Source organism: Streptomyces sp. NPDC059003 (genome assembly GCF_042740445.1).
Taxonomy (GTDB): domain Bacteria; phylum Actinomycetota; class Actinomycetes; order Streptomycetales; family Streptomycetaceae; genus Streptomyces.
Genome location: NZ_JBHYJH010000071.1, coordinates 1 through 45,369, shown reverse-complemented (window position 1 = coordinate 45,369; position 45,369 = coordinate 1). Strand labels below are relative to the sequence as shown.

Sequence of the window (45,369 nt, the reverse complement as noted above, 5' to 3'; positions counted from 1 at the left end):
ATGGGGGTGGCCCCTGGGGCTACGGGGGCCGTCTGCCGCCACTGCAGGGCGCGGCGGCGGACGGCGGCATGATGTGATGTAGGTGTGACCAAAGTGCGGCCAACTGGTGGTGGCGGCTGCCGGGGACCACCCTGCACCGTCGGGGGGCGCCGTGGTAGGCCGGGATTCGGCCGTGCGACTTCGGCAGGGGCCCTCAGGGCGCGGCGATCAGGCGGAAGGACAGACAGACCACGGTGGTGTGGTCGTCCACCGGAGTGCCCAGACCGCCCCAGTAGCGGCGGTGCCCCACCCGCCAGTCCTCCAGGGACGTGAAGCCCTCCCCCTCGGCGTCGGCGTGCTCCCAGGTCACCTCGGCGAAGGACGTCACCCGCACGCCCGTGACCTCGACCGTGGCGACGGACCGGCCCGCGTCGTCCAGGACGGCGAGGCGCTCCCCGGCGTACTCCAGCCCCTCCGTCTCCTTGACATAGTCCGCCAAGAGGCCGGTGGTGGCCGTCTTCGCCCCGGTCAGGACCAGGGAGTTGAGCTCCTCCCGCATCTCACCGGGGGTGCCGAGCTCCAGGGAGCGCATTCCGTCGACCCGTGGCCACATCTCGTCCCGCACCTCGCTCGCCGGACCGGCCCTCCGGTCCTCCGGCGCCGACTCTAGAGGCCGGAGGACCTACGAGGTGGCGTACTCGGCCTCTCCTGCGACGGTTCTAGGCGGCGGGGTACGCAGACTCACGGCACACCCCTAGCTCCCCTCGTACCCGTCGTAGTCGTGCCAGCCGGGCGTGAGCTGCTCCCACGTCGGCGGGGTCGCCCCCGTCCGCTGCCGCAACAGCTCGCCGGGCAGGCTGAACAGCGGGGCCTTGGCGGGCTTGTCGCGGGCCTGGTCGACGATCGCGTCGCGGAGCACGGCCGCGGCGTGCAGGCGGGGCAGGACCGCGTGGACGCGGTCGGCGTAGCCCGGCGGCAGGTCCGCGGGGCTGCCCGCGATGTCCAGGCGGGTCCCGGCGCTCATCAGCGCGATCTCCGGGCGCTTGCGGGAGGCGATGCCTTCACTGGTGTGCAGGGCGATGGCATCCCACACGACCTCGACCCGCTCGGCCGACTGCCCTCGGGCGGTGAGGAATTCGGCGGCCAGGTCGGCGCCGTCGACCTCGAAGCGCTGCTCGCGGTCGCCTTCCGCGGTGAGGCCGATGTCGTGCAGGACGCAGCCCAGGTACAGCAGTTCGTCGTCGTAGTCGCGATCGGGGAGCAGTCCGTCCCGCTCCCCGATCAGACGTCCGTAGAGATACGCGCGGAGGCTGTGGTGGAACACCGCCGGGTGCTCGGTGGACCGCGCGAAGCGCAGCGCGGCGAGCGCCACCTCGCTGTCGGGGAAGGGGAGTCCGTCGTAGGCGTCGAGCGCGCCGGCCGCCGTCGACGCTCCGTCCAGGTCGTTCTGATGAGTCGTCATGATCTGGATTCTTCAGCCGGGCGGCGGATGGCTGCAATGACGAAAACCCCACCTATGCGGCCATGGCCTCGCGTCCTGCGCGGCGGAGGCGGGCTGGTCCCACGCGTGCCCGCCCGCCTCCTCGCGTCTCACCGCCGGTCGTCCCCCTCCTCGCCGATCCGGGCGAACAGCGGCCGCGCCGCCGGAAGCCGTCCGTCGGACTCGGCGCACTGCGCGGCGACCCGGGCCGCCGACTCTGGTACGAACGGCCCGAGTTGATCCGCCAGTGCCCGACAGGCGTCGACCAGCGCCGCGAGCACCGCGTCGAGCCGCTCACCCGCCCGCACGTCCCCGGAGCGCTCGGCCTTGGCCAGGTCCCACGGGCGCGTGCTGTCCACGCAGCGGTTGGCCTCCTCCACGATCCGCCACACGGCCGCCGTCGCCCGGCGGAAGTCGAAGTCGGCCAGCGCCTCGTCGACGTGCTCCTGCACGCCACGGCACACCGCCACGAGCGACTCCGTGTCCCCGGCGGCCGCGGCCCGTACCGGCACGTGCCCGCCACGGAAGCGCTGCACCATGGTCACGACCCGGTTGACCAGGTTGCCGATGCCGCCGGAGAAGTCGGCGTTCGCGCGCGCGACCAGGCGGTCCCGGGTGAAGTCCGCGTCGCCGACCCGTGGCACGTCCCGCAGCAGCCACCAGCGGACCGCGTCCGTGCCGAACTCATCGACGAGTTCGGCCGGGTCGACGGTGGTGCCGGTCGACTTGCTGATCTTGCGGCCGTCGACGGTCAGATAGTCGTGCACCAGGATGTCCGTGGGCAGCGGCAGCCCCGCCGACAGGAGCATGGCCGGCCAGTACACGGCGTGGAAGCGGACGACACCCTTGCCGAGGAGGTGGGAGCGGCGGGCGGCACCCCGCCACCAGCGGTCGTACGCCGGGTCGCCGGTGCCGTAGCCGAGGCTGGTGACGTAGTTGCCGAGCGCGTCCCACCACACGTACACGACCTGCCCGGGGTCGTCGGGGACGGGGATGCCCCAGCCACGGGCGCGGGCCTGCGAGCGGGACACGGAGAAGTCGTGCAGACCGCTGTCGATGAGCGCGAGGACCTCGTTGCGGCGCACGGCCGGTTCGATGCGCAGGCGCTCGGACGTGATCAGCTCGCGCAGCTGGTCCCCGTACCGGGAGAGGCGGAAGAACCAGTTCTCCTCCGCGACGAGCTGCGGCTCCGTGCCGTGCTCGGCGCAGCGCCCTTCGGTGAGTTCGGCGGGCGTGTAGAACTGCTCGCAGCCGACGCAGTACAGGCCTTCGTAGTGCTTGCGGTACAGGTCGCCGGAGGCGGCGCACTGCCGCCACAGGCGTTCCACGCCCGCGCGGTGGCGTGGGTCGCGGCTGGTGCGGATGAAGTCGTCGAAGGACAGCGCGAGCGGCGCCCGCAGCGCGGCGAACGCCTCCGCGTTGCGGTCCACCAGGTCCTGCACGGGCACGTTCTCGGCCTCGGCGGCCAGGACGTTCTTCAGGGAGTTGTCGTCCGTGCCGCTGAGGAAGCGGACCTCGTCGCCGCGGTGCCTGCGGTGCCGCGCGAGGACGTCCGCCTGGACGAGTTCGAGCGCGAAGCCCAGGTGGGGGCGGGAGTTGACGTACGGGATCGTCGTGGTGACGTACGTGACAGGGGGTGTTGTGGGTGTGGTCATCGGAACCTCTCCAGTGGGGAGGCGGGGCTCCGAAGCCGCTCACCGTGCGACGAGGCCCCGTCCTCGGGGCCTCGGAATCGCGCGCGTCCGGTGTCAGCAGCCCCGTTGGCGGGGCATCATGGCGGCTGCGTACGCGGATGCGATCATGCCGCGATGCTAGCAGCGGACGGTACGCACCCGCCGGGCGATTTCCTGGCCCTGCGCCGGACCATGGCGTCGCGTACCTGCCAGACCGCATCCGGTGGCCGGTGCTGAACTGAGGCACTCCCTCAGCACCCCACCAGGACGGAACCATGCCCGCTGCCCTCGCACACCCCGCCCCGACTGCCCGTTCGCCCCTGGTGGGTTGGCTGGCGGTCGTCTCGGTCATGGCGGGGATCTTCGCCATCGTCACGGTGGAGATCCTGCCCATCGGCCTGCTGCCGTCCATCGGGGACAGCTTCCACGTCACGGACGGCACGGCCGGACTGATGATGACCATGCCGGGCATCCTGGCGGCCCTGTCCGCGCCCGTCGTCACCACGGCCACCGCCCGCGTCGACCGGCGCACGATGCTGTGCGCCTTCATGGTGCTGCTGGCGGGGGCGAGCTTCCTCGCGGCGGCCGCCCCCGCCTACTGGCTGGTGCTTGTCTCCCGCGTCGTCGTCGGCGTCACCATCGGCGGGTTCTGGTCGATCGCCGCCGGGCTGGCCGAACGCCTGGTGGGGCGGGAGTCCGCGGGCCGGGCCAAGGCGGTGATCTTCTCGGCCGTGCCGCTCGGCTCGGTGCTCGGCGTGCCCGTGGGCACCTTCGTCGGCGAGGTCGCCGGATGGCGGACGGCCTTCGCCGTCATGGGCGTGCTGAGCGTGCTGGTCTGGGCCGCGATGCTGGTGGTGGTCCCGCCCCTGCCCGCCGCCGAAGCCCTGCGCCCCCGGGTGCTCGGCGGGCTGCTCGGCACCTCCGGGACGCGCCGCGCGCTCGCGGTGACGTTCCTCGTCGTGCTCGGGCACTTCGGCACCTTCACGTACGTGGCGCCCTTCCTGGCGGAAGTGACCGGTGCCGGACCGGGTCTGACGACCGTGTTCCTGCTGGTGTACGGCGCCGCCGGGATCGCGGGCACCTTCCTCGGCGGCGCGTTGGTGGCCGACCGGCCGCGGGCCGCGTTCGCCGGAGCCGCGGGGCTGATCGCCGGGGCCGCGCTGCTGCTGCCCGTCGTCGGGCGGTCAGCGGTCGGCGCGGTCGCCCTGCTGGTCGTCTGGGGGATCGCGTACGGCGCCGTGCCCGTGTGCTCGCAGACCTGGTTCGTGAGGGCGGCACCCGGCGCGCCGGAGGCGGCCTCGGTCCTGTTCACGGCCTCGTTCCAGGCGACGTTCGCCCTCGGCGCGCTGACGGGCGGGGCCGTGCTCGACCGCACCTCGCCGTCCACGGTGATGGTGCTCGGCGGGCTGACGGCGGCCCTCACGGTGCCGGTGGTGTGGCGGCACCGGACGCACACGCGGTCCGGCGCCCACCGGTGAGGTGAGCGCCGGTGTGGTGAGCGCCGGAACACACCCGGCTCCCGTGCGGGACTGGCCGCGTCAGATGGCGGCGCCGCGTCAGACGGCGGCGGCCAGCGCCTCGAACTGGGCGTCGGTCAGCGTGAGGCCCGCCGCGCCGGTGTTCTGCTCCAGGTGCGCCACCTTCGACGTACCCGGGATGGGAAGGACCACCGGCGAGCGGCGCAGCAGCCACGCGAGGGCCAGCTGCGAGGGGCTCGCGCCCTGCTCCTTGGCGACGGCGTCGAGCGGGCCGCCCGGGCGCGCCAGCTCGCCGGTGGCCATCGGGAACCACGGGATGAACGCGATGTTCTCGGCCTCGGCGTAGTCGAGGACGTCCTCGGACGCGCGGTCGACCAGGTTGTACTTGTTCTGCACGGAGACGATCTCCGCGAACTCCCTGGCCTGCTTCAGCTGCTCCACCGTCACCTCGGACAGGCCGATGTGACGGATCTTGCCCTCCTTCTGGAGCAGCACGAGCTCGCCCAGCTGGTCGGCGAGCGGCACCAGCTCGTCGATGCGGTGCAGCTGGAAGAGGTCGATGCGCTCCACGCCGAGGTGGCGCAGGCTCAGCTCGGCCTGCTGGCGCAAGTACTCGGGGCGGCCGAGCGCGTGCCAGGCGTCCGGACCCGAGCGGCTGAGACCGGCCTTGGTCGCGATGACCAGGTCGTCGGCGTACGGGTGCAGCGCCTCCTTGATGAGAACCTCGTTGACGAACGGGCCGTAGGAGTCGGCGGTGTCGATGAAGGTCACGCCGAGCTCGACGGCGCGGCGCAGTACGCGTATGGCCTCGTCCCGGTCCTTGGGCTCGCCCCAGACGCCCGGTCCGGTGAGCTGCATGGCGCCGTAGCCCAGGCGGTTGACCGGCAGGTCACCGCCGAGGGCGAACGTGCCCGAGGCGTCGGCGGGGCGCGAGGTGTTCGGGGTGCTCATGGGAGCGGTCCTTTCGCAACGTACGGACGACACGAGGTGTGTGACAACGAACCTATGCGCAAGAACGCGTAAAGGGAGCCTGAAGCCGCGCACGCGCAGCGTCCTCGCCGCGGGCGCGCCGGTGAGCGGCTCACCTGGGGCGTCACGTCGGACAGGACAGCGGCGCGCTCCCTGGTGGGGCAGGCAGGGCGGCCACTGGCGACCCCCTGGGGCGGCGGGGCCCGCGACCGCTCGCGTTGCCTCCCGCGCCGACAGCGGCGAAGATCACTTCATGCCCCGCACCACCGTGGTCAACCTCAAGGGCCACCGCGACGACCCCGCGTACGACGACGTGGTGTACGTCGGCCGGGCCATGCACAGGGGCGGCTGGCACCTCGCCGCGTCGCCCCTGGCCAGCCCCTACCGCCCCGGACCCGACGGCACCCGGGACGAAGTCGTCGAACGCTACCGCGCCTACCTCCTGGAGCGCCCCGAACTCCTCGCCCTGCTGCCCGCCCTGCGCGGGCACCGCCTCGGCTGCTGGTGCCTGCCCGAGCGCTGCCACGCGGAAGTGATCGCCGAGCTCGCCGACGCGGGAGTGGGGGAGTCCGGGGCGGACGTGTGACGGCCGTGCCCGGCGCGCCGGACCGGTATCAACGGGGTTCTCTCAGGCCCCTGTTGACTCCTGGCGGCTCCTGCTGACTCAGCACCGCGCCAGTACCACCGTCTCCACGACCCAAACCTGAGATTCCGCCAACTCCCCGTCAGCTGGCTGATTCTCTGTGCCCGGGTAGTTCGCGTTCAGGTGCCGGTTCTGACCTCACTGTCATTCGTTCGGGCGAGCGCGCGGGGCGTACGCCCCTTGGTGGGGCCCAGGGGGCGGCGGCAGGGCGACCCACCTGGCCTTCCGAGGACTACCAGTCGGTACCCCGGTGTGGCGCAATTCACTCGGCGCGAAACTTCGCTCTGTCACCATCGACACCCATCGAGAATCCAGGCGTCCGAAAGTCCGGCGGGGGGCCGACCATGGGGCTGCTCGGCAACGAGCTGGCGTTTGCGCAGGCTCTGACTGCTCAGGAGCACGAGAGCGTCATGGCCATCGGCACACCGAAGCGATATCCGGCCGATGCCCATCTCCTGACAGAGGGTGACCGTTCCAGTCACGTCGTGATCGTACTTCGGGGGTGGGTGACCGTTTCAGTGGCAACGGACCGGGGGGCCACCCGGCTGATACTCGGCCTGCGCGGCCCGGGCGAACTGCTCGGTGAGATGGCCGCGTTGGACCGGCACCCCCGCAGCGCCACCGTGCGCGCGCTGGGCCCCATAGAGGCCCAGCTCATATCCGGGGACGCGTTCCGCCGTTTCCTCGCCCTGCATCCCAGGGTCAGCGGCCTGGTCATTCGTCAGCTCACCTTCCGCCTCCGCAGCGCCGACCAGGAACGCTCCGCGCTCGCCTCGCTCACCGTGCTGCAGCGCCTCGCCAGCCGGCTCACCGAACTGACGGGAGCCGAGGCCGTCGGCCCCTACACCCCGCCCGCCGCACGCCCTTCGCGGAGACCCTCGACCGCGGGCCCCGTCGTCCAGCTGGCCCAGGACGAACTGGCCGCCACGATCGGGGCCACCCGGGAAGCCGTCGCCAAGGCCCTGCGGCTGCTGCGCGCCCAGGACATCGTGCGCACCGGCAACCGCATGGTGGAGATCCTCGACCCCGATCTGCTCGCCCTCCTCGCGGACGGCCATGCGGATGTCCACGCGGATGTCCATGCGGACGGTCAGCAGGAGTAGACCCCGGCCTCGCCGTGTGTAAACGGCTACAGACGGCTCTCGTCCCGGCCCCGAAGCTGAGGGGACGCACCGCCTCTACGCACCACCTCCACGCACCACCTCCATCGCAGGACGAACGACCTCTTCGGCAGCCGGACAGAACATGCAGGGGGCACGGGTGAACCACGACGCCAGGGAACTCGCCGAGGCGTACTACGAGTTGGTGATCAGCGTCGACGCCAGACGTTCGGGCGAGTACGACGACGTCGACAAGGTGCGGATGCGCGACCGCATCTACCGGGTTCTCGAGACCGCGTTCTCGTACGCCAAGGTGGCTCGGGATGCCGTGCACATGGAGGACCGCGGCGACGGCGTGCTGCTGTCCGTCGCGGGCCGGGTCGCGGTGAGCAGGATGCTTGGCCTGTGGCTGATCGAGGTGCACGAGAAGCTGCGGGAGGAGAACCGCGGTCTGGCCGTGCCGCTCGGACTGCGCGTCGGCATGAACGTCGGCCCGGTCCGGCACGACGACCGGGGCATCAGCGGACGCGCGGTCGACCTGGCCTGCCGCCTCGCCGACTCCCCTGTCGCCCGCGGCCTGCTCGACGCCGAGAAGGCCGACCTCGTGCTGGTGACCTCCCGGTCCCTGTACGAGGACGTGGTCAGGAGTGGCGGCAAGTTCATCGAGCCCGCGCTCTACTCATCGGCCCGCCTGGAGCTCAAGGAGGGCGAGGTCACGGCCTGGTTCCACCTGCCCGGACGGCTCGCCCCGGAGATTCCCCGCACCGCGCCGACGCCGCCGTCACCGGCCGCTGATCCCCTGCCCGGTGCCGGTGCTGATGGCGACGAGGTCGGCGAGCTCGACGACGACGGGGACGAGTTCGAGGTCGCCGACGGCAGCATGCGCGACCGTCGGCCCGGCCCCTCCGGTGTCCATTACGACGTCGCCGGCGACATGTCCCAGCACCACCACAACGAGTACCAGGGGAACGTGCACATCGGCCGGAACAGCGGCCGCGACGCCGAGCGCGGGAAGGGCTGAGCCGCATGAGCGACGACGAGCGGGCCGGTGGCGCGTCCGACGACGCCCCCGCGAAGCCGGACGAGGGCAAGCCGTCCGACGCCGACGCCAAGAAGCCCGACGACAGGAAGTCCGGAGAGAAGTCCGGAGACAAGAAGCCCGGCGACAGGAAGGCCAGGGACGAGCGGTCCCGTGACGCCGGGGACAAGGGCAAGGACAAGGACAAGGACGACGACGAGAAGTCCGCGGGGGACGAGGCCGCGGAGAAGGAGAAGGAACGGGAGAAGGAGCGGGAGAAGGAGCGGGAGCGGGCCGTCGGGCGGTTCAAGGAGCGCACCCGCGACCCCCTCGCCGACGAACAGGGCGAGGACGGGCCCACCGATCTCGCCGCCGCGGCACGGACGCGCCGAGCCACCCGGCAGCTGTTCGACGTCCATCGGGACCTGATCAGCCTCGCCCACTCACGGATCCAGAGCGCCCACATCGGCGACAACATCAACCTGCTCCTCGGCTCCGGCAGGACCGGCGCGGGCATGCGCAGCGGCCCCGTGCCCGAGGAGGAGCTGCGCAGGCTGCGCCGGGTCCACGTGGAGCCGCAGGGGTACGTACAGCTGCGCAACGCGCTCCGCGCCCGTCGACTCCTCGTGCTCGGCGCCGCGCCCGGCACCGGACGTACGAGCACGGCCCTGTCGCTCCTCGACGAGGTCACCCGGCGCCTGGCGGACGGCACGGACACCGAGCCTGCCGCCGACTCGCGGGTGATACGGATCGACCCGGAGGGCGGGCCGCGGCAGTTGGCCCAGACGCTGGGCGGTGAAGGGGAAGAGGCGCGGCGCGGTACCGGCTATCTCCTGGAGCTGTCCCTCACCCGGCCGGGCGGGCCGCTCCCCGACGAGATGGACCTCGACGAGCTCGCCGCGGCCCTGGCCCGCCGCGAGGCCTTCGCGGTGGTCGTCGTGGCGGTGGGCTCGGCGGCGAATCCGCTCCTCACCGGGCGGTACGGCATGCTCTGCCCGCCCGCGCCCACCGAAGAACTGCTCGCCACGCGGCTGCGCGAGTGGCTGCAGGACCGTGCCGCCGAAGCCCGGGAGGACGAGAACCGGGCGGCCGGACTCCTGGCCCGCGCGGAAGAACTCGCGGACCGGGAGGAGGTCAAGGACGCCGTCGGTCTCAAGGACCTGCGCCCCGCCGAGGCCGAGGTGCTCGCGTCGCTGCTCGCCGGGCACGTGCTCGGGGACGTCTCGTACGAGGACCTGCTCTCCAGCTGCCGCAGCCTTGCCGCCCAGCAGGCCCATGAGTGGTTCGCCGGAGTGGACAGGGCACTGACGGCGCCCCGGACCGAGACGGAGAGGCCGGACGGGAAGGCGGGACGGTCGGATACGGCGATGCTGTTCCACCCGGTGGCGTTCCGCATCGCCCTCGCCGTGCTCGGCGGCGCCTCGTACAGCGCCGTGGCCACCGCTGCCCACCTGCTGACCTGGGAGCTCTCGGTCCAGTCCGACCCGGACAACACCCCGGCCCGCCCGCTGTTCTGCGACGACCCGGAAGCCGACCGGGCGCTCTCGCGCGCCGAAGTGGTCGACGGCAAGGTCGAGGTGGCCGGGCACGACGTGCCGGCCCGGCTGATCTGGTACCGGGGCTCCGCCCTGCCGTCCGCGGTCCTGACCGAGCTGTGGGACCGGCACTTCCCCGTCCGGGCGCCGGTGGTGCGCTGGCTGCGGCTGCTTGCGGACGATCCGCGCTCGCAGGTGTGGATGCGTGCCGCGGTCGCCGCCGGGGAGCTGTGCGTACGGGACTTCGACCACGGCTACGCGGAGTTGGTCCGGCCGCTCGCCGAGGCGACGACGGCCCGACGGCGGATCTTCGCGGCCACCACCATGGACCAGGCCGCCGGTCATGACTCGCACCGCAGGGCGGTGCACAAACTGGTCGGTGACTGGAGCAGGAACGGCACCAAGTCGCTGCGCTGGACCGCGGCGATGGCGCTGGGCTACGGCAACGCCGCGGCCACGACGGACGAGACCCTGGACGCCCTGGCCCGCATCGCGGTCCACGACGAGGGGGACCAGTTGGCGGTCGCCTCCTTCAACGTCGTACGGCTGCTCGCGCTGCCGGACGCCGCGGAGGTGCTCGCGCGGATGGGGGAGTGGACCCACCACAAGCGGGAGCCGTACCAGGACCTGGGCCTGGTGACCACCGTCCGGCTCGCGCTCGCCACGGTGGAGGAGGTGCTGACGGACGACCCCGGCTTCCTGCTGGGCGACCCCGACTCCGCGCTGGGCGACCGGGGCGACTGGCCGCTGCCGCTCGCCCTCGCCGCCACCCGGCCCGAACTCGTGGGCCCCATGGCCGACTTGCTGTGGACCGCGCTGAACACGGCACGGTCGAAGGACGTGGCGATGGACGCGCTGGAGACGCTGCTGCGTTCGGCCGTGCGCAAGGACGGCACCGAGTGGACCCGGCCGGGCCTTGCGGCCCTGCTGCCCGCGCTGACGACCGAGGGGCACGACCGGCGGCGGCTCGACTGGCTGCTGCGCCGCATGATGAGCGACCCGGAGAAGCCGTTCCCCGACGCGAAGGCACGCGACCTGTGGTGGCTCGCCGTCGCGCCGGAGCAGGGACGGCGCCAGGAGGGCCCGCGCAGGGAACGGGCACGCGAGGAGGAGAGCCATGGGTGAGCACGGGAAAGAGGCGGCGGGCGCCGCGGGGAGGGCGCCCGAAGCCCCGGGGCCCGCGGGGCCGTACCTGAAGGACTACAGCACGCCGACGGACGGACTGCCGCGGGTGAGCGCCCGGACAGCGGTGGTGCAGTTCTACCGGAACGGCGGCTACAGCGTGATCAGGGCCTCAGGGGTCCAGCACGTCGACAAGCGGGCCCTCGCCAGGCCGCACAGCATGTGCGAGATCGCGCTCGGCACCTTTGTGACGCCGCTCCAGATGGAGCTGCCGGCCATCGGCGGCACCACCTTCTTCAAGGCAGAGGTGGACATCCAGTGGACGGTGACCGATCCCCATCTGGCCGCGCTCGAGGTCGTGACCGACGTCGCCAACCGGCTCACGTCGCCGGTCCTGGAGCGGCTGCGCGAGGTCACCACGGCCTACCGGGTGAGCGAGGCAGAGCAGGCCAACCGCGCCATCACGCGGGAGTGCGCCGGTGGCCGCTGGGCGGACCTGGGTTCCGAACTCGGCCTGCGCGTGCGGCTCTACGTACGCCTGCGGGTGGACGACCGGACCATCGAGCACGCCGACGAGGAGCGGGACGTGCACGCGCGGGCCAAGGTGACCCGGCTGCGCCAGGACGCGTTCCGGCGCATGCTGCAGGGCGGCGAGCTGGAGCAGCTGAGCTTCATGCTGGCGGCCGACCCTGACGGGGCCAGGGACTTCCTGGAGAAGATCCGTCAGGAGGGCAGGCAGGACGAGATGGAGCGGGTCGACCGGCTCTTCGCCATGGCGGCCAGTGGTGAACTCGCCACGGCCGACGTGGAGACGCAGGTCCTGAACCTCCTCAACCACGGCCTCGGCCGCCCCATGCTGGGGCCCATCGGGACGGTTCCCGCCCGTCGGGAGCCGCGGCAGCTGGAGCAGTCCACCGACCGGTCGTTCAACCCGGACTGGGCGTCGGACGAACCACCCCGGCGGCCGTCCCGGCGGGCGGAGTCCTCCCGGGGCGAGCCCGGCCGACGGGAATCCGGCCGACGGGAATCCGCCCGTCGCGGGCCCGACCGGAGGGAGCCGCACCCACAGGACGATCCGTACCCACAGGACGACGCCGACCACGACGAGCCGCGCCCCCGGAACCGGCAGCGGACGTACCGGCCCGAGCCGTACCCCGCCCCCGACGAGCCGCACCCCCGCGACCGACGCCGGAACGACTGGCCCGAGCCCTACGGCCCGCGCGACGAAGACGCGTACGACGGACCCCGCGCCCCCGCCCGACGCGGGAGCCCCTACCCGGACGACGACGATCTCGGCGGTCAGGAGCCGCCGCACCGCCCGCACCGCCCGCGCCGCTCCGAGGACGACGGCTGGTCCTGGGCGGAAGAGGACTGATGACCGCCGACGGTGCGGCACGCATTGCCGAACGGCTGCTGAGCACGGCCCGGGAGGATCTCGGCAGGGCGGACTCGAAGGCGGCCGTGCTCCTTGCGGGCACGCTCGCGCTGCCCACGCTCCTGGTCGGACGGGAGGGCGGTGCCGTGGGGGACGGGTTCGCCGACGTCACGCTGGTCCTCGCCGGTGTGCTCTGGGCCGTCGCGGTGACCGCGCTGGTGGGGGCGCTGATGCCGCGTACCGGCACGGTCCGCCACGGGGACGGGGTGACGTACTTCGGGGATCTGGTGGCGCCTCTCGACCCCGCGCGGCTGTCCGCCGGGATCGCCGAGGCCGGGCGCGATCCCGCCCGCTGGCTGCTCGTCCAGGCCGTGGACGCCAGCTCGATCCTGTCCGCCAAGTACCGGGCCATCCGCTGGGGAGTGAGATCGCTCGCCCTGTCGGCGGCGCTGGCCCTGATCTGGGACGTGACCGCGCGCTGACCCCCGGCGGGCCCGCACCGCACATGCCGACGCAGAGCACCCGAACACAGAGCACCCGAACACAGAGCACCCGGGCGTAAAGCACCCGAACGCAGAACACACCGCGAACAGAGCAGAGCCGAACCGAGAATCAGGGGATGCCGTGCAACGAGTCACGGGAAGACGGCAATCAGGAAGGGGCCGGGTGCGCCGCGCCGCGGCCTTGGTGGTGGGCGGCACCGCGGTGTTCGCGTCGCTGTTGGCACCGGCAGGTCAGGACCCGGTGCCCGCGGCGGACTCCGCACCGTCGTTCCCGGCCGTCAACTACGCGGTGGCCGTGGACGAGTCGGCCAGCCTCGCGGCCGCCGACATGAAGGCCGAGAAGGCCGCCGCCGCGCGGATCGCGCTGGGCGACGTCTCCTCGTCCTCCCATGTCACGGTCTTCGGCTTCGCCGCCGCCGAGTCCGGTGACCAGCGCGCGGTGGACCCCGTCTGCCCGCGCACCACGCTGGACGCCGCGGGCCGCGAGACGATCGGCGACTGCGTCGGCAAGCTGCGCGGCCGCAAGAAGAGCGAGGGCACCGGCACCGACTTCCCGAGCGCGATCCGGCAGGGCGTGCACGACCTGACCGCAGGCACCGACACGTCCGAGCCACGGGTGCTGTTCCTGCTGACCGACGGGAAGATGGACGTCGCCGACAGCCCCAAGTACGGCGACCCCGCGCACCGCGAGGCCGAGGGCGAACGGCAGCTGAAGGCCGCGCTGCGGGATGCCGCCCGGCAGAACGTCCAGATCTGGCCGCTGGGCTTCGGATCCGACCCGGACAAGAAGCAGCTCGACCGGATCGCGGCCGGCGGCTACCAGAAGGGCTGTGTCGAACTGCCCTCCGCAACGCCGAAGGCCCACAAGGTCTCCGGCGCGGAGGACGTCGCCACCACCCTGGAGAAGATCTTCGCCGCCGCCCACTGCCTGCGCCACGAGGAGGGCCCCAGCGAACGGCCGCCCGCCACTCTGGAGATCGGCATCTCACCGCTGGCGACCGTGGGCAGCATCGTCGTCGACAAGGGCGACCCCGAAGTGGAGATCACCTACGTCGACCCGTCCGGCGACGAGGTCCCCACGTCCGGGACGTTCAAGAAGTCCCGCTTCGAGCTCGCGGGCGGCAGCGGCACCGTCGAGGCACTGAAGGTCGTCGACCCGCTGCCCGGCACCTGGAAGGTGAAGGCCAAGGCCCCGGAGGGGCACCGTTCGCTGCCCGTCGCCGTCAGCGTGCTGTGGCAGGGCGAGCTGCGCGGCGCCATCACCATGGACCCGCCATCGCCGCGGGCGGGCGAGAAGGTCACGGTGACCATGCGGCTCCAGACGCGTGAGGGCTACGAGATCAAGGACCCGAGCGACTACGAGGGGCTGCGCGTCCGCAGCGAGCTGACCGGGGACGGCTTCTCCCCGCTGGCCCTCGACCTCGCCGACGACGGCAAGGGGCCCGATCCCGACGGAAGCGACGGCTCCTTCTCCGGCACCGTGAGGATCCCGAAGGGCGCCGACGGGTCGCTGAAGGTGAGCGCGACCCTGACCGCGTCGGGACTGAGCGCCGACACCCGCAGCGAGAGCGGCGAGGTCGTGCCCGGCGACCTGCCCGTCAAGGCCGCGCTCGACCTGCCCACCGCGGACACCCACCCCGGCGCCGAGGTCACCGGCAACCTGGACGTCAGCAACACCACGCGCACCCCGCACACCCTGCGCCTCTCCGTCACCGACGTGAAGGACGGGCTGCTCACCGTCGAGCCCGCCGAGATCACCCTCAAGCCCGGCGAGCGGGGAACCCGGAAGGTGACGGTCGAAGTCGCCCCCGCGGGCGTCTTCGGGGACCGCCTCGGCGACGACGGCCTGAAGGTCGGCGGCACCGCCACCGTCGTCGACACCACCGACGACGACCGGACGCTCGTACGGTCCCCGCTGTCGGTGCGCGTCACGCCGGAGCCCGGGATGTGGGAGAAGTACTGGTGGGCGTTCGTGCTGGGCGCCGTCGTCGTCGGCCTCGTCGTGGTGGTCGTGGTCGCCTGGCTGGGGCTGCGCAGGCGCCGCAGGGACCCGTTCGGCCTGGCGCTGCAACTGGTCGCGGAGGACGGCACCGTGCTCAACGAGCACAAGGCCGGGCACGGCAACAACAAGCAGTGGTACGAGTTCGCCGTCGCCGAGGCCCACCGCAGCCCACGCATCGAGCGGCGCGCCCACGGCCCGTACGCCGTCCAGCGCCGCCGCGAGGGCGGCGCGGTGCTCCGCAAGCAGGGCGGCAGCCGGACGCCGGTGCCCGCCCGCGGCCAGGTCCAGCTGACCGACACGCTGAGCCTCGCCCTCGGCGAGGAGCCCCGCACCGCGGGGCGCAGACCGCAGACGGCCACGGCAGGCTCCGGCTCCACCTCCAACTCCGCCGGGAACAGCGGCGGATACGACGACAACCCGTACTTGTGACGCGTGGGGCCGGGCACGCCACCGCTCGGCCCCCACGCACCCGCACCACCACGGCGCGGCCGCCACGCCGCGCGGAACCACGGACGAACCGAGCACGAACCTGCGGCCGCGGCGGCCGTCTAGCGGGGAGGAAACCATGAAGATCTTCCAGCCGATGCTCTTCGTCGGCCTGGGCGGCACCGGGGGCCTGGTCGGCGCCGAGCTGGAACGCCGGCTGCGCACCGAGCTGTGCGGCCCCGACGGCACGGCGCTCAGCAGGCAGAGCGGACACGCCCCCTTCCAACTGCCCGACTGCCTGCAGTTCGTGTACGCGGACTACAGCGAGGGCGACCTGAGGCGGCTGCCGCAGTTCAACGTGGACTCGTCGCTGCGGGCCGCGTACGCCCGCACCTCACGGGCCACCCACAACCTGCTGCCGAACTTCGACAGTTCACCGGAAGTGACCAAGATGCTGCGCGCGAGCATGCGCGGCGAGGTGGCCGACTGGCTGCCGCCGATCACCGGCGAGCCGGAGGTCACCCCGCTCCGCAACGGCGCGGGACAGCTGCCCACCGTGGGGCGTGCCGCGCTGTTCGCCACGCTGCGCTACGGCCTCTCGCCGGTCCTCGAGCCACTGCTGCAGGCGATCGACGCGATCGCCAAGTCGGCGGGCGAACTGAGCGAGCTCGGCGGCGGGAAGGTCAACGGCTGCGACGTGTTCGTGTCGTTCTCGGTGGCCGGCGGCACCGGCGCCGGGATCTTCCTGGACTATCTGCACCTCATCAGCTACGCCTTCCAGCTGCGCAACTTCGACGGGGTGAAGATCTATCCGCTGGTGGTGATGCCGTCGTCGTTCTCCGCCGCCACCGGCGGCGGCTGGGAGGCGGAGCTCAACGCGGCCCGGGCGCTGGTCGACCTGTTCCGGCTGGTGGACCGGCAGAACGCGCCGAGGGAGGGCGCGGAGATCGGCGACCTCGACCACGACGCGGGCTTCGCCATCCGGTATCCGGGCACGACCCCGGTGCGGCTGCGGACCGGCATCCTGCCCACGGCGTTCCTGTTCACCAAGACCGCCGGCATCCGCGCGGACGACCTGCGCCGTTCCATCGTCTCCCTGGTGATGTCGCTGATCGGCACCGAGCTGGGCGACGGCCGCTCCCGGGGCCGGAAGATGGCGGCCGACGACGACTACCAGACCTTCGCCGCGAGCTTCATCAACCGAGGTGTGGCCCGCTCCGCCCCGTCGCCCACGGGGATCGGCCGCCAGGGCGTCTCCACCAGCCTGGTCGCCTCCATGACGGCGCCGATGGACCAGCTGGCGGACCTGGTGGCCGGGCGGCTGCTGCGGGAGGCCGTCACGGATCTCGTGGAGCGGCCGCGCACCGCGCTCAAGGACGGCGCGGTGCCGATGATCCGGCAGCTGTTCGCCGACTCCCACCTCGAAGAGCTGTGGGAGCGCAGGAAGCTGCCGGTGCTGGAGCCCGACCCGCTGCCCCGCGGCGGCAGGAACATCGAGCAGGCCCTTGGCGAGCGGATCGCCGACATGCAGCGGCTCCTGTCCGACCTGCGGGCCGAGGCCGACCGGTCGGCGACCACGATGGCCGACCGGTTCGCCCCGCGCCCCGCCATCGACAAGCTGCTGCAGAGCGTGGACCCCTTCCTCGCCGAACGCGTCGTCCGGGGCGTCCCGGACAGCGACGACCCGATCGCCAAGCGCGGCTTCCTCGGCATGCTGGACAACCGCGCCCGGGCCCCGCAGCGGCCGCCCGGCGTCACCGAGCAGCCGCCCAAGGTCCCCCGGATCAAAGGGCAGTTGGCCGGTCTGGCACCGGCCCGCTGGGGTGACCACGACGTCCAGGCGACCCTCCAGGAGCAGGACGCCTGGTACCAGTGGCGCTGCCGGTCGATCTGGCACGAGGCCTGGCGCGAGCAGTACCAGCACTGGCAGCCGCAGGCGGACGCGGCCGGGGACGACGTCGTACGCCTGGTGAACGCCTTCCGCCGGCACTGCGACCAGGAGCCCAAGACGTCCGCGCAGAAGGGCCACGAACTGTACGAGGACCGCGCCGGGATCTCGTACCTGCTGCCGCCGCAGCGCACCCTCAACCACTTCTACGAGGACGTGGTCACCCGCCTGATCCGCAGGGAGGGGCTGCGCGAGAGCGACTCCGTGGCCGCGCTGCTCCTGAAGCTGGTCGGCGGGGACACCTGGCGCCAGGTCTTCGCGCTCAGCCGCCGCGAACCGGAGGGCTCGGTGGCCCGGGTCAAGGGGCAGCTCGCGGCCCGGGTCACGCGGCTGTTCGCCGAGCGGGGCGCCCATCTGGAGGAGCGGCCGCTGCTGCCGGCGATGGGCACGCTGCTGGCCGCCGGGGCGGGTGACCTGGATGTCAAGGACCAGGTCAGCAAGGAGGCCCTCGACCTGTTCGGCCGCAAACTCGCCGGGCTGCTGCCCGTCGGCTTCACGCCGGAGGGCACCGGGCCGCTGCGGGTCCTCGTCACGTACCCGAGGGTGCAGGCCGTCGAGGAGGTGCAGGAGTACCTCGGCAAGACCCTGCGGCTGCCCACGGACGCGAAGAACTCCGTGGAGTACCGGGGCGTGGAGAGCGACTCGATCACCGTCGTCCTCTTCCGCAGCGAGATGAGCCTCACCCAGGTGCGCGAGGCCCGCACGGTGCTGCGCCAGTGGGCCCGCGCGAAGAAGCGCGAGGAGCCGCAGGACGTGCTGCGGTGGCGCCAGCGGCTCGGCTTCCGCGACAGCTGGATGGTGAGCAGCGAGGAGGACCGGCGCATCATTCTGCACCGGCTGCTGTGCTGCATGTGGAACGGCCAGGTGGACGTCCTCGACGGCGACCCGACGTCGCCGGCGCGGGTCCGTCTGAAGCTGTTCCCCGAGGACGGGGCGAACGTCCCCGGCGTCCGCCTGAAGCTGGACGACTTTCCCGGTGGCGTGTCGAGCTGGGCGGAGCTGCTGCGGTCGTACGAGCGCTGGACCGTCCTCGACGACGAGCGGACGGTCGAGGACTACTGCCGCGAACTGATGCGGGCACAGCCCCTCGGCCTCGACCGGACCGGCAGCGAACCCCACCCCCTCTTCGTCGAGCTGGTCGAGAAGGTCGCCCCGCGCCAGCTGGAGCTCCTCGCCGACCGCAGGGAGCGGGGCGGCGACCGGGTCGAGGGCTGGGTGCGGCCGCTGTGGGAGTTCTGGGCGGAGACCCTCCCGGGCGCGCTGGACGTCGAGTTCGGCGACCAGCGAGCCGTCCAGCCGACCCTGCGGACCCTGCTGGAACAGATCCGCGGCGGCATACCGGCCCGCCCGCGCGACGACCTCTCCGCACCGCGGCGCCGCCATGAGCCCGATGACGACGACTGGGGCACCACACCGGTCAACTCCTACGAGCGGCCGTACGGCAACGAACGCCGCGACGACCGTGACGACTACGGCCCCCATGACGACTCCGACGACTCCGACGACTCCGACGACTACGAAGAGCCCGGCCGCGACCGCCGGAACGGTCATCGGAGCGAGCGCGACGAGGAGTACGGGGGCGACGGCAGCCGGTTCTCCTCCGGGGACCGCGACGACCTGCCGCGGGCGCCCTGGGACGACGACCCCGACCCGCGCGGCCGCTGGGGCGGTGAGGACCAGTGAGCATGCCTCAGGACTTCGGAGCCGTCGTCCACCTGGACCTGCGTGCCGGGGCGGCGGCGCTGCACAGCCCGTCGGCCGTGCGGGCCAGGGTCGCCCAGGAGCTGGGCAGGGCCGGGCTGCCGGAACCCGACGACCCGCTGTTCCTCGTGGTCGACACCCCGGCCGGGCTCATCGACCACCAGCCGCAGTACGAACTGCTCGCCGGTTACCGCGCGGTGGGCGACGTCAGGCTCCTGGTGCTCCTCGTCGGCAGCGCGCCGGGCTCGTTCGCCGGTCCGGAAGGGGGGTTCAAGGCCGACCGGCGCCTCGTGCGCCCCGCGGTGCTGCGGGCCTCGGGCTCCGCGCTGCTGTGGGCCGGTGATCTGCGCTCCGCCCGCACCGCCCTGGAGCGGCCCGCACCCGACGACCCGGACGCCCTGGCGGTCCTGGTGGACGTGCTGTCGGTCCCGGACGTCTACCTCCGCGTGCTGCACCACATCGAGCTGCTGCCCGAGGCGGTGGCCGCGCCCGGCGTACGGCTCCTTGAGCAGGACCTGCCGCCGGAGGTGCGCGACCGGGCCTGGCGCGACGCGCTCACCCGGTTCGCCGGCGAGGACACCGCACTCGCGCCGGACGTGCTGCTCACCGCGTCGTCGGGGGCCGACCTGCCGGAGCCGCTGCGCGGCCTGGTGGCGGGCCGGGGCGGCCGGGACCTGGGACACCGGGAACCCGGCGGCGTCGCGGACGACGCCTACCGCGCGTGCGCGGACGCCCTCGACCACGCCGAGGAGGCGCTGGCCGGGCTGCGGACCCTGCCCGGACTGGTCAGGGCCGCACGCCGGGAGGCGTTCGAGGCGGACGTCGGGCAGTCGCGCCAGGCACTGGACGACTACCGGGAGCTCGTCGCCACGGCCCTGCGCGGCGGTGGCGGCAGCACCCGGTCCGCCGCCGAGTCGGCGGCCCGGCTCGCGGCGCTCGGGCTGCGGGTGCCGTCGGCCGAGGGCATGGGGGAGCGGATCGGGGAGGGACTGAGGGAGTTCGCGGGGAAACTCCTCGGCCAGGGGCTCGCCCTGCGGTCGGTGGCCCAGCGTTTCACCGGCCTGGCGGGGCGGGTGGAGCCGCTGCCGCCTTCGGCGCTGCTGCCGAAGCTCGCCGCGCACTCCCCGGAGGCCGTGGCCCGGCAGCCGGTCACGGCAGATGCCGCGGTGCCCGGCCTGCCCGTTGCCGGTCCGCTTGCGGCGGCCGGGGCGGGGCTGCTCGGCGCGCTCTGGTGGGGGACGCTCCTGGTCCTCGCGGTCGTCGTGCCGCTGCTGTTCGTCGGCATGGCCGTGCTGGGGTCGCTGCGGCTCCGGGGCGCGGGACGCTCCGGCCGGTGGGCCGTGGCCCCCAGGGTCGCGGCGTTCGGCGGTGCAGTGGTCGGGGCGGCGGTGGCGTACCTGGCCGAACCTCCCGTCTGGGTGGGCGCCATCGGTCTGCTGGTCGGGCTCGGCGTCGCGGTGGAGACGGTACGCCGGCTCTGGCGGGCGGCGGCCGCGGCCTGGGCGCCGGGCCGTGCCGCCGCGGTACTGCGCCTGGCCTTGTCCGGGCTCGACGGCCTGCTGGCCGAGGCGGTCCGGGAGCACTGGGCCGTCGAGGAGCGCCTGTACTGCGCCGACGCCGCCCGTTCCGTCGCGGGCATGCTGCGGGCGACGGCGGCCGCGGCGGAGGCCGAGGCGGTGCCCGAACCGGATCGGTCCGCGCCCGCCGGGGCGGCCGACGGCTTCGGTGCGCCCGGCGCCGGGACGTCGGCCGAGGACCCCTGGCTCGTCGACGACGCGGACCTGGAGCCGGACGACGGCCTCCTCGGGCCCGACGACGGGGACAGCGACTGGGCGAGCGTGTACGCCTGGGAGGACGGCCCGTCATGGGACGAACCCGCCGAGGAGTACGGGTCGCACGGGTCGCACGGGGAGCGCGGGGACCGGGACCGGGATCGGGAGCAGGACCGGGAGACGGCTGCCGCGGGTTCCCGGGAGCACCGCGCCAACGGCACCCCGCGCTGGCTGGAACGGGAGAACGGCGAGGGCGGCCCCGAGCTGGTCGCCACCCTGTCCGCCGACCTGACGGACGCCGCGCTGGAGGCGATGAAGCACTACTGGGGCGCCGTCGAACGCGGCCAGGCAGGTGCCCTCGCCGTCCGGCGCACCGAGGAACGCGTGCGCGAGCTCCTTTCGACGGCACGCCACCACCTCCAGCACAACGGAGTTCTTGCGCCGCCCCCGTTCGCCGCCCCGCGCCGCGTCCGCGCCACCTCCGCGAATCTGCTGGGCACCGACCCGCACGGAGCGGCCGAACTCGTCGGCGCGGAGGCCGACCGGCAGGCCGTGGTGCAGCTGTCATCGCCCGAGCAGGGCACCCTGCTCAATCGCGACCCGGAGGCCGCGGTGTGGCTCAGGTTCGCTCCCGTGGCGGTGCGCGACGAGCTCGAGAAGGCCTGGCTGTCGAGCGGTTCGGTGCACCCCGAGGACGTCCTGTGGACGTCGTCGGGACGGTACGCGGGCCTGGTGCGCCTCACCCCGCTGGGGATGGGCGTGGTGGAGACCATCCGCCCCCGGCGCGGCTCCGCACCGGACGGGACGTACGCGGAGGACGGGACGTACACCGACGACGGGCCGGACTCGTACGACGCCACGCACCCGTACGACGCCACGCACCCGTACGAACGAAGGGACCGCCGGTGACCAGCATCCCGTATCCCCAGCCGGAGGGGCCGGGCGGTCCGTCTCCGGACAAGCTCGCGTTCACCGTGCCCTCGGGGCGGCGGCGTGTCACCTCGGTCCGCGTCGGCCGGGAGTTCCGCCGCGACCGGCTGCTGCCCCAGCTGATCCGCAAGGCCGTGCTCGGCGACACGGGACAGAAGTGCGTGCAGGTACGCCTGAACGCCAAGGACGCGGCGAACCCCGCGGCGCGCGCCCTGCTGGACACCGAGGCGGGCACCGTCCTCCAACTGCACCAGGTGATCGGCGACAACAAGGAGTACGCGGCGCTCTTCCCGAGCGTCATCGGCTACGAGCTGGACACCACCGAGCCGTACCTGCTGTTCGAGCCGCCCCGGGGCACGCCCGTCGAGCAACTCCACGTGATCTCCGCGACCGACCAGGAGCACGTCACCCGGGATCTGCTCCTGGCCCTGTACCTGCTGGAGGGCCGGGGCATGGTGCCGCGGGGCGTCTCGCCCGCCACCGTGCGCTGGGACGGCGCCAAGGTCCAGCTCTGGGGCCTCGAATCGGTGACCCGGGCCGGACAGCCACGGAGCCCGTGGGGCCGGTCGCCCTTCTGCTCGCCCGAACAGCGCCGTGGCGAGGGGCTCGCCGACTCCCGGGACGCGGTGTGGAGCACGGCCCAGGTGCTCTACCAACTGGTGACCGGGCGGCCCGGACCCGCCGACCGGGCCCCCGTCGATCTCGGCGAACACCGCAAGCTCGATCGGACACTGCGGGACGCCTTCGCCCCGCGGGCGGTCGCCCGGCCGACGCCGGCACAGGTGCTCGACGTCGTGGCGCAGGACACCGTCCGGCGCGTCCGGCTCGTGGTGCCGGCCGACGAGGCACCCACGGACCAGGACGCCTTCGACAAGGCGCTGGGGCGCAAGCGGCGGCACGCGCCCTCCGCCCGGACCCCGCAGGAGCCCGGAGCGGAGCCCGGGCGCGGCAACGGCGCGGTGCTCTGCCCGTACTGCCTGGAGACCATCCAGCTCGACCTCACGAAGCTGTTCGTCACCGACAGCCGGATGCAGTACAAGCCGCTGGACCTCAAGGGCATCAACAACCCTGTGCGGCGCGGCGACATCATGCGCGGCGCCGTCCAGAAGTGCACGGCGGACCCGGACTTCCCCGAGCACTTCATCCCGGTGCCCTATCTGACCTACGGCCGCCCGCTGACCGTCGCGATGGTCGGCCAGTCGTCCACCGGCAAGAGCCATCTGCTGACCCAGATGATCGCCGCGATCACCGACGGCGGCCTGGAGCCGTTCGGCCTGAAGTGGCAGTCCGTCAATCCGGAGCAGCACGCGAGGTTCGTACGGGACCGGGTGCAGCTGCTGCGCAGCGGGAAGGTCCTCGACCACACCGCCGCGCTGGGCCTTGAGGACTTCGCCCGCTTCGTGGAGTCCCTCCTGATCACCGACGCCCGTGGGCAGGTGCGCCCGGTCGCCTTCTTCGACCTCGGCGGAGAGGACCTCGTACGGACCGACGCGGCACTGCGGTTCCTGCTCGGGGTCGACGCCCTGATCTTCGTCGTCGATCCGGCGCTCGCCCTCCCGCTGCCGCAGCTGGACCACGCCAGGGAACGCTGGGGCGTGGAGGTGAACCCGGACGGCGACCTCGCCTTCGGTACGGTCCTCGACCGGCTGCCGAAGAAGAGCGGCTATGTGGACGTGCCGGCCGCGGTGGTGCTCGGAAAGGCGGACCTCCTCCGGTTCCAGCCGCCCGTCGACCGGTGGCTGGGCCGGCCGCCGGCCACCGCGCTCGACCCCGGCCTTGTGCGCGAGGAGAGCAGGGACGTGTACGGGCTGCTGCGCAGGCACGCCGGTCCCGCGTGGCTGCGCCCCTTCGACGCGATCCGCCGGTGCACCCTGCACATCGCCTCCGCCACCGGCGGCCAGGAGGACCAGGGCCGCTATCCGACGGGGACGGGGCCCCGGCGGGTGCTCGAGCCGGTCCTCGCGCTGCTCGCCATGCACGGATTGATCCAAGTACCGGGCGGCACCGAGGCGTTGGCCGTGGGAGAGGCGCCCGCCATCGAGTGGATGCCACCGGAGAGGGCCGGAGCTCGCAGGGAGTCCAGGGGCTCCGGCGGGTCCGGGGAGTCCGGTGGAACCGAGGGAGGGGAACGTCAGTGAACGACTTCCAGGGCCGGGGCCCGGACCCCGGCGAATCGCCGGGCCTGTACGGACCGGGCGGTGACGCCGCCCGGCGCTTGGTGCACCAGGCCGTCTTCCGGTGGGACGGCAACCGCGGCCGCCAGGGCACGGGCATGAAGGCCGTCGCCCACTCCTGCAACCCCGGGCGCGCCGAGGAACTGGGCCGGGAACTCGGCCCGTTGCTGTGGACGTCCGGCGCGGCCGCCACCCGGCCGAGCGTGGTGCGGGCGCTGTCCCGCGACGGGGACGTCCTGCTCGTCCAGCGCTGGCCCACCACCGACCGGGGCGGCCGGCCCAGCACGGTGAGCCATGTCCTGATCGGCGACGGCGAGAGCCTGGACATCACGCGGTGCCTCGCCCTCGCGTACGGCGGCTGGCGCAAACAGCGGTGGGCCGAGCAGGCGTCCGGGCAGCAGAACAGGGTCGACTGCGCGAAGCTCGACGAGCTGGCCCAGCGCCGCCAGGCGGACATGCTGGAGCTGCTGCCCCGGGTCAAGCATGCGCTGACCCTCGTCGGCGCGGAGTTGCTGCGCGACCCGACGCAGCGCGTGTCGCTGCTCCTGGGGGAGGAGACGCCGGACTGGGGCCAGGTGCCGCTGGTCTACCTGGGCCTTGTCCTGCTGTTCGGCACCTGGTTGGACCAGCCCTGGACGTTCGTCACGTGTGATGCCGTGGACACGCATCACCTGCGGCTGATGTCCGTCCCGCGCTGGGAGCCGGTCTCGGGCGGCTCCGGCCCGTTGGCCCGGGTCCGGGGCCGTCGGCTGCAGGAGACCCGGTTCGAACACTGGGCGGCGTCCCGGCTCGTGGAACACCTCCTCGCGCATCCGCAGGCGCCTCCCGGCGTACCGCAGCTCGTCGACGAGCTCGCCGACGGCGCGTCCCTGGACTGGGAGCGGCGCCGCGCCCGGCTCCAGGAGATCCTCAAGCCGAAGCGCACCGTCGGCACGCGGGCCACCCCGTCGGCGGAGCGCCCGGCGGATCCGCGTTCGGAACGGGATCCGCGTCCGCAACGGGATCCGCGTCTGGAGCGGGAGCGGGATCAGCGGGAGCGGGATCAAGGGCTGGACCAGGGGCTGGACCAGGGATGGGATGAGGGGTGGGACCAGAGGCGGAGCCGGGACCCGGAGACCGATCGGGGCTGGGAGGAGGAGCGCGAGCATGCCGCGGCGCACCGAGCACTCGGCCCGACCGCCCCGACGACCTCCACCACACCGAACGGCCAGGACGCCCACGCCCTCCACCGGGAGCTGCGCGACCACCGGCGCGGGGACGGGGACGGCAGCCGGAGCGGCATCCTGAAGGCGGACCTGCGCACGCGGTCCGACGAACTGCTCCTGCACGAGCTGCGCTCCGGGGAACTGTCCCCGGACTCGCTGGATCTGGTGCTCGACGAACTGGGCAGGCCGGACCGCGTCCAGGCGCGTGACCTGGAGATGCAACACCAGCTGTGCGCCGAGGCGCTCGCCAACGGCCTGTACTTCACGCCGCAGGAGACGGGTCAGGAACACGCGTCGAGGAAGGCCTTGGTCGACCGGGCGGCCGACGTCTTCACCTGGGCCGTCGCCCCGCTGGCCCGGGACGATCGCTATCTGAGCGATATGCGGGAACTGGTGCACCGCATGAGCCGGGCCCCCCACCCGACCTGGGGCAACTGGCTCCGGCAGAGCATCCTCGAACCGGCGAACAGCCGGCCCCCCGACCTGCTGCCGCACCTGTGGTGCCAGATCGTGCGGGACGCGATGAGCCGGAACGACACACCGCCCCCCGCTCCGCCGCCACCCGGCCCCGCCCTGAAGCCGGCAGCGCCCCCGCAGTCGTCGGCCTTCACGCCGTATCCGCCGACCGTCACGGCCCGGCTCTCCGACCTGATCAACAAACCGAGCTGCTTGCTCGGAGGCCTCGCCGTCCTGGCCGCGGTGCTCGTGGTGCTCGTGGCGATGCTCGTCATGTGAGGGGACGGGCTGTGCCGGAAAGAGAGACGGGGCGGGCCGACGTGAAATAAACGGGACAGGTGAGGGCGTTGCGACGGCGGTTGCCCTGCTCCGGACGCCGTCGCCAGGCCGTCGGCTTCCGGACAGGGGAGGCAAGCTCGCGGTGAGCCCCGAGGGGGTCACGGCTTCACGGATCAAGGGGTCTCGCTGATGGTCAGTGTGAGTGTGGAGACGGCGGAACAGACGGAGCGGCGGCTGCGCCGTGTGATCGCCGAGGCCGACCTCGTCGTGCACGACGGCGTCTGGTGGTTCGAGGAGTCCCCGGCCGACCAGCCGCCCGAGCTCACCGGCGAGACGCTGGCGGTCGTTCGGGACCAGGAGAGCTGGAGCCGCCTGGTCCCGCTCACCCAGGAACGCGACGGCGTCGAACGCTTCGGGATCTTCTCCTTCCACTTCGACGGCCAGGCGGACAACAGCGGTTTCGTCGGCTGGCTGGCCACCCACCTCAAGGCGGAGCTGGGCACCGGCGTGTTCGTCGTCTGCGGCAGCAACCGTGCCCGTGGCGGCATCTACGACTACTGGGGCTGCCCCGTCGAGCTGCTGGACCGGGCCGTCGCGGCCGTCAAGGCGCTGCAGGCCGACTAGGGCCCTTCTGATGGATCTCCGCGGCGTCGCGGCGTCCGGCACGCACTCTCGGCGCACCGCGCGAAAGCCCAAGTAGCTCCGCTACGAGGACTTCCGCGCGGCACGCCGAGAGCACGCACCGGACGCCGCTCCTTCTTCCACGGAGATCCATCAGAAGGGCCCTAACCCGCACCGCAGGCGGCACGCCCGCCTCGCCCTGCCGCGAGAGAACGTCAGCTGCCGGAGCGCCGGACGCTGGGCCACCGCGTCAGGGTGAGGTGGGCCGCCACACCGAACACAAGACCCCAGAAGGCCGACCCGATGCCGAAGAGGGTGACCCCCGACGCGGTGGCCAGAAAGGTGATCAGGGCGGCTTCCCGGTCCTTCTCCTCCTTGACCGCCCCGCTCAGGCCACCGGCCAGCGCCCCGAACAGGGCGACACCGGCGATGGCGGCGACCAGTTCCTTCGGCAGCCCCGCGAAGAAGACCACGAGGGTGGTGCCGAAGGCTCCGATGAGGAGATAGAGCGCCCCGCACGCGACGCCCGCCACGTAGCGGCGCCGGGGGTCGCGGTGGGATTCGGGTCCGGTGCAGATCGCCGCGGTGATGGCCGCGAGGTTGATGGCGTGGGAGCCGAAGGGGGCGAGCGCGGTGGAGGCGAGGCCGGTCGAGCCGATCAGGAGCCGGTCCTTGGCCTCGTACCCGGAAGCGGTGAGCACCGCCATGCCCGGGGCGTTCTGCGAGGCCAGGGTCGCGAGGATCATGGGCACGGCGATGCCGATGAGCGAGTCGGGCGAGAACGCGGGGGCGGTCAGCACCGGGCGGGCCAGCTCGAGGCTGTCCAACTGGACGTCCAGGCGCGACGTGGCGAGGCCGGCGACCACACCGGAGGCGAGCGCGATGAGGACCGCGTAGCGGGGCAGCCACCGCTTGCCGAGCAGATAGGCCACCAGGACGGACCCGGCGATCCACGGCGCGCTCTTCAACGAGGTGAAGACGCCGGTGCCGAAGGAGAAGAGGATGCCCGCGAGCATGGCGGAGACCACGGCCGCGGGTATCTGCCGCATCAGCCATCCGAACACCCCGGTCAGCCCGACCAGGGTGATGACCACGCCGGTGACGATGAACGCCCCGATGGCCTCCTCGTACGAGTAGGCGCCCAGGCTGGTGACCAGCAGGGCGGCGCCGGGCGTCGACCAGGCGGTGATGACCGGCATCCTCGTACGCAGACTGAGCACGATGGAGGTCAGACCGCTGCCGATCGAGATGGCCCAGACCCAGGAGCCGGTCTGGTCCTTGTCGAGGTGCGCGGCCGAGGCGGCGGCGAGCACGATGACCAAGGGGCCCGAGTACGAGACCACGACGGCCACGAACCCGGCGAGGACCGCGGACAGCGACATGTCGCGCCACAGCCCGGGGCGGTGGCGGTCGGGCGGAGCGCCCGCCGGTGCCGTCTGCTCGGCAGCGGCTGCGCCGAGGCCGTCGGAGCCGCTTGGCGTACGGGTGTCGTCGGTCCCGGACATCACAGCACGCTCTTCGCGGCGCGCGCCGGTGCCTGCTCCTGCCCGGCCACGAGGGCGGCGGGAGTGCGGCACTCACGGGGCCGGGAGCGGTAGGTCTCGCGGTTGCTCATGATGTCCTCGTCGTTCAGGGCCGGCGGTGCGGTACGGAAGGCGATGGCGGCGTGCTGCGGCGCGAAGGTGCACCTGGCAGTGTCGCAGGACGCCACGTACGTCGGATCGAGACGCGGACGACCGGCTCCGGAGTTCCCGCTGAGCGGACGGGACCGCACCGCTGACGCTCGCAGCTGACACGAATCCGCTCCTGACCAGGATCAATCCCCGGCACGGCGCCAAGCTGGCCGCGCTCCCGTGCGAGCTGGTCTGGGCCACGACCTGGATGGACGACGCGAACGCCTGCATCGCTCCCTTGCTCGGTCTCCCGCACCTGCCCGTGGTGGTGTGGCCGGAGCCGTCCGACATCGATGACCAGGACGAGCGAGAGGGGCTGCACTGGAAGACCCGCGGCCTCGTCGCGTGGGCGGCGGGGCGGCCGTTCGTCTGGGTCGACGACGAGGTCACCGACGCCGACCGGAAGTGGGTCGACGCTCACCACCGTGGACAGGCACTGCTCCACCGGGTCGACCCCCGACTCGGTCTGACCGATGGCGACTACGCGGCTCTCGCGTCGTGGCTGCGACAGTTGCCCGGGGCGGTGTAGGGCCGAGTCCTTTTCAGGAGGAGGCCCGAGCCCTGCAAGCCGTTCCGGTGCCCCAGGGCCTGTCCGATGGGTCGGCACTAACCGTCGGCGGCCGTCCAGAAGGAGGCAGGGAGCGCCTCGACTTCGAGGGCGGCCTGGCGCAGGTCGGCTGCGACTGGCTCCAGTGCCGTGTAGACCGGGTCGCCGGTGGCGGCCATGCGGGCGATGACGTCGGCGTTGGTCCGGGCCCGGGTGGCGACCACCGTGGCGAACGCGGACCGGTCGCCGTCGTAGCCGTAGGCGTCGAGCAGCAGGTGCAGGCGCCGGGAGCGGTCGTCGAACGCGGTGAAACCCGTTCTCTCGACGAGTCGGCGGGCGTGCAACGGCACCCACGTCAACGCCATGAACGCCAGGTCGAACTCGCGCGACGAAGGTCCTGCCGTGTCCCAGTCGAAGAACCCGGCGAGATCGCCGTCACGCCATACCGCGTTCCACGGGGCGGCGTCGTGGTGCCCGATCACCAGGCCCGGCCGCCACGTCTGCCCGGCGAGCCAGCGCGCGTCCGGCGGCGGCACGAACGCCTCCGTCGCGTCGTGCAGCCGACGGGCCCAGCGGCCGACGCTCACCAACGCCGTGTCCGAGTACACCCACGCGGGCCACGGGAGGTCCTCGCCGGCGGTCTCGCCCACCAGATGGGTCAGGACCTCCCGGCCCTGCTCGTCCATCCCCACCACCCGGGGCGCGCCGCCGAACCCCACCGCCTCCAGATGGCGCAGCACCGCGTGCACGGCAGGAGTCCAGGGCTGCACGGGCCGGTGGACCGTGTCACCGATGCGTACCGCCCCCACGGTCCGGCCGCCCGGCAGTCGCTGCTCCGCGCTCACCGCAGGATCGATTCGAGGAAGTCGCTGCCGAGGCGTGCCACCACGGTGACGTCCAACTGGTACTGCACGTACCTTCCGTGCCGCTGCGTGGTGAGCATGCCCGCCTCGCGCAGGGCCTTCAGGTGGCGCGACACCTCGGGTGCGGCCATGCCGAAGCCCTTCGCCAATTCGCTCGTCGTGTACGGGGCGCGGGCCAGCGCCCAGCACAGGCGGATCCGGGCCGGGTGGGCGAGCGCCATCAGGCGCTTCTCCATCAGCTCCGACGTGCCGGGACCTGCTCTCAACTCCGGTGCGGAGACCGGGTAGGCGACGACGGGGCGCCATCCAGGCGCGTACAGCACGGCCAGGTGCGGCCAGCCGAACGCACTCGGCACGAACGTGACGCCGGGGTCGACGCCCGGCTGTGTGGCCTCCGTCCGCCCGTCGGCCAGCTTGTCGATCGTGATGCACCGGCGCCGCGCGTCCTCCGTGAGCGTCACGGTCGGCGACACCGCCGTGAGGGCGTCGGCGAGGCTCTTGCGGCGCAGCAGGTCCGTCTTCTCCCTCGCGTCCGCCGCGAGTTGAGGGCGGACGCGCTGCCAGGCCTCGGCGAAGAACGCCTCGTCGCAGTCCTCAAGGAGACGCCGGATCCAGCCGCGGACGGTGACCGGGTCCTTCAGCAGGTGCTGTGCGAACGCGAGCTGCCGGGGGCCGCGCGCGGACGCCCGCTCCAGGGCGGCGTCCCGGGCGGCAGCGTCCACCAGGGGGGAGCCCCCGCCACCACCGCGCAGCGTGCAGCCGGCGTCGTTGATCTCGAGTGCGGCCTCGACGTACGTCTCGTCGTCGAGCCTGTCCACCTCGTCCAGCTCCTCCGCCAGCGTGGCCGGAGGCATCGGGCGGCTCGGCATCAGGGTGTCGGAGCGCGTCGACCGCCACAGGAACTCCGCCTCCGACATCCGGGCCAGGAGATCCGGCTTCAGTCCCGCGGCCGTCGTCGTCGCCCAGCCGTGCAGGCCCGGGTGGTGGGCCGGCTCGGAGAGCGCGTGCAGCGCCGCGCCCAGCTCGGCCAGCGGGGAAGGCCCGAACACGATCCGTTCCTGCGGAAGCCCGGTGATGTCGATGGCGACGCTCATGGACCCCATGGTGCACGGGACCACCGAAAGGCCGCGCCCGATTAACGGCGTCGGTTAATCGACGCGCCGACTCTCGGCGGCCGGGCACACCGTTGGCACATGATCTTCTCAGCCGCGTACACCCCCGCCCAGGGCCGACCGTCCACCGGACCACGGCCCGCGACGGACACCGCAGGACGCCCTCGCGTCCTGGTCGTCGGCGGCAGGCCGGCGCATGTGCGCAAGGCCCGTGAGCTCGGCCTGGACGTGGTGCACGCCCAGTTCCCGGACGCGTACGGCGACGGCCACCGGCCCCACGTCGATCAGGCGCTGCTGCTCGACTACGTCGACACCGACCGGCTCCTTCCGCTGGTCCGGACGTTGCACGAGGCACACCCGTTCCGGGCCGCCGTGTCGCTGTTCGAGCTCGGGCTGCTGCCGGCGGCGCGGATCAACGAGGCGCTCGGCCTCGGCGGTGAGTCCGTCGCCACCGTGGAACTCCTGATGGACAAGGGGCGGATGCGTCGGCACCTGGCCGCGCGGGGCATCAGCCCTGTGGCCGCCGCGGTCGGCCGATCCACCCAGGACGTCCGGGAGTTCGCCGCGGCGCACGGGCTCCCGATCATCGTCAAGCCGATCCGCGAATCGGGCAGCCTGGGGGTGTTCCGCGTCCGCGACCGGGCCGACGTGGACACCGTCGCCGAACGGTTCCGGTCCCTCGACGACAGGCAGTGGGGCGCCGGGGACCTGGCCTGTGCCGACTCCTTCGACGCGTTCCTCATGGAGGAGTTCCTGGAAGGACCGGAGATCAGCGTCGAGACCCTGACCTTTGACGGCCGGCACGTCGTCGTCGCGGTGACCGACAAGGAGACCGGCGGACCTGGTTTCGTCGAGGTCGGCCACGCGCAGCCCAGCGGCTGCCCGCCCGAGACACTGCGCGAGGTCACCCACCTGGTGACGGACTTCCTCGACGCGGTGGGGCTGCGGGGCGGCCCGGCGCACACCGAGATCAAGCTGACCGCGCGCGGCCCGCGGATCGTCGAGTCGCACAACCGCGTCGGCGGCGACCGCATCAACGAACTGACCGAGCTCGCCCACGGCGTCGACATGGAGCGCTACGCCCTGAGCGCCGGGCTCGGCCTGATGGAGCCGCTGGCCACATCTCCGGAGCCGCGTGGCGGCGCGGCCGTACGGTTCCTCACGCCGGAGCCCGGACGCGTCGTGGAGGTGACCGGCGTCGACGCCGTACGCGCGGACCCGGCGTGCGTCGACCTCCAGCTGGAGGTGGGCCAGGGGGACGAGGTGCCCCAACTGACCTGGAACGAGGAGAAGGTCGGGCACGTCGTCGCCCGCGGCGCCACCGCCACCGAGGCGATCGCCCACAGCAGACGCCTTGCCGCGGCCGTCCGCGTACGCACGGAGCCCGTCGCATGAGCACGGCACCACCGACCCGGCCGGACACCGACGAGCCGCGATTCCGCGACGCGCTGCGCGGCCTGCCCGCCAGGGTGTGGGTCATCAGCCTCGGCATCCTGGTCAACCAGGTCGGCAACTTCCTGCCCGTGTTCATCGTGCTCTACCTGACCGGGCGCGGCCACTCCGCCGGTGCCGCGGGGCTCGTCCTCGCCGCGTCCGGAGTGGGCAAAGTGCTCGGCAACGCCGTCGGCGGCCACCTCGCCGACAGGATCGGCCGACGCTGGACCATCGTCCTCTCCGCCGTGACCACCTCCGGCCTCACGGCGCTTGTGCCGGCCCTCGGACCGCTGCCGCTCATCGTCGCGATGGTCGGGCTCATCGGCGTGACCTCGCAGATCTACCGGCCCGCCGCGGCCGCCGTGCTGCTCGACTCCGTGGCGGCGACCCACAAGGAACGGCTCGCCGCCTTCGGGGTGTTCCGGTTCGCGATGAACGTGGGCGCCGCCCTGGGCGGCGTCATCGGCGGCGTCCTTGCCAGCACCTCCTATGTGGGGCTCTTCCTGGGCAACGCCGCCGCGTGCCTGCTGTTCGGCGTGGTCGTGGGCGTGCTGCTGCGGGACGCTCCCGCAGCGCGGTCCGACGAGGACGCCGACTCGGTCCCGCGGGCGGACCAGGAGGCCGGGTACCGGCAGGCGCTCGCCGACCGCACCCTGACGCGGTTCCTGCTGATGACCGTGTGCGCCGAGTTCGTCTACGTCCAGTCCACCGTCGGCCTGCCCCTGCACGTCAGCGACGTGGGCCTGAGCGAGCGTGACTTCGGTCTCCTCATCGGGCTCAACGGCCTGCTCGTGCTGGCGCTCGAACTGCCCCTCACCGGCGCGGTCGCCCGGTACCGGCCGGAGCGCGTACTGGCTGTCGGCAACCTGATCACCGGCGTCGGCCTCGCGCTGACCGGGTTCATGACCGGCATGGTCCCGCTGGCGGCGACGGTGCTCCTCTGGACGCTCGGCGAGATGCTGACCAGCTCCATCTCCCAGGCCTACCTGGGCAGCCTGGCCCCGCCGCACATGGTCGGGCGCTACCAGGGGCTGCACGGCGTCGCGTACACGACCGGCACGGGCGCCGGACCGCTGATCGGCGGCGCCGTGTACGCGCTCGGCCCCTGGGCGCTGTGGGCCCTGACCGGCGTGGCCGGGCTCCTGTCCGCCCACCTCAGCCTGGAACGCCGCCGCGCGGCGCCCGCCTCAGTGGCCGGGCAGCGTGAAGTCGGGGAGCAGTGAGATCTGGTTGGCGACCCCGTCGGCGCCGCCCAGCTCCAGATAGGTGGCGCTCAAGCCGGCGCACTCGTCGACGAGGTACTGCTTGGGCGTCTTCGCCCCGAAGTCGATGTCCCGGGCGCTCAACTGGACTGTGCGATCTGCGCGTTGACCTTGATCGGGGCGCCCTTCTCCATGTCGCCCGTGGTGTTCTGCGGGACGGTGAAGTGGTCGACGGCCCCCGGCTGGAACACCAGGCACATGCTGGAACCGCCGTAGCTGAACCAGCCCAGCTCGTCGCCCTTCTTCACCACGTCGTTCTCATGGACGTCGATGGTGATCGAGGAGATCTCCGTGATGCCGATGGGCATGACGCAGACCGTGCCGATCGGCGCGGCGCTCTCGATGTAGATGAGCCCCCGGGTGTTGACGGCCGTCTCGTACCCCTGCGACTGCGTGCCCGCGTCCGGGTCCACCCCCGCGGTTTCCGCGTCGCTGAACATCAGCGCCTCGACCCGCTCGACCTTGCGGACGATGCCGTCGACCGGCGCGCGCCAGCGGTGGTAGTTGCCGCCGGACAGGAACGACTGGAACACCGTGCCGCCGGTGAAAAGTCTCGTGTGGTCCTCGTCGCCGTTGAGCATGTTGAACAGCGAATAGGGCTGCCCCTTGAGCCAGAAGGTGTCGGACCGCTGCACCTGCGAGGCGTACTTGACCACCCTTCCGTCGTTCGCGGACACGATGCACTTGGCGTCGGTCGTGCCGTCGATGGGACGGGCGCTCGACTTGACCTCCCGATGGAAGAAGTCGTTGAACGAGAGGAATCCCCCGTGCGCGTCAGCGGGATCCGGAATCACGAAATCGTCGAGGGTGAGTTCGTCGACGGCCGCCGGTGACAGCCAGCCGTCCTCCTTGTTCACCACACTCAGGCTGTCCCCGCTGTCCAGGTACGTGCACCAGTCCTTGAGGACCGCGCGCAGCGCGTCGTTGAACGCCGTATTGCGGAACACCGCCTCACCGGCCGGCGTCATCATCATGTAGACGAAGAGAGCCGACAACGGGAAGAAGTTGCGCTCGGTGCCGGGCGGGCCGTAGCGCGGGGCATAGGTGACGATGTGGTCCAGGTGGTCGAGCAGGTCGGGGATGTCCTGCACGTTCTGGTGCGCGGAGCCGACCTGGTCGATCATCTGGGTCACATACATCCGGACGATGCCGTCCTGGTCGAGCAGCTGCTCCAGCTGGGTCACTCCGTCGGTGCGGTGGAGCGCCTTCTTCGCCCGCTTGCTCTCGACTTCCCGGGTGAACTCGGCATGCCAGGAGCCGATGGCGGCCCTGTCCTTGGGGAGATATCCCGCGGCCCGTCCGAATGAGTTGCGGTACCGCCTTTCGATCTCTTTCGCGTTGCTGTCGCGCGCGGATCCGAACCTCATGGCAATCCTCCCACTCGACACGCTGTCCCGATGCGCCAGGCAAAGGGCAGACGCCCGCGCATTATTTGAAGCATTGAGGGAATGCCGAGGTAGTCCGCGGGCGCTCCACCCAGGATGGCCACGGGTCAGCACATGCCAACAGCGTGGAATCGGCCAAGGCTCTCCTGGCCGTGACAGCGCATCGATCCGGCCATATTCTCTGTATTTCCAGCATATTTCGCCGCGCGTTTCCAGCGGAATTGCGCGGAGCCGGAAAGCCTGGCCGGGCGGTGATTCCGCAGGCGGGTGTCCCGTATACGAGTGTCCCGTATACGAAAGGCCGCGGTGTCAGGGATTGACGGTGAGGACGATCTTTCCGGTGGTGCGGCCCGCCTCGCCCAATTCATGGGCCTGAGCGGCCTGTTCGAGGGGGAACACCGCGTCGACGAGCACCCGCAGGCGGCCCTCCTCGACCAGCCTGGTGATCTCGCGCAGCCCCTGCTGGTCCGGCTCGACGAGCATGAACACCGCGCGCACCCCGGCCTCTTCGGCCTGCCGGGCGGGGAACGTGTCGTCCGGCGGCAGGATCGAGACGAGCGTGCCGCCCCGGCGCACCGTACGCAGCGAGCGGGCCCAGTTGGCGCCGCCAATACTGTCGACGACGACATCGACGTCGCGCACGGTGTCGGCGACGTCCTGGACGCGGTAGTCGACGAGCTCGTCGGCGCCGAGCGTGCGCAGCAGGTCGTGCTTGGCGGCGCTCGCGGTGCCGATGACGTACGCGCCGCGGGCCTTGGCGATCTGCACGGCCAGATGGCCCACGCCGCCGGCCGCCGCATGGATCAGGACCCGCTGCCCGGGCTCGACGCGGGCCGTGTCGACGAGCGCCTGCCACGCGGTGAGCGCCGCCAGCGGCAGGGCGCCCGCCTGGAGGGGGTCGAGGCCGCGCGGGCGCGGGGCGAAGTGGCGGGCCGGAGCGGTGACGTACTCGGCGTACGCGCCCGCCGGGTGAGGGAAGCGCGGCATGCCGAACACCTCGTCACCGACCTCGAAGATCGTCACGCCCGCGCCGACGGCCGCCACGACTCCGGCCACGTCGAAGCCGAGCGTGAAGGGCGGCACCGACCCGTCGGCGAACACGCCGCGCTCGCGGGTCTTCCAGTCGGCGGGGTTCACGCCCGCCGCGCGCACGCGGACCAGGACCTCGCCCCGGCCCGGCACCGGCCGCGGCGCCTCGACGACCTTCAGGACGTCGGGGGCTCCGGCGCGGTCCTGGGACACGGCGCGCATGGTCGAAGGGGCGGTGAGGGGCTGCGTCATGAAGGTGTTCCTTCTCGGGGCGGTGCGACGGGGTTCCCGTGCCCGTGTGCCGGGCACGGCCCCAGACTGCCCCGCCGGGAACGCCCCCGGTGGTGGCGGAACGGCCAGGTCCTGCAAGGATCCGGCCACGCCTCGCGGCGGCGCTCCGGCCCGGGACGAGCGCTCCGGCCCGGGACCGGCCCTCCGGCCCTCCGGCCCGGGATCAGCCCAGCTTCTTCAGGAGCTCGGCGGCCACCGCGGCGGAGGACGCCGGGTTCTGGCCGGTGACCAGATTGCGGTCGACGACCACGTGCGAGGCCCACGGCTCGCCCGCCACGAAGTCGGCGCCCGCCGCCACCAGCCGGTCCTGGAGCAGCCACGCCGCCTTGTCCGCCAGACCGGCCTGGGTCTCCTCGGCGTTGGTGAACCCGGTCAGGCGGTAGCCCGCGAACGCGTTGGTGCCGTCGTCCTTCGTGGCGGCGAGCAGCGCGGCCGACGCGTGGCACACGACGGCGAGCGGCGTGCCCGACTCCAGGGCCAGCGTCAGGAGCTCGCCCGACGTGGCGTCGACGGCGAGGTCCTCCATCGGGCCGTGGCCGCCGGGGTAGAACACCGCGGCGTAGTCGGCCGGGTCCACGTCCTCCAGGCGGAGGGGCGCGGTGAGCTCGGTGAAGGCGGCGAGCGCGGCCGTGACCCTGTCGGCGCCCTCCTGGCCGCCGTTGGCCTCCGGCGCGAGGCTGGCCCTGTCGACGGTCGGCACGACTCCGCCCGGCGTGGCGACCACGATGTCGTGGCCCGCGGCCCTGAACGCCGCGTACGGCGCCACGGCCTCCTCGGCCCAGAAGCCGGTGGGGTGCTTCGTCCCGTCGGCGAGAGTCCAGTGCTCGGCGCCGGTCATCACGTAAAGAATCTTCGACATGCCTCGAAGGTAGGCGCCCCGAACCATAGGGAGCCAATAGAAGAACCAGTGGCTGCCATCGGGAATCCGATGGCATGGCGAGCGGCTGCCGGGAATACGCAGCCAGGCACGGGCCCCGCCCCCGCACGGGCGCTGAGCGGCCAAGAATCACCGAATGCGAGGGAAATAGTCCCGCCGACCTCGAGGTTGCAGGCACATCACCTGTGCGGCCGCGGCATCCCGTCGTGGCGCACCCGGCCTGGAGGACCCCATGAAGATCGGCATCATCGGCGCGGGCAACATCGGCGGCAATCTCACCCGCCGCCTGACCGCCCTCGGCCACGACGTGTCCGTGGCCAACTCCCGCGGCCCGCACACCCTCACCGACCTCGCCGAGGAGACCGGCGCCACCCCCGTCACCGTGGCGCAGGCCGCGCGCGGCGCGCAGGTCGTCGTCGTGACGATCCCGCTGAAGAACATCCCCGACCTGCCGTCCGGCCTGGTCGACGAGGCCGCCGACGGCGTCGCCGTGATCGACACCGGCAACTACTACCCGAAGGAGCGCGACGGCAGGATCGACGCCATCGAGGGCGGCGAGACGGAGAGCCGCTGGACCGAGCGGCACATCGGCCACCCGGTGATCAAGGCGTTCAACGGCACGTACGCCGTCGACATCCTCGACAAGCCGCTGCCCAAGGGCGACCCCGAGCGCATGGCGCTGCCCGTCGCCGGGGACGACGGAACGGCCAAGCAGGCCGTCCGCGACCTCATCGACGAGCTCGGCTTCGACACCGTCGACGCGGGCGGCATCGACGAGTCCTGGCGTCAGCAGCCCGACACCCCCGTCTACGGCCTGCGGGCGGGCGTCGACGAGGTCACCAAGGCGCTGGCGGCGGCGAGCCCGGAGCGGCCGGAGGCGTTCCGGGCGTAGCCCGCGCATCCCGAGGGAAGGCCGCCCCTTGATCATCGCCAGGTAGGTTGGCGTGATGGTGGAGGGGACTGCGTCGAAGAGGGGGCGGCACGCCGCGCCGCGTACGAGGAGCGGGCTCAAGCTCCGTACGAAGGGCGGGGGCACGCCGCGTACGAAGGGCGGGGGCACGCCGCATACGCGGGGCGGGAGCAGGCCGCACAGGAAGCGCGGGAGCGGAGCGGGAGGCGGGCTCGCCCGCTCCTCGCTGCTCATGGCCGCGGGCACCGTCGTGTCCCGCGCCACGGGCCTGATCCGGCAGGTGCTCCAGGCGGCCGCGCTCGGCACCGGCCTGCTCGCCAGCACGTACAACACGGCGAACACCGTGCCCACCGGGCTCTACACACTCCTGATCGGCGGCGCCCTCAACGCCGTGCTGGTGCCGCAGCTCGTCCGCGCCCGGTCCACCCAGGCCGACGGCGGCCAGGCCTACGAGCAGCGCCTGGTCACGCTCGTGCTGTGCGTGCTCGCGGTGGGCACGGCGCTCGCCGTGTGGGCGGCGCCGCAGATCGTCGGCCTGTACATGCGGGACACGCCGCAGAACCACGAAGCGTTCGAACTCACCGTCGTCTTCGCCCGGTTCCTGCTGCCGCAGATCTTCTTCTACGGCATGTTCGGCATGCTCGGACAGGTCCTCAACGCGCGCGAGAAGTTCGGCGCGATGATGTGGACACCGGTCCTCAACAACCTCGTGCTCATCGGCATGTTCGCCGCCTACCTCGGCCTGATGACGGCCCCGGACCACGTCGCGGACATCACGCCCGCCCAGGTCCGGCTCCTGGGACTCGGCACCACCCTCGGCATCGCGCTCCAGGCCCTCGCCCTGGTCCCGTACGTCCGCGCCGCCGGGTTCCGCTTCCGGCCGCGCTTCGACTGGCGCGGCGCGGGCCTGCGCAAGAGCGCCCAGGCCGCCCGCTGGACCCTGCTGTTCGTCCTCGCCAACCAGGTCGCGCTGACCGTCGTCACGAACTACGCCAACGCCGCCGACCAGCGACTGCCCACCGCGGGCGCCGGATACACGGCGTACTCGTACGCGCAGACCATCTGGCTCCTCCCGCAGTCCATCGTCACCGTCTCCCTGGTCACGGCGCTCCTTCCGCGCCTGAGCACGGCGGCGGCGCAGGGGCGCACCGACGACCTGCGCGGCGAGCTGTCCCGCGCGCTGCGCCTCACGGGCGTCGTGATCGTGCCCGCCGGGTTCTTCTTCCTCGCGCTCGGCCCGCAGACCGCGACGCTGCTCTTCGGCCACGGCACGGCCGACGCCGCCTCCGCGCAGCCGCTCGGCCAGATGCTCCAGGCCTTCGGCCTCGGCCTCATCCCGTTCTCCGCGCAGTACCTGCTCCTGCGCGGCTTCTACGCCTTCGAGGACACGCGGACGCCGTTCTGGATGGCCGTGTGGATCGCCGCCGTGAACATCGCCCTGGCCACCGCCTGCCACCAACTGCTCCCCACCCGCTGGGCGGTCGTCGGCATGGCGGGCGCGTACACGCTGTCGTACGCCGTGGGGCTGCTGCTCACCGCGCGGCTGCTGCGCAGGCGGCTCGACGGGCGCCTGGACGGCCGACGCCTCGCCCGCACCTACGGCAAGCTGGCCCTCGCCGCCGCACCGGCGGGCGCGCTCGCCTGGGCCGTCGCGCGGGCCTGCGCCGACGCGACAGCCGCGGACACGGTGCACACCGCCCTCGCGCTCGCCGCGGGCGCCGCCGCCATGGCCGTCGGCTATGTGCTGCTCGCCCGGCTGCTGCGGGTCGGAGAGCTGCGGCTGCGGCTGCGCTGACGGCGTGCCGCCGGTCGGACGCATGTGCGGATCCGATCAGGTGGAACGGTCCCTGCTGCGTCCTGCCGGGTGTGACTGGCGCAGATCCGGCCGGCGCGGACCCGGCCTCCGGCAAGCGACCGCACGCCGAAAGAGACCCGACCGAGCAGACCGAGGCTGAGCAGAACGTGACCGAACGCAGCGGCACCGAAGACAGCGGCACCGAAAAGTCTGAGAAGCCCGAGAAACCCGATAAGTCCGGGCAGACCGAGCGTCTGCCTGCCAAGGAGACCTGGAGCGTCCTCTACCGCCACTTCCGGCCGCACCGCGGCGTGGTGCTGCTCGGCGGCCTGTTCACGCTGATCGGCGCGGCCACCGGCCTCGCGCAGCCCGTGGCGATCGAGACGCTGCTCGACCGCCTCTCCGACGACGAGTCGATCACCTCGGTCCTCGTCCTGCTGACCGGACTCCTGGTGATCGGCACCGCCGTCGAGTCCATCGGCAGCTACATACTGGAGCGCACCGCCCAGTCCGTCGTCCTCGACTCGCGCCGCTCCCTCATCCAGCGCCTGCTGCGCCTGAAGGTCACCGAGATCGAACGCGTCCAGCCCGGTGACCTGATGTCCCGCGTCACGTCGGACACCACACTGCTCCAGGCGGTCACCACGCAGTCCGTGGTGTCGGCGTTCTCCGGCGCCCTCACCGTCGTCGCGACGATCGTGATGATGGCCTTCATGGACGCCGTGCTCCTCGGCGTCACCCTCGGCGTGATCGTCCTCATCGGCGGGGCCACCGGCCTGGTCATGCCGCAGATCTCCAAGGCCACCCAGCGGTCCCAGGCGGCGGTCGGGGAGATCTCGACCGCCCTGGAGCGGGCCTTCGGCGCCTTCCGCACCCTGAAGGCCTCCGGCGCCGAACAGCGCGAGATGGCCAAGGTCGAGGCGGCCGCGCGGGAAGCCTGGCGGCACGGCGTGAAGTCGGCCAAGTGGCAGGCGGTGGCGTGGAGTTCCATGGGCTTCGCCATCCAGGTGTCGTTCCTGGCCGTCCTCGGCATCGGCGGCGCGCGCGTGGCGTCCGGGGCGGTATCGGTCGCGACACTCGTGGCGTTCCTGATGCTCCTCTTCTACCTGATCGACCCCGTCAGCCGACTCGTCGACGCCGTCACCCAGTACCAGGTGGGCGCCGCGGCGGTCGCGCGGATCGTCCACGCGGAGCGCATGGAGACCGAGGAGCTGACGGCGTCGGCCCCGGCGGCGGACCCGCTGGACCCCGCGGACCCGGCGCACCGCAAGCCCGCGTCCGTCGCCTTCGAGGACGTCACCTTCCGCTACCGCCCCGACCTGCCGTACGTCCACCACGGCGTGGACTTCACCGTGCCCGGCCCCGGCATGACCGCGTTCGTCGGCCCGTCCGGCGCGGGCAAGACCACCGTGTTCGGCCTCGTCGAGCGGTTCTACGAGGCGACGGGCGGCCGCGTCCTCGTCGACGGCACCGACGTGCGCGACTGGCCGCTCGCCGACCTGCGGGCCGCCATCGGGTACGTCGAGCAGGACGCGCCGGTCCTCGCGGGCACCCTGCGCGAGAACCTGGTCTTCGCCGCCCCCGAAGCCACCGACGACGACCTCCAGGACGTCCTCGTGCGCGCCCGCCTCGACGCCCTCGTCGCACGCCTCCCCGACGGCCTGGACAGCGTGGTGGGCCACCGCGGCTCCAAGCTCTCCGGCGGCGAGCGCCAGCGCGTGGCCATCGCCCGCGCCCTGCTGCGCAAGCCGCGCCTGCTGCTCCTGGACGAGGCCACCTCGCAGCTCGACGCCGTCAACGAACTCGCGCTGCGCGACGTCGTCACCGAGGTGTCCCGTGACGTGACGGTCCTGGTCGTCGCGCACCGCCTCTCCACGGTGACCCTGGCCGACCGGATCGTCGTGATGGACGCGGGCCGGGTCCGCGCGATCGGCACCCACGACGAGCTGGTGGAGGCGGATCCGCTGTACGGGGAGCTGGCGGCGACGCAGTTCCTGGCGACGGCGTCGTGACCCCGCGCGCCGGGGACAGGCCCGAGCCCCTGGTTTCGGGAAGCCCCGATGCTCGCTAGTAGGAGTTCTGAGGGTATTGCCTGGTCAGAGCGCGCGAAAGCCCTCACCGTGCGGCTCTCAGGTAGCGCACGGGGAGGGCCAGTGCCGGTCACTGTTGAATGTGTTCGGAGCTGTCCAAGGCGCGCAGCTGAGCCAGCCGCTGCTGGTACAGGGGTCCGGCCACGTGCGCGGCTCGCGCCTCGCTCGGTGCTGACTGCTCAATGAGGTGGTGGGCCACAGCCTTGAGGTGTGCCGCCCACGCCAACACGTGTTGCTGAGCCGTCCGCCCGCACTCCTGCGGCTCGCCAGGGAGACACAGAGGAAGATCAGGGCCGACCTTGTTCGCGGCGTGCCGGATGTACCCAGCGATGGTGGCCCATTCCTCTTCGCTCCGCTGCACGGCACCGATGGGGGTTTCCGTGCCCCACTTGCTGAAGTCGTCGCCGTGGTCGTCCATTTGTGCGCTCCTGCGGTTCCGGAGGGTCAAGCGGGTGCGCCGATCGTAGCCGCCTCCACCACGGCGTCAGCCTCCCTCGGATCGCAGTGCCCCACGGAGGGGACACACGGTCCGCAGGGCCCGCACATGGGCAGGAACTGAGGCGGTGTGCACGACTGCGCACCTTCTCCGTGTACGGCGGCGATCTCGGCCGTCACCGTGGTCATCTGTTCGCCACCCCAGATTTCGGCGAGCGGGGTTCGGAGCACGTTGCCGATGGTCAGGAACCGCCCCAGCACGCACGGCCAGATGTCCCCGGAAGGGCCGATGGCGCACTTCTCGTGGGCGCAGTGCCCGCACAGGTCGGCGATCGTCGGTGTGGCCCCGTTGCTGGCGCGGCCGAATGCCCGCGTACGGTCCCCGCCGACCGTTTCCACCCCCAGCGCCGCCAGGTCCCGCGCTGCCTCCTGCACGCGCTGACCTTGGTTCACGGCAACGACGCCGCCCCTCAGTGGGATACCAAGGCTGAGCGCTTTGGCCACGTTCGCGCGGGTCCGCTTGTGGGAGCCCCGGAGCCGGGTCACCTGGTCGTGCTCGGTGGCCGTGTCCGAGTAGTACGACGTGGCGAGCTTGACCCCGCACTCCTTGAACGTCTCCCACAGATGACCCCGGATGTGGGTCAAGTTGGAGAACACCTCGACCGACAACCCTGCCCCGTGGGCGTGCGTGATCAGTTCCCGCAGGTGCGGGTACAGGGTCGGTTCGCCGCCGATGAACTGGACGTCCTCGGCGCCCATGGCTGCCAACTGGTCGATGGTGCGTGTCCAGTCCTGCATGGTCATCGTGCCGTGTGTCCCCTGGGGGGACGAGTCGGCATAGCAGTGATCGCAGAACTCGTTGCAGAGTCCCGTCACCTCTAACCATGCGAATTTCAGGGAGTTTTGGGCAGCGCTCATCTGGAGACTCCTTGCGGATGGGATGAGAGATTGCGGCCCGCCCGGCCGACTCCGCTCACGGGAAAAGGGAAGGCGTGCGGCCGGACGGGCGTAGTGCCCCTCCTCGAATGGCGCGGGGTCTGGGCAGCGATCCGAGGAGGGGAGTCTTGAGTACGCGTACGCCCTGGTGCTGGATCAGGTGGCCCGTTGGCGCCCTGATGCGCGGCAGCGTCGGCAGGGGAAGGGGCAGGCTGGGAGTTCGCGTGCCCGGCCCTGTGGAATGTGGACGACGCCGGAGCGCCGATCCAGCGCGCCGCCGAACTGGTCCCACCAGCCGGGCGGAGACTCCGCGTGCGGGCTTGTGGGGTCGTCGATGGGGCCCATCGACTCTGAGGGCAGCGAGAGCTGATCAGCACGCTTGTGGGGCCGTGCAAGGGCAGTCACTGCTGCACCAATTTCAGGAGCAAGGCGCGGAGTTCATCAAGGTCACTGGCGGGACTGAACGTGTCCGTTTCCCACAGCTCCCCATCCCGCAGCGAGGCCAGCGTGACCGTGACCGTCTGGCCGTCCCACGCGAGTGCTTCCCCGATCCGGCCGTCGGACCCCTTGACCAGGTCGCCCGGCGCGGGCACCCACGGGACTGTCACGGCAGTGACCCAACCGGGCGTGTCCAAACCCGTGCCTGCCACGTCTCGTTTTCAGTCGGCTTGCGCAGTCGGCCAGGCGGCGCCGTCCACTCAATCCCTCCGCCCGGGGGTACGAGGTGCACGTTCCCCTCGTGCAGCCTTCGGACTTCCCCGATGCGGCTGTCTGCCGTGTCCACCGCGTACGTTCCCGTGGTGGGAGCCCATTCGTTATCCATGAATCTTCGCCGTCCTCTCGCGCCGTCTCTGCAACGACCATCGGACGGCAACGCCCCACAAACAATTGGGAGTTTGGGGGACGTCTGAGCGAAAGTCACATATCCGCAGGTAGGCGTACCGCGTCAGCCAGTTCCCGGATCTCAGGGGTCAACCGCCTACGCTTGCGCACCACCTTGCCGAGGATGTCCCGCGCGAACCGCTGGTTCGGCAGCCATTCGGGCGAATTGTTCCGGATCTCGGTCAGCTTCTCGACCGCCCGCCCGTAGTTCCGTAGCTCCACCTCGGCGTTCGCCACATCCAATAGGTGACGGTTCCAGTTGTTCGACGTGGGGCGACGACCGCCCATGGGAACGAGGGTGGACAGTCTCAGCACTTCATCCGGGCGCTGCACGACCGAAGCGTTCTCGGCTCGCTTCAAGGCCACGGTGGTCGGCCCGAACGCCCGGAGGAAGTCACCGCCGGGCGCGTGCTCCCGCCCCAGGGCCACAGCGGCGGCATGAGCCAAGCGGAGCGCGTCATCAGCGTCCCCTGGACGCCCGTCCCGCACGCTGGCGGCAGACAGCCGCAGCAGCGCCCAACCCCACGCGCTCAGCTCATCCGGCGTCGCTCTGGACATGCGGGGCTCAAGCTCGTCGGCCCACCGGACAGCCAGCTCGCGGGCCGCTGACAGTCGCCCTTGGCGGAGGAGCAGCCAGCACTGGGTGGTGACCGTGGCGGCTCCCTCCAGTCTGTCGGCGGAGCCGTCCAACGCGCGTGACAAGGCCACCTCCGCAGCCTCGAACTGGCGGGTCTGGACCATGAGCCACCCAGCGAGTTGCAAGAGCCGCACGCGAACTCTCCGGCCTTCCGCACCGAGTAGTTCAGCCTCGCGAAGCAACGGCGGCAGCACGGTGGAAAGCTCCGCGAACTGGTCCCCGGAGAACAGAGGCGTCATGTCCCGTACGAGGGTCTGAACACCCGCCACGGTCGGCGGCACATCATCCGGGCCCAACACCGGCGGCGGACCCATCAGAACGGACCGCACGCCCGCCCAGCGCTCCACGGTGTCAGCATCCGGATCACCGGCCTCTGCCCTGTCGCCCTGTAGATAGCTCGTGGTCGTGCGCAGGGGAGCGGCCAGCTTTCGTAGCGTTTCCAGACGAGGCGTGCCGCCTCGGCCTTGCTCCAGGTTCTCGACGGTCCGGAACGACACCCCGGATGCCTTGGCCAGCTCGCGCTGCGTGAGATCAGCGCGCTTGCGGAGTTCCCTCACCCGATCCCCGACACTGCTCATGGTTCGCAGCGTACGCCGGAGATGCTACGCCAGGCAGGGGATCACTTGTGCGTCCGGCGATCAGCCTCGGAAACACGAAAGGCCCCACCCTCGCCGCCCCGAAGGGTGACGAGCGCGGGGCTCTGTGAGCGTTAGCCGTTCAGGACGCCTGTGAGGCGTGCTGCTGCCTTGCCGCCGAACAGCGCGAGGCCGCAGTAGAAGTCGATGCGGGTGCGGTAGACGGGCTTGTCGTGGGACTCGCCGA

34 protein-coding genes and 1 pseudogene are annotated in these 45,369 nt (G+C 72.2%); 19 read left to right on the top strand and 16 right to left on the bottom strand.

Annotated features, from left to right (window positions below):
* Positions 1–193: 193 nt before the first annotated feature.
* The 3 genes from ACFWZ5_RS24045 to ACFWZ5_RS24035 form a co-directional block, all read right to left on the bottom strand.
* A complete protein-coding gene (locus tag ACFWZ5_RS24045; protein WP_384800508.1) occupies positions 194–592 on the bottom strand; it encodes an ASCH domain-containing protein in 399 nt (132 codons plus the stop codon).
* Positions 593–733: 141 nt separating this feature from the next.
* Positions 734–1,441: an HD domain-containing protein gene (locus ACFWZ5_RS24040; protein ID WP_384800505.1), complete on the bottom strand. Its 708-nt coding sequence runs from the start codon at positions 1,439–1,441 to the stop codon at positions 734–736.
* A gap of 128 nt (positions 1,442–1,569) precedes the next feature.
* A complete protein-coding gene (locus tag ACFWZ5_RS24035; RefSeq protein WP_384800502.1) occupies positions 1,570–3,114 on the bottom strand; it encodes a methionine--tRNA ligase in 1,545 nt (514 codons plus the stop codon).
* 293 nt (positions 3,115–3,407) lie between these two features.
* On the opposite strand from ACFWZ5_RS24035, the gene ACFWZ5_RS24030 reads away from it, so the two are divergent.
* The gene (locus ACFWZ5_RS24030; RefSeq protein WP_384891265.1) at positions 3,408–4,610 is read left to right on the top strand and encodes an MFS transporter; all 1,203 of its coding nucleotides are present in this window, start codon (positions 3,408–3,410) and stop codon (positions 4,608–4,610) included.
* A 78-nt stretch (positions 4,611–4,688) separates the two neighbouring features.
* On the opposite strand, the gene ACFWZ5_RS24025 is transcribed toward ACFWZ5_RS24030, so the two are convergent.
* Complete coding sequence (locus ACFWZ5_RS24025; protein WP_384798848.1) at positions 4,689–5,561, bottom strand: aldo/keto reductase; 873 nt, start codon at positions 5,559–5,561, stop codon at positions 4,689–4,691.
* Positions 5,562–5,832: 271 nt separating this feature from the next.
* On the opposite strand from ACFWZ5_RS24025, the gene ACFWZ5_RS24020 reads away from it, so the two are divergent.
* The 12 genes from ACFWZ5_RS24020 to ACFWZ5_RS23965 all read left to right on the top strand — a co-directional run bounded on the left by ACFWZ5_RS24020 (position 5,833) and on the right by ACFWZ5_RS23965 (position 26,392).
* Positions 5,833–6,165 (top strand): DUF4326 domain-containing protein, encoded by a 333-nt coding sequence (locus ACFWZ5_RS24020; RefSeq protein ID WP_384798845.1) that lies wholly within the window; start codon positions 5,833–5,835, stop codon positions 6,163–6,165.
* A gap of 401 nt (positions 6,166–6,566) precedes the next feature.
* Positions 6,567–7,325, top strand: coding sequence for a Crp/Fnr family transcriptional regulator (locus tag ACFWZ5_RS24015; RefSeq protein WP_384798842.1), 759 nt, complete (start codon positions 6,567–6,569; stop codon positions 7,323–7,325).
* A gap of 157 nt (positions 7,326–7,482) precedes the next feature.
* Positions 7,483–8,343 (top strand): hypothetical protein, encoded by an 861-nt coding sequence (locus ACFWZ5_RS24010; protein WP_384798839.1) that lies wholly within the window; start codon positions 7,483–7,485, stop codon positions 8,341–8,343.
* 5 nt (positions 8,344–8,348) lie between these two features.
* Positions 8,349–11,000, top strand: coding sequence for a hypothetical protein (locus tag ACFWZ5_RS24005; RefSeq protein WP_384798837.1), 2,652 nt, complete (start codon positions 8,349–8,351; stop codon positions 10,998–11,000).
* Entirely contained in the window at positions 10,993–12,372 is a 1,380-nt protein-coding gene (locus tag ACFWZ5_RS24000; protein WP_384798835.1) for a hypothetical protein, read from the top strand. The genes ACFWZ5_RS24005 and ACFWZ5_RS24000 overlap by 8 nt, the downstream gene beginning before the upstream one ends.
* Positions 12,372–12,854: a Pycsar system effector family protein gene (locus tag ACFWZ5_RS23995; RefSeq protein WP_384798832.1), complete on the top strand. Its 483-nt coding sequence runs from the start codon at positions 12,372–12,374 to the stop codon at positions 12,852–12,854. The genes ACFWZ5_RS24000 and ACFWZ5_RS23995 overlap by 1 nt, the downstream gene beginning before the upstream one ends.
* A gap of 184 nt (positions 12,855–13,038) precedes the next feature.
* A complete protein-coding gene (locus tag ACFWZ5_RS23990) occupies positions 13,039–15,306 on the top strand; it encodes a VWA domain-containing protein (protein ID WP_384798829.1) in 2,268 nt (755 codons plus the stop codon).
* Between the two features lie 136 nt (positions 15,307–15,442).
* Positions 15,443–18,934 carry a tubulin-like doman-containing protein gene (locus ACFWZ5_RS23985; protein ID WP_384798827.1) on the top strand — a complete coding sequence of 1,164 codons (3,492 nt, stop codon included), beginning with the start codon at positions 15,443–15,445 and terminating at the stop codon, positions 18,932–18,934.
* A 2-nt stretch (positions 18,935–18,936) separates the two neighbouring features.
* On the top strand, positions 18,937–21,633 hold the full coding sequence (locus ACFWZ5_RS23980) for a hypothetical protein (RefSeq protein ID WP_384798824.1): 2,697 nt from the start codon (positions 18,937–18,939) through the stop codon (positions 21,631–21,633).
* Entirely contained in the window at positions 21,630–23,792 is a 2,163-nt protein-coding gene (locus tag ACFWZ5_RS23975) for a hypothetical protein (RefSeq protein ID WP_384798821.1), read from the top strand. The genes ACFWZ5_RS23980 and ACFWZ5_RS23975 overlap by 4 nt, the downstream gene beginning before the upstream one ends.
* Positions 23,789–25,768 carry a hypothetical protein gene (locus tag ACFWZ5_RS23970; protein ID WP_384798818.1) on the top strand — a complete coding sequence of 660 codons (1,980 nt, stop codon included), beginning with the start codon at positions 23,789–23,791 and terminating at the stop codon, positions 25,766–25,768. The genes ACFWZ5_RS23975 and ACFWZ5_RS23970 overlap by 4 nt, the downstream gene beginning before the upstream one ends.
* 189 nt (positions 25,769–25,957) lie before the next feature.
* The gene (locus ACFWZ5_RS23965; RefSeq protein ID WP_384798815.1) at positions 25,958–26,392 is read left to right on the top strand and encodes a DUF6196 family protein; all 435 of its coding nucleotides are present in this window, start codon (positions 25,958–25,960) and stop codon (positions 26,390–26,392) included.
* A 212-nt stretch (positions 26,393–26,604) separates the two neighbouring features.
* Here the strand turns inward: ACFWZ5_RS23965 and ACFWZ5_RS23960 are convergent, their stop codons facing one another.
* The gene (locus ACFWZ5_RS23960) at positions 26,605–27,894 is read right to left on the bottom strand and encodes a benzoate/H(+) symporter BenE family transporter (protein WP_384791374.1); all 1,290 of its coding nucleotides are present in this window, start codon (positions 27,892–27,894) and stop codon (positions 26,605–26,607) included.
* Positions 27,894–28,100 (bottom strand): hypothetical protein, encoded by a 207-nt coding sequence (locus tag ACFWZ5_RS23955; RefSeq protein WP_384791377.1) that lies wholly within the window; start codon positions 28,098–28,100, stop codon positions 27,894–27,896. The genes ACFWZ5_RS23960 and ACFWZ5_RS23955 overlap by 1 nt, the downstream gene beginning before the upstream one ends.
* A gap of 74 nt (positions 28,101–28,174) precedes the next feature.
* Here ACFWZ5_RS23955 and ACFWZ5_RS23950 point away from each other — a divergent pair.
* Positions 28,175–28,591 (top strand): annotated as a pseudogene (locus ACFWZ5_RS23950) (hypothetical protein); the annotation flags it as partial.
* Positions 28,592–28,668: 77 nt separating this feature from the next.
* Here ACFWZ5_RS23950 and ACFWZ5_RS23945 read toward each other — a convergent pair.
* Positions 28,669–29,454 (bottom strand): phosphotransferase, encoded by a 786-nt coding sequence (locus ACFWZ5_RS23945; protein ID WP_384791380.1) that lies wholly within the window; start codon positions 29,452–29,454, stop codon positions 28,669–28,671.
* The gene (locus ACFWZ5_RS23940) at positions 29,451–30,566 is read right to left on the bottom strand and encodes a DUF5937 family protein (RefSeq protein ID WP_384791384.1); all 1,116 of its coding nucleotides are present in this window, start codon (positions 30,564–30,566) and stop codon (positions 29,451–29,453) included. Before ACFWZ5_RS23940 ends, ACFWZ5_RS23945 begins: the two co-directional genes overlap by 4 nt.
* A gap of 99 nt (positions 30,567–30,665) precedes the next feature.
* Between ACFWZ5_RS23940 and ACFWZ5_RS23935 the strand changes: the two genes are divergently transcribed.
* Positions 30,666–31,979 carry an ATP-grasp domain-containing protein gene (locus ACFWZ5_RS23935; RefSeq protein WP_384791386.1) on the top strand — a complete coding sequence of 438 codons (1,314 nt, stop codon included), beginning with the start codon at positions 30,666–30,668 and terminating at the stop codon, positions 31,977–31,979.
* Entirely contained in the window at positions 31,976–33,241 is a 1,266-nt protein-coding gene (locus ACFWZ5_RS23930) for an MFS transporter (protein ID WP_384791389.1), read from the top strand. The genes ACFWZ5_RS23935 and ACFWZ5_RS23930 overlap by 4 nt, the downstream gene beginning before the upstream one ends.
* Here the strand turns inward: ACFWZ5_RS23930 and ACFWZ5_RS23925 are convergent.
* From ACFWZ5_RS23925 to ACFWZ5_RS23910, 4 genes are all read right to left on the bottom strand, one after another.
* Positions 33,206–33,364 (bottom strand): hypothetical protein, encoded by a 159-nt coding sequence (locus tag ACFWZ5_RS23925; protein WP_384791393.1) that lies wholly within the window; start codon positions 33,362–33,364, stop codon positions 33,206–33,208. The two genes, ACFWZ5_RS23930 and ACFWZ5_RS23925, sit on opposite strands and share 36 nt — an antisense overlap.
* Positions 33,361–34,647, bottom strand: a complete 1,287-nt coding sequence (locus ACFWZ5_RS23920) for a phophatidylserine decarboxylase associated domain-containing protein (protein ID WP_384791396.1) — start codon at positions 34,645–34,647, stop codon at positions 33,361–33,363. Before ACFWZ5_RS23920 ends, ACFWZ5_RS23925 begins: the two co-directional genes overlap by 4 nt.
* Positions 34,648–34,974: 327 nt before the next feature.
* On the bottom strand, positions 34,975–35,946 hold the full coding sequence (locus ACFWZ5_RS23915) for an NADP-dependent oxidoreductase (RefSeq protein WP_384791399.1): 972 nt from the start codon (positions 35,944–35,946) through the stop codon (positions 34,975–34,977).
* A 202-nt stretch (positions 35,947–36,148) separates the two neighbouring features.
* Entirely contained in the window at positions 36,149–36,844 is a 696-nt protein-coding gene (locus tag ACFWZ5_RS23910) for a type 1 glutamine amidotransferase domain-containing protein (protein ID WP_384791402.1), read from the bottom strand.
* A 250-nt stretch (positions 36,845–37,094) separates the two neighbouring features.
* Here ACFWZ5_RS23910 and ACFWZ5_RS23905 point away from each other — a divergent pair, with 250 nt between their 5' ends.
* The 3 genes from ACFWZ5_RS23905 (at position 37,095) to ACFWZ5_RS23895 (ending at position 41,579) form a co-directional block, all read left to right on the top strand.
* On the top strand, positions 37,095–37,754 hold the full coding sequence (locus tag ACFWZ5_RS23905; RefSeq protein ID WP_384791405.1) for an NADPH-dependent F420 reductase: 660 nt from the start codon (positions 37,095–37,097) through the stop codon (positions 37,752–37,754).
* 250 nt (positions 37,755–38,004) lie between these two features.
* The gene (gene murJ, locus ACFWZ5_RS23900) at positions 38,005–39,567 is read left to right on the top strand and encodes a murein biosynthesis integral membrane protein MurJ (RefSeq protein ID WP_384791549.1); all 1,563 of its coding nucleotides are present in this window, start codon (positions 38,005–38,007) and stop codon (positions 39,565–39,567) included.
* Between the two features lie 254 nt (positions 39,568–39,821).
* Positions 39,822–41,579, top strand: coding sequence for an ABC transporter ATP-binding protein (locus ACFWZ5_RS23895; protein ID WP_384791552.1), 1,758 nt, complete (start codon positions 39,822–39,824; stop codon positions 41,577–41,579).
* Positions 41,580–41,727: 148 nt separating this feature from the next.
* Here ACFWZ5_RS23895 and ACFWZ5_RS23890 read toward each other — a convergent pair whose 3' ends face one another.
* The 4 genes from ACFWZ5_RS23890 to ACFWZ5_RS23875 all read right to left on the bottom strand — a co-directional run bounded on the left by ACFWZ5_RS23890 (position 41,728) and on the right by ACFWZ5_RS23875 (position 45,125).
* Positions 41,728–42,075 carry a hypothetical protein gene (locus ACFWZ5_RS23890; RefSeq protein WP_384791408.1) on the bottom strand — a complete coding sequence of 116 codons (348 nt, stop codon included), beginning with the start codon at positions 42,073–42,075 and terminating at the stop codon, positions 41,728–41,730.
* Positions 42,076–42,101: 26 nt separating this feature from the next.
* Positions 42,102–43,010, bottom strand: a complete 909-nt coding sequence (locus ACFWZ5_RS23885; protein WP_384791411.1) for a radical SAM protein — start codon at positions 43,008–43,010, stop codon at positions 42,102–42,104.
* A gap of 419 nt (positions 43,011–43,429) precedes the next feature.
* The gene (locus tag ACFWZ5_RS23880; RefSeq protein WP_384791414.1) at positions 43,430–43,636 is read right to left on the bottom strand and encodes a hypothetical protein; all 207 of its coding nucleotides are present in this window, start codon (positions 43,634–43,636) and stop codon (positions 43,430–43,432) included.
* Positions 43,637–43,946: 310 nt separating this feature from the next.
* The gene (locus ACFWZ5_RS23875) at positions 43,947–45,125 is read right to left on the bottom strand and encodes a helix-turn-helix domain-containing protein (RefSeq protein WP_384791418.1); all 1,179 of its coding nucleotides are present in this window, start codon (positions 45,123–45,125) and stop codon (positions 43,947–43,949) included.
* Positions 45,126–45,369: the final 244 nt, after the last annotated feature.

What these genes read in the sequence shown, in the direction of transcription:
- ACFWZ5_RS24045 (WP_384800508.1), bottom strand. Translation starts at nt 592, where the DNA reads ATGTGGCCACGGGTCGACGGAATGCGCTCCCTGGAGCTCGGCACCCCC.
- ACFWZ5_RS24040 (WP_384800505.1), bottom strand. Translation starts at nt 1,441, where the DNA reads ATGACGACTCATCAGAACGACCTGGACGGAGCGTCGACGGCGGCCGGC.
- ACFWZ5_RS24035 (WP_384800502.1), bottom strand. Translation starts at nt 3,114, where the DNA reads ATGACCACACCCACAACACCCCCTGTCACGTACGTCACCACGACGATC.
- ACFWZ5_RS24030 (WP_384891265.1), top strand. Translation starts at nt 3,408, where the DNA reads ATGCCCGCTGCCCTCGCACACCCCGCCCCGACTGCCCGTTCGCCCCTG.
- ACFWZ5_RS24025 (WP_384798848.1), bottom strand. Translation starts at nt 5,561, where the DNA reads ATGAGCACCCCGAACACCTCGCGCCCCGCCGACGCCTCGGGCACGTTC.
- ACFWZ5_RS24020 (WP_384798845.1), top strand. Translation starts at nt 5,833, where the DNA reads ATGCCCCGCACCACCGTGGTCAACCTCAAGGGCCACCGCGACGACCCC.
- ACFWZ5_RS24015 (WP_384798842.1), top strand. Translation starts at nt 6,567, where the DNA reads ATGGGGCTGCTCGGCAACGAGCTGGCGTTTGCGCAGGCTCTGACTGCT.
- ACFWZ5_RS24005 (WP_384798837.1), top strand. Translation starts at nt 8,349, where the DNA reads ATGAGCGACGACGAGCGGGCCGGTGGCGCGTCCGACGACGCCCCCGCG.
- ACFWZ5_RS24000 (WP_384798835.1), top strand. Translation starts at nt 10,993, where the DNA reads ATGGGTGAGCACGGGAAAGAGGCGGCGGGCGCCGCGGGGAGGGCGCCC.
- ACFWZ5_RS23995 (WP_384798832.1), top strand. Translation starts at nt 12,372, where the DNA reads ATGACCGCCGACGGTGCGGCACGCATTGCCGAACGGCTGCTGAGCACG.
- ACFWZ5_RS23985 (WP_384798827.1), top strand. Translation starts at nt 15,443, where the DNA reads ATGAAGATCTTCCAGCCGATGCTCTTCGTCGGCCTGGGCGGCACCGGG.
- ACFWZ5_RS23980 (WP_384798824.1), top strand. Translation starts at nt 18,937, where the DNA reads ATGCCTCAGGACTTCGGAGCCGTCGTCCACCTGGACCTGCGTGCCGGG.
- ACFWZ5_RS23965 (WP_384798815.1), top strand. Translation starts at nt 25,958, where the DNA reads ATGGTCAGTGTGAGTGTGGAGACGGCGGAACAGACGGAGCGGCGGCTG.
- ACFWZ5_RS23960 (WP_384791374.1), bottom strand. Translation starts at nt 27,894, where the DNA reads ATGTCCGGGACCGACGACACCCGTACGCCAAGCGGCTCCGACGGCCTC.
- ACFWZ5_RS23940 (WP_384791384.1), bottom strand. Translation starts at nt 30,566, where the DNA reads ATGAGCGTCGCCATCGACATCACCGGGCTTCCGCAGGAACGGATCGTG.
- ACFWZ5_RS23935 (WP_384791386.1), top strand. Translation starts at nt 30,666, where the DNA reads ATGATCTTCTCAGCCGCGTACACCCCCGCCCAGGGCCGACCGTCCACC.
- ACFWZ5_RS23930 (WP_384791389.1), top strand. Translation starts at nt 31,976, where the DNA reads ATGAGCACGGCACCACCGACCCGGCCGGACACCGACGAGCCGCGATTC.
- ACFWZ5_RS23920 (WP_384791396.1), bottom strand. Translation starts at nt 34,647, where the DNA reads ATGAGGTTCGGATCCGCGCGCGACAGCAACGCGAAAGAGATCGAAAGG.
- ACFWZ5_RS23915 (WP_384791399.1), bottom strand. Translation starts at nt 35,946, where the DNA reads ATGACGCAGCCCCTCACCGCCCCTTCGACCATGCGCGCCGTGTCCCAG.
- ACFWZ5_RS23910 (WP_384791402.1), bottom strand. Translation starts at nt 36,844, where the DNA reads ATGTCGAAGATTCTTTACGTGATGACCGGCGCCGAGCACTGGACTCTC.
- ACFWZ5_RS23905 (WP_384791405.1), top strand. Translation starts at nt 37,095, where the DNA reads ATGAAGATCGGCATCATCGGCGCGGGCAACATCGGCGGCAATCTCACC.
- murJ (WP_384791549.1), top strand. Translation starts at nt 38,005, where the DNA reads ATGGCCGCGGGCACCGTCGTGTCCCGCGCCACGGGCCTGATCCGGCAG.
- ACFWZ5_RS23890 (WP_384791408.1), bottom strand. Translation starts at nt 42,075, where the DNA reads ATGGACGACCACGGCGACGACTTCAGCAAGTGGGGCACGGAAACCCCC.
- ACFWZ5_RS23885 (WP_384791411.1), bottom strand. Translation starts at nt 43,010, where the DNA reads ATGAGCGCTGCCCAAAACTCCCTGAAATTCGCATGGTTAGAGGTGACG.
- ACFWZ5_RS23875 (WP_384791418.1), bottom strand. Translation starts at nt 45,125, where the DNA reads ATGAGCAGTGTCGGGGATCGGGTGAGGGAACTCCGCAAGCGCGCTGAT.